The sequence below is a fragment of the Saccharibacillus qingshengii genome (genome assembly GCF_013185195.1).
GTDB classification, from domain to species: Bacteria; Bacillota; Bacilli; order Paenibacillales; family Paenibacillaceae; genus Saccharibacillus; species Saccharibacillus qingshengii.
In genome coordinates, this window is sequence record NZ_JAAZWC010000026.1 from 1 (window position 1) to 55,726 (window position 55,726).

The window sequence follows — 55,726 nt, forward strand, 5'->3', positions numbered from 1 at the left end:
TTATTCTACACGAATCCGGCCATGAGCCCTTTTTGTATTCAGTTCGAGGTGTTGCACTTCATTTTACAATCCGTCAAAAAGCCAAGGCGTTCTCTATGGAGAACGCCTTTTTGAATTCCTTTTTTTAAAATCCAAGCCGGACAATGATCGATATTTGTCGAAAAAAGCAAATTTTTTTACGATTTAATCTTAAATTTTGTCAATTTTGCTCGATATAGAGAATATAGTTTCCTATATTGGCTGCGGAGGTTTACACCCACATGATTAAAATCAGAACATTCCTGGCCCTGATCTTCGCCGCTTTTGTCATTCTGCTGAGCGCAACATTCGGTTTACTGCTAAGCGGACGGTCCACACAGGCGATCGAAAAAGAAATCGGGGTCTCGCTGGCCGGAACGGCCTACCAACTGTCGGACAAACTCGATAACTTCATGTGGTCCCGATCCGGCGAAGTACGGCTGCTGACCGAACTTGACCCGCTTAAACAGCCCGCAGACCCGGAGAAAGCCCAAAGTCTGCTCAATCAGCTGCAGTCGAATTTCCCTTCTTTTTCATGGATCGGCTTCATGGATGCAAAAGGCAAAGTGCTGGCGGGGACAAACGGGATTCTGGTAGGCAAAAACATTGCCGAACGGCCGGTATTCGCGGAAGGGATCAAAGGTTCTTTTATCGGCGATGTGCACGAAGCGGTGCTTCTGGCCAAGCTGCTGCCCAATCCGAGCGGCGAGCCGCTGCAGTTTGTCGATATCAGCTATCTGGTACGCAGCGATGCAGGCAAAACGGTAGGCGTTCTCGCGGCGCACCTCAGTTGGGAATGGGCCAAAGAAGTCGAACGCACTCTGCTGCAGCCTCTCTCCGATTCAGGCAAAGGCTTTGAAGTCTTTATTGTCAGCCAGAAAGACGATACCGTACTGCTCGGACCGGAAGGATGGGCAGGCCGGGAACTCAAACTTGCCAGCGTAACCCGTGCCCGCAGCGGGCAAAACTCCTGGATACAGGAAACGTGGCCGGACGGCAAAAAATATCTGACGGGTTACGCCTATGGAGACGGCTACCTCGACTATCCCGGACTGGGCTGGACCGTGTTGGTCCGGCAGCCCGAATCGGTCGCTTTTGCACCGGTCGACAAAATCAGGCAGGATGTGATCGCGGCCGGTCTTATTGCGGCAGCCTTGTTTGCAGGGATTGGACTGCTGACCGCAGAATTCATCTCCCGGCCGATTCGCAGACTGACTCTGGCCGCCGATCGGGTTCGCCGAGGCGAAGCCGCGGAGATCCCGCAGACCAAAAGCTTCAAAGATATCGACAGTCTCTCGTACTCGCTGCACAGTCTGCTGGGCTCGCTGCTGCGTACGGAACATGCTCTGGGACATATGGAGAATGCTGCGCTGCGCGACCAGCTGACCGAGATGCCGAATCGGCTGGCGTTGGAACGGTATCTGGAAGACACTATTGAAGGACTGGACCGTACTTCGGAGACTTTGGCGTTTATGTATCTGGATCTGGACGGGTTCAAAAAAGTCAACGATACGTTCGGCCATCAAGTCGGCGATATGCTGCTGAAAAAAGTCGCCAAACGTCTGCAAACGACAACGCAGCCCGGTGATATCGCGATTCGGCTCGGCGGAGACGAGTTTCTGCTGATTGCGTGTAGGCCGATCGAAAGCGTCCAGGCGGAAGCCGAGAAGCTGGCCGGCGAAGTGCTGAAACTGATCAACAATCCGTTTATCGTCGGCATGCATCAGCTGTCGATCGGCTGCAGTATCGGTGCGGCCTTCTATACTCCGGATATCGAAAGTGTAACGGAAGTTATCCAGACCGCCGACGACTGCCTGTACCAATCCAAGAAATCGGGCAAAAACCAGGTCACTTTCCACAGAGCCGATCCGGCTGCAGATTAAACGTTCTTCTGACGCTTCATCCGTACACTTCAAATGTACATTTCAAAAACCGCACGGCCCCGACAAGAAGTCGGCTGCCGTGCGGTTTTTTTGGACATGGCGGCTTCGAATGCCGGGCAGCTTATGCCGGGCAACCGATTTCTTTTTACCGATTCCCGGCTTAGTGGCGATTCTGCGCGGCATCCGACTTACGTTCTGCTCCGCCGCGGAAATGTTCTCTCACCGTATCGTAGGCGAGCTTCGGACGGCGGTAGCCGTCGACCAACCCTTTGCTGTTGCGGGTACAGCCGCGGCTGAGCAGCCAACCGGTCGCTTCCGTTACGCGGCAGTCGCCGAACTGCCAGATGAAGACGCCCGCAAGCGGCGAGTCTTCATCCAGATAGGCGCGCAGATTGTCGTCCAGAATATCGCACTGCCGTTCCTCCGAGCCTTTGACACGCTCCCGGCTGCGAAATCCGTAGTAGCCGTCGGCGCCGAATTCGCTCAGAATCAGCGCTTTCCCTTCCCCGCCGAGCCGGCCCGCCCACGCCGCGGTCTGCTGCATCAATTGGCCGGGATCTTCGTCCGTGTACCAACCGGGATACAGATTAACCGAGACGATATCCGCCAGGTCCAGACAAATATCCCGCTCCCCGTGATGCGAAGCGAATGTACGGGGACGGGAAGGATCAAGCTCGCGGATCAGCGCAAGTTCGCTCTCGTAGATGCTTCTTCCGTAGAGCGTATCGCTTGCGCACTCGTTCAAGATGGCCCAGATCACGATCGAAGGATGGTTTCCGTGCTGCTCCACCATCTCCCGCGTAACCGCCTCGCTCTGTCTCCGGAAATTCGGTTGGCGCATCTGCTGTTCCGACAAACCGCGGGCATGGTTCTCTTCCCAGACAAGCAGACCGAATTCGTCGCACAAGTCGAGAAAGCGCTCGTCGTTCGGATAATGGCTGGTCCGCACCGCATTGCAGCCCAGATCGCGGATCAGTTCAAGATCATGCAGCATATCGGCAAAAGACAGCGCGGCGCCCGAACGGGCATGGTCTTCGTGCCGATTGACGCCCTGGAGCCTTACCTCCAGTCCGTTCACCCGCAGCTGTCCCCCTTCCGTATCGATACGCCGAAAGCCGATCCGGTCGATCCAATCGTCGACGGGGATTTCGGCTTCGCCTTCCGCTCCTGGTTCGATCCACAGCGCCCGCAGCGTATAGAGCACCGGAGAATCCGGATTCCAGGCTTGAGCCGACGGATACGACGCCGTCCGCTCCACCGTCACGCTTTGGCCGGCTTCGATGCGAAGCGTTTCGCGCAGCGGTCCGCCGCCTGCCGTCTGCGCCTCGTCCAGTCCCAGCAGCAGCTCTCCCGTCCGCACCGTATCGCCGATATTGCGAACCGTCGCCTGCCAGCGTCCGTGCCAGGTTCCTTCCGCCCACTCCGGCCAGAAAGCCGCGCGTTCGATATACACCTCTCCGATCTCCTCCAGCACGACCGGCCGGATCGGTCCTCCATACGTGTAATAGTCGTTCGGGATATGCAGGGCGGAATGTTCGCCGAACGAATTGTCCGCGTACAGTCGGATTTCATGTTCGCCCGGTTCAACCTGCTTCACGACCGTCTCGAACGCCGTGTACGCATTGTAATGATGCGCGATCCGCTCTTCGTCCAGATAGACATCCGCCGTATGGCTGACCCCTTTGAACTCCAGGCGCAGATTCGTTCGGCGGTCGACCCGGATCTTCCTCCGGTACAAGCCGACTCCTTGATAAGTCCCGAATTCGGGGTGGGTCTCCCAGCAGCCGGGTACGGGCAGACGGTATTCCATCCGCTCGGGCACTTCCCCCTGACGGCTCACCGGCTGAAAATCCCATAGGCCTTCCAGTTCTTTGACCGGACGCACCTGATGCGTGTCGAACAAGCGAATCATATGTTTCATCCTCTCGGTTTCGGTTTGGTCTGGTCTCGGTTTGATTTCCGCTTCCTGCCCGGTTCCATGTCGATTTGGATTCGGCTGTCTGAATAGACCCGGTAGGAATCCTATCTCCACATCCTTGATTATTCACGCTTTCCAAGCCAGAATACGCCTTTTGGAGTGCGATCTCCATGTTTGTTCCGTTCTTTTTCATGTCAAAAATGATTCGATCACAAGCTTGGCGAACCCTGCGATTTGCTCTATACTGACCGAAAAAGAATCCGAGAGGACGGAGGTGACGTTATGATGAATGCCCTGCACGATCCGGCTGTCAAAATCCGCTGGGCCGCTTATAAGAATACGTCCGGCACGTGGAGCGATATTCGCCGAAATACATCCGTGCACAGCCTGTATTGGATTCGCGCGGGCAGGGGCCTGTTCGAATCGGAGCAGGGGCGTTACGAAGCGCAGAGCGGGGAACTGTTCTATCTGGAGCCCGGTTTGGGCATGAAAATGGCCGCTCTCGGCGGCCGCGAACTGCAGATGACGATGATCCTGTTCGATGCCGTGGAACTGTCGGACAGCGGCGGCCATTGGCCGTCTCCGTCGCCAATTGCCCGCTTCGATCTGCCGCACCGGTCAGTGTGGGAAGGCGACCGGGCGGTCGAACTCGATACCCGACTTGGCCGGATCACCGAGGAATGGACGCCGGGAACACCGATGCGGGAAAGAGAAGCGGGCGCCATGCTGCTGGACCTGCTCGCCCGGCTGTATACGGAAGGGGCACCGGAACAGAGCAAAGCCCGCGCTCTGTTCGAGCAGGGGCTGCAGGTGATCGGCCGGCGCTTTGCCGAACCGCTGACGATGCAGCAGGTGGCAGACGAGCTGCAGGTCTCGGTCTCGCATCTGCGCACATTATTTTTGCGCTACGCCGGCGAGACGCCCAAGCAGATACTCTCGCAGCTTCGGCTGCGGCAGGCGGAACGTTATCTGCTCTATACCGACCTGACGCTGCACGCCATCGCCGGATCGTGCGGATATGGCGACGAATTTCATTTCAGCCGGACGTTCAAAAAGCATAAAGGCTTCTCGCCTTCGACATTTCGCCGAAACGCGAAAGAAGCGGACGATTGAGGCCGGAAGATCAGGGTTAATGCGAATTGCGTGCGACCGTAACCGATTCGGGATTCCGCTTGGCCGTCTTGTCGGGAATCGGGAACCCGAATTGTTCTTCCTCAGCGTGCGAAGAATCTCCGGTTCCGGTGCAGCCGCCCAACCGATACAGCGTTCCCGGGCCGCCTCTTTTAATCGCGAGCGGTTGGGCAGTGATCTTCTGGCAGGTGTAGGACGCTTTGTCCGAAAGACCAAACTTCTCATAGCTGTTGTCGTAGACGTAATGAATAGACCTGCCGTCATAACTCAAATTGTCGAAGATCGGATCGCCTTCGATCGTGTAGCTTGTGAACTGAACGGAGTCGGGACGTTTGTGTTCCACGTTTTCCACAAAAGCTTTCCAGGTGCTCATATGGGCGACTTTTCCAAACATTGGAACGATGTCCCCGTTCTTCTCGGCCCGCTCCGAATCGTAGCGGACGTTATGGATTCGATCATACAGATCTTTGCGGGGCTTGGCGCCCAGAATAAAACGGGAACCGCGGTCGTTCAGATCTTCGATCAGCCCTTCTCCCTGCCCCGCGTTTTCCAGCCAAAGCAAGTAGGTTTTCTCTATTCCATCCATTTCAAGGCGCACGCCGAAATCGGCCTTCGCCTGATTGCGATCGCCTTTGAATGGATCGGGCTTGGCGGTTTTGACCGCGTGCCGAAACGCTTCCACCTCTTCCGGCTGCGTAAACGTAACGAATTCACGAAGTTCTCCGAAAGGAATATACCGGTAGGTGATCACCTGCTCTCCCGCCGGTTCAAGACTTTTGACCGGTTGGATCGGGATCGTATCCGGCATTCGGTCAAACGGCGACGACACCGGTTCAGGCGGCTTCGCTTCTTCCGGCGAGCATGCGCCAAGCGTAAGAAGCAGCAGACCGGCAAAAACACACTTGATCCAAATCGACATCTTACCTCCTCCTCTTTTCCTCTAAACGTTTATATAAGGAAAAAAGTTACAGGTCTCAGGAATCGTCTTCCACCCTGAACCCGAATCGTCCTCCGCCGTTTTCTCCGTGATCGGAACAGCCGGCCAGTCTGTATACCGCTCCTGTCCAACCCGATTTTTCGACTCTGCGGGGCTCGGACAGGATACGCTCGCAGGTATCGAATACCTTATCCGGCGACCCATAGCCATCTTCCGAATTGTCGAACAGATAATGGATAGACCGGCCGTCATATTCCAAATTATGAAAAATGGGATCGCCTTCCGCCGTGTACAGAGCAAGCTGTACGGACGCCGGATGGGCCTGTTCGACCTGCTCCATAAACCTGTGCCAAACTTGGATATTGATCGTGCCGCCCGGTCCCTGAATCACATCGCCGTTCTTCTCCGCCCGATCCGTTCGATAGCGAATAGAAGCGATACGCCCCCGCAGATCTTCGGATACCCCGGAGTCGATCTCATACGCCGTATTCGTATCCGACTTCTCCATCAGCATACCGGGATTCCCGGACGCACCGAGCCACAGCTGAAACTGTTTCGGTTCCCCGCCCGCTTCGTATCGAATCTCGTAGTCGGCCGGCCCCACGTCCGGTATCCCTCTGAGCCGATCGGCCTGCCGGAAGGCTTTGCCAAAAGCTTCTGCGTCTTCGGCCTTGTCCAGCCTGCCGAGCGGCCGGGGTTCGTCAAGCGGGATGACGCGGTTGACGATGACCGGTCCCTGAACCGTTTGGGCGGAGTCTCCTGTGGAACAGCCGGTAAATACCGCGGCAAGTGTCAACAAACCGAGTATTCCCTTTTTTGTTTTCCGTCTCTTTGTGGATGGCATCGAATCTCCCCCTTCATCCCATAAACGCCGCGGCAGCGAAAAGAGTTGCAAAAAACCCGCTGCGAGCCGAAGCTCCAGCGGGTGATCTATAGAAAATCGATTATCTGAAAAACTTGCCGGCTTTCCAGTACAACAGCTCCTGCCAGCGCGGACTGGTCTGGATCATTTCGTGCATTTGCTCCAGATCGACGCTGCGGCCCGCCGCATTGCTGACAATCAACGAACGGTCACGATATTCGGTCCGATAGCCGAACCAGGCCGCGATCAGGGGCACAATCTCGTCGCGATAAGGGCGTACCGTCAGCAGCTGCAGAAAAGTATGATAACTGAGGGAGTATCCGGCATCAGGCGCTCTGCGCACGTATTTCGGTTTGATCGCCGCTTCGCATTCGGGACATCTCTGCTGCATCCCCAGCCGGTAATTCGGGGTTTCGAACCGGCATGCGCAATCGGGACAGCCTACCAGCGCCAGATCGCGCCGGGCATTATCGGGAACATGAACATTCATGGGAATCTCTTCTCTCCTTTTCTCTGGGGCTTCTTCTGGGTGTTCACCTGCGACGTTTCTTGGTTCCCTATTGTACTCTTTTTGATCCAACAAAAAAAGGCCCGGTTCAAGACCGGGACTTCGATTGTCGGGAAAGCCATTCTACTTCGGATCAGCCCCAGACTTCGTCCGCCACTTCCTTGACGAAGCGGAGCTTGGCCCACTGCTGCTCTTCGGTCAGGACATTGCCTTCTTCCGTCGAAGCGAAGCCGCACTGCGGGCTGACGCACAGCTGATTGATATCGACGTACTGCGCCGCTTCTTCGATCCGTTTGAGGATCTGCGCTTTGTCTTCCAGCTCGCCGAACTTGGAGCTGAACAGACCCAGCACCACCTGTTGGTCTTTCACGTATTGAAGCGGCTCGAAGCCGCCGGCGCGTTCGCTGTCGTATTCCAGATAGAAGGCCGACACGTTGGAACCGCCGAACAGAATCTCCGCGATCGGGTCGTAGCCGCCGCCTTCGCCGGCATAGGTCGACTTGAAATTGCCGCGGCAGACATGCGTGGTGACGACCAGATCGGCCGGGAGATTCTCGATCGCCAAGTTGTTGACGAACAAGAAGCCTTTGGCCATTTCGTTGATATCCACGCCCACTTCTTCCTGCATTGCGCGGAACTGACGGTCGCTCAGTGCGCCCCAGGTGCAGTCGTCCAGTTGGATATTGCGGCAGCCCGCTTCGTAGAAAGCGAGGATCGCATCGCGGTAAGCCGTGCCTACATCCGTGTACAGATCCTGACGGTTCGGATAGAATTCGTCCACCGTCTTGATGTTGTCGCCGCGGAAGAGTTCGAACAACAGCTGTGCAGGTGCCGGAATCGTCTGACGGGCCACGACGTCGTCGCCGGCCGCGCTTTTCAGGAATTTGAAATCTTCGACCATCGGATGCTTCGCGCCTTCGCCGACTTTGCCGGTCAGGAGAGCCGTTTCCGCGCGGGATTCCACGCCGTGGAACAGGTAGCCCGTATCGGACGCTTTTTTGTCGACGCCACCCAGCCCCCAGAAGAAGTCCAGATGCCACCACGAACGGCGGAATTCGCCGTCGGTTACGCCTTTGAGGCCCACTTCTTTTTGCTTGGCGACGAGCTTCACGATCTCTTCGTCTTCGACTCTGCGCAGGTCTGCCGCATCGATCTCGCCCGCCGCAAACCGGGCGCGCGCTTCTTTGATCGCCTGCGGACGCAGGAAACTGCCTACGATATCGTGACGGAAAGGAACCGTGTTTCTTTGGGTAGCCTGCTCGAAAATGGTGCTCATGGATAACATCCTCCTCGGGAATATCGAATACGATTTTAATGTTCAGGCAAGTATCTGCTTGTTTGAACCGTTAATCGTCGAGCGGAAGGCGGCCTGCCGACTTCGACGAGAGATTAGGAAATACTATATCATCTCCCGCTTGGAGCGGCGTAACGCCTAAAAACTATACCCCGCTATATCAAAATCTTATAGCGGGGTATATTGGTCGGAATTAGAAGCGCGATGCGTCAGCTTGCTGGCGGTTCACAGCGGGGCGTTCAATCCGCCCAGACTTCGGCAGCCGTATCGGCCACGAGTCGAATCTTGTCCCACTGCTCGTCTTCGGTCAGCAGATTGCCTTCTTCCGTCGAAGCGAAGCCGCACTGCGTACTCAGACACAGTTGGTCGATCGGGACAAAAGCGGAAGCTTCCGCGATTCGGGATTGGAGCACTTCCTGGCTCTCCAATCCGCCGTGCTTGGTCGTCACGAGGCCGAGGACCACGAACTGTTCCTTGATAAAACGCAGCGGTTCAAAGCCTCCGGCGCGTTCGTTATCGTACTCGAGGAAGAAAGCATCGACGCGGCAGCCGCCAAACAACTCTTCCGCGACCGGCTCGTACCCGCCCGAAGCGAACCAGGTCGAATGGAAGTTTCCGCGGCAGACATGCAGGGCGATCGTCATATCGGAAGGACGCTCCGCAATCGATTCGTTGATAAGCCGAACGTAATCCGCGGCCAGCTTATCCGGATCGTTGCCCTGGCTGCGCAGCTGCGTCCGGTGCAGCAAGCTGCAGAGTGTTCCCCAGGTCGTATCGTCGAACTGCAGATACCGGCAGCCCGCCGCATAGAAAGCGCGGATCGCGTCCCGGTAGACCGTCACGATATCCGCGAACAGCTCTTCGTCGCTGTCGTAAGCCGCTCCGCCGTGATAACGCTGCACGAAATGGAACAGCGCCGGAGAAGGAAGGGTCATTTTGGCGACTGCGTCTCCCGCCAGCGCCTGCAGCGACTCGAAATGCCGCAGCATGGGATGGCTCCCGAAAGCGATCTTGCCCGAAATACGGAACGATTCCGCCCGCTGTTTGGCATCCGTACGGCCGGCGGCTGCGTTCAGGTCGATTTTCTCCGTGCCTTCGATTCCGAAAAAGAAATCGAGGTGCCACCACGAGCGGCGGAACTCGCCGTCGGTGACAACGGCAAGGCCGAGCTCTTTTTGCCGCTCGACAAGCTTGGCGATTTCCGCCGTTTCAAGCTCATACAGCTGTTCGTCCGTCAGCTTGCGTTCCCGATGCAGACGCCGGGCTTCGAGAAGCTCCGGCGGCCGCAAAAAACTGCCTACGAGATCGCAGCGAAAAGGCGGCGAAGTTCTGATTGTGCCGATCACTGGACTTTGCATACGTTCCTCCCGATTCAAAAATGGACATGTAAAACGCTTCTCCGTCAAAACAGAAACTGGTTCGCCGCGAAATACCGCCGGGCCACCAGATCGTTCAGCAGATCGATATAGGCGGCCGCGATCGCGCTTGGCCTGCGGTCTTTGTGCGCAATCCAGCCGATCGTGAACAATTCGCCCGTTTCTACTGGTACCGACTTCAATACCGATCCGTCGAGCTCTGCGGCCAGAATCCCCGTGCCCACCGTATAACTGTCGGTTCCCGCCAACAAACTGGACAGCGTGGCCCGGTCGTTGACCTTGACGCTTCGCCCCGCCTCCGGCAGATGCAGCAGTTCCTCCGAGAAGTGCAGCGAACTGCTCTCTCCCTGATCGAACGTAATATACGGGTAGGGCGGCAGATCGTCGATCTTGACGATTTCCCGATGGGCAAGCGGATGGGACAGCCCGACAAAGATATGCGGCTGCGTATTAAACAGCGGCGTAAATTTGAGGCTTCCGTCGCTGAACATCTTGTTCATGACCCGCGCATTGCGGTCGCACAGATACAAGATGCCCAGATCGCTGCGCAGTGTGCGCACGTCTTCGATGATGTCGGACGTCTGCGTTTCACGCAGCGAGAAGGTATATTCGGCTTCTTCGCGCCCTTCCATCAGAGCGGAGAACGCTTCGGAAGCAAAAGCGTAATGCTGCGTCGAGACGGAGAAATGAACCGTGCTGCGCCGCTTGTTCTTGTAACGCCCTTCCAGCAGTTCCGCCTGTTCGACGATCTGCCGGGCATGGGCCATAAATTCCACGCCGTCCGCGGACAAGGTGATCCCCCGGTTGGTTCGATCAAAAATGGTCACGCCGAGTTCCTGCTCCAGATCCTTGATCGCGTTGGACAGACTCGGCTGCGAAATAAACAGGCGTTTGGCCGCCTCGTTGATCGAGCCGCATCCGGCTACCTCAATCGCATACCTGAGCTGCTGCAAAGTCAATTCCGTTCCCCCGCTTTCAACTTACGCCGTACTTTTTGTCCCAAGATCCCTGCTGCTTGCGAATAAACACGATTTGCCCGATATGGTAGGCGTTATGGATGGTAAGATGGGTAAAATCTCCCGTCCATTTCTCGACTGCGGCATCGTCGGCTTGTTCGATCGCTTCAATCCAGCCGGCCATCACCGAATCGTAAGCGTCCAGCGTCTGCTGCCAGGTTCCTTCGCCGCGCTCCCGCGGATCGAAAGTATCGTCGTTGCTGCCTTCAAAAGTTTCGATCGTTTCGCCGAGGAACCGCTTGAGATACCGTTCGTTATAGAAGTTCAAATGCTGCACGATCTCATGTACGCTGTTCATTTCTTCGTTGCTTTTCCAGTCGGCCTGCTTTTGGGTCAGTCCTTTGACGGCAGAGGCCATCGAAGTAAACCAACCATTTTCGCTGCGGCAGGCCCGAAGCTGATCCAACAAAATCTCCCGATTCTTCATGTGTTCCCTCCCGATCTTCGAATGGAATGACGGCGGATCACGTACATTTAACGGCGTTCGGCCAGCTCCAGATGATAATCGCCGACCGCTCCTTCTTCATACAAATTGTCCAGCGATGTCGAATAATTATGAATATCCGCGGCCTGTTCGAATCCGATCTGCGGAATAAGCACGCGAAACGTTCCCCGGTAGAGCAGCGTCGCCACGTCGTGATACTCGTCATGGGTGACTTTGAAATCGAAGGCGACCGCTCGGCGTTCTTGTCCGGGGTCTCCGACCGTAAACTCACGCAGATTCGTCACTTCAAATCGTCGATCATCGATCCATACGGGATTCGTATTCATGGCATCGCCTCCTGTATGCTTGATATAGATAAGGATCGAAAGCAGTTTTACTATAATGGATTTGCAGGCGGGATTCCAGCCCTTTGGAAAGCCAACGCTTTGAAATGAAAAATTTGCGCCAAAAAGGAGACCCCCATGAGCCTGAACAGCCAACCGATTACGAGAAATTCGCCTTCCGCCGCCCGGATTCAAACCCTGTACGAAGAAGCTTTTCCCGCAAACGAAAGAGCCCCGCTGTCTATCCTGTACAGGAGAGCGCGCAGGCCCTTCGTCGATTTTACCGCTTATTACGAACAAGATACCTTTATCGGCTTCACCTATCTCGCCCGCCGCGAGAATCTGGTCTTTCTGATGTATCTGGCTATCGATCCTACGCAGCGTTCCCGCGGATACGGCAGCCGGGTACTGGAACAGATTCGCGCCGCCTACCCGGGCAGCCGAATCGTCCTGAATATCGAAGCGCCCGATCCGGCCGCGGCAAATGCCGAGGAGCGCCTCCGCCGGCGCGAATTCTATCTGCGCAGCGGATATGAAGCTTCCGGGTATCTGATCAAGGAGTTCGGCGTCCAATATGAAGCACTCGTTCAGGGAGGCGCTTTTGGCCGGGAAGAATATCTGCGCCTCTATAAGCGCTTTATGGGATTTCCGCTGTCCGTGCTGGCCCGTCCGAAGATTGTTCAAGCGCCGGACGCGCCGCCGCCGATTGGCGGATCAAGAACATGAACATACCGACCAGCACCAGTACGCCGCCGCCGATCTGAATCCAGGTCATATGCTCGCCGAGCAGCCAGACCGCAAGCAGCGACGCGCCGACGGGCTCGCCCAGAATACTCATGGAAATCGTCGTGGCGTTGACATAGTTCAGCAGCCAGTTATTGATAACATGGGCAAGCGTCGGCACGATCGCGAGCAGCACGAACACCCCCCATTCCCGAGCCGGATAATCGAAAAATTCCTGCACCGTCGCCAAATTGTAAAGGGTCAGAAAAACGGCGGCGGCCAGGAAAACGCAGAAGCTGTAGATCCAGTGCGAGACTTTTTTGACCGCGTTCTGCCCGATAAACAAATAGCCAACCACCGCGATCACGCATAGAAACGACAGCAGGTCTCCCCGGATCGCCTGGGCGCTCAGTCCGAAATCGCCCCAACCGATAATCATGACGCCGACCGTGGCGACAATCAGCGCGAAGATCGACGCCCGCGTCGTCCGCTCCCGGAACAAGATAAATCCGGCGGCCAGCGAAACCAGCGGCTGCAGCGCGAGGATGATCGTCGAACTGGCTACCGTGGTCAACTTCAGCGATTCGAACCACAGCGCAAAATGCATGGCCAGAAACAATCCGGAAAAGATCAGCAGACGGGCTTCTTTGCCGCCGATCCATTTGAATTCGCTGCGCTTGATCCAGACGATCGGCAGCATTAGGAAGCAGGCAAACCACATCCGGTACATACTCAGAATTGAAGAAGGCGCGTCCGACCATTTGACGAAAATCGCCGAGAACGAAACGGCAATGATCGAAATGGTCAGCGGAATAGCAATTGATTTTTTCATGGTTCTCTCTGTCTCTCCAGTCTGTCGGATCTGTGGGATGTGTGGGATGTGTCTCGACATCAACGGATACCATGATATCAATATTCTCTCCAAAAAGGTACTCCTTGCGCTTCGATTCTCCCGAAATGCCCGATCGCCTGCCATTTGAGTCAAGTTTCCAAGCATCGGTTAAAATTTTTTAAGCGGGAAGGGCGCGGAGGCGCGAAGGGTACTTACCTGATGAGGAGTGAGTTTATGCTTGAAAATCATAAAGAAGTCCCCGATATCGAAAAACTCGTTCAAGAAATGTGCACCTTCAGTTTTAATCATGCCCCCGGCAAAATCGGCATTTATCCGGACGAGCATAGTTTGATTATTCATCTGGAAGACTTTATGGGCGATGAGATTCTTAACCTAATCAAGCTGCAGGATCAGGATGCCCTGCGATCCGTCCAGGAATTGATGGTCGAACATCTGCTTCCCAATCTGGCAAGCAAAATCAAAGAAACGAACGGATTGGATATCGCCCATTTTTATTACGATTGGTTCGATAAGGACCTGTCCGGCATGCTGATCGGTATGGGCAACGAACCGGCACAATCCGCGCAGCCCCAGCTGTATCCCGGCCAAGACGCCGTTCACGAGAAGATTGGCCAAGTCACCTACGAAATCGAGAAAATGCCCGACGAGACGTATTCCTATTGGGCAGCCGACCATATTCTCGTGATTGTCCGTGAAGGAATTCTAATTAAGCTCGAGAAGGCTTTCCTAGATCAGGGAGCCGACGAAATTCTGAGAAAAGTTAAACGCAATCTCGAAAAAACCGCCATTCAAAAAGAAGCCAATACGCCTATCGAGAAACACCTGAACCGAAAAATCAAAAGTTATTATCTCGATTGGGCTTTCGATCAAAACAAAAGCTTTTTGATTTATGTATTCGAAAAATAGCCGCAAACCCAAACAAAATCCGGTCCCGCTGTCGAAAGACAAGTCGGTCCCGGATTTTGTGCGTTTTTGTGAGTTATAGAGGCGACTCCCCGTCCATTTACTTGGAAGCGTTCCGCTTCTCCTGTTCGCGCAGCTCGATCCGGCGGATCTTGCCCGATGCCGTCTTGGGCAGATCCGTCACGAATTCGATTTTGCGCGGATATTTGTAGGGGGCGGTCCATTCCTTAACGCTTGCCTGCAGTTCCTTGACCAGCTCCGGCGTTCCTTCCGCGCCGTCGCGCAGCACGATAAACGCTTTGACGATACTGCCGCGGATCTCGTCCGGACTTGCAACAGCCGCACATTCCTTGACGGACGGATGTCTCATCAGTGCTTCTTCGACTTCGAACGGCCCGATCGTATAGCCCGAACTGATGATAATATCGTCGCCGCGGCCTTCGAACCAGAAGTAACCTTCTTCGTCGAGACTGGCCCGGTCGCCGGTAATAAAGTATTCCCCGCGCATGGATTGTCCTTTGCGTTCGGGATCTTTGAAGTATTCGCGGAAAAGTGCCGGCAGTTCGCCGTGTACGGCAATATTGCCGACTTCGCCCGGAGCAACCGGTACCCCTTCGTCGTCGACGACAAGCGCAAGGCCGTCCGCCATCGATTTGCCCATCGCACCCAGACGAACCGGCGAACCGACCAGATTGCCGATCAGCAGCGTACTCTCGGTCTGGCCGTATCCGTCCCGGATCGTCAGACGATGATGCTTCCGGAATTCGTCGATGACCCCCTGGTTCAGCGGTTCTCCCGCCGAGACGGCGCTGCGCAGATTCGTCAGGTCGTATTCGTCCAGCCCGTGGGACTTGACCATGAGCCGGTATTCGGTTGGCGTGCAGCACAGAACACCGATCTTGTAATCCTGAAGCAGATGCAGATAGCGCTTCGGATCGAAGGCGCCGCTGTAGACGAAGCCGGTCGCCCCGCTGCCCAGTACGGACAGGAACGGACTCCAGATCCATTTTTGCCAGCCGGGAGCCGCCGTTGCCCAGACCGTGTCTTCTGCGCGGATATCCAGCCAGGAAGAAGTGATCCGCAGATGCGCGTAGGCCCATCCGTGCGTATGCACCACGCCTTTGGGATGACCGGTCGTTCCCGACGTATAGGCGAGAATTGCCATATCGTCCCAGGAAGTTTCCGCCGTTTCGAACGTATCGGGCTGCCCCTGCATCAGCTCGTTCAGATCGACCCAACCTTCGGCCGCCGCAACATCTGCCGTCTCGGTCACCCGAATCCGGTGGTTCAGCGCCGGAAGCTCTTCTTCGATCCGGTCCACTTCGCCCGTAACCGACGGCCAGGAGATGACCGCGCGCGCTTCGGAATGGATCAGGCGGTAAGACAGGTCTTTGGCCCGCAGCATTTCCGAGGACGGAATGATGACCAGTCCAAGCTTCAGGCACGCCATATAAATGACATAAGCCACGATGCGCCGGGGAACGGTTACGAGTACTTTGTCTCCTTTTTGCAGACCCAGTCCCGCTAAGCCTCCCGCAAGTTGATTGGCGCGCTTCAGCAGTTCGCCGTATGTGATCTCCGCCCGCTCGCCGGCTTCGCCGAGCCATTTGAGCGCGATTTTCTCGGGAGCGTAATGCTCCATTTCGGAGGTCAGGTTATATCTTTCCGGTGCAATCCATTCCCTATACTTCATCCGACATGTCTCCTTTTTCCTACCCAGTATTAAGATCAGATGGCTATTAGTATAGCACGTATTAGGACCAGGTGTTAAGCGAGGAGCTTCTTTATGTGTCCGTGACATGAAATCCCGTTCGAATAAAACGTTTGCAAGTTCTTTAGTTATTTGTGATATGTTTCACAACATTATATTTCAAATCTGTTTTAATAAAAGGGTAATCTATTCTATGGAGGCGAACAACATGAGTTTTGACGGTGCAGTAATCGAACGGCAGGGCAAAAAGTTTGCGGCGGTGACAGTCAAGCTGCATGTACTGGGTTATTCCGGTACCTGCGAAGAAATGGCGGCGAAATACGCTCCTTATTTCCCGGATATGCCGATCGTTCTGGTCTCGCAGGACGCGGACGGCACTCCGAAATACTGCGGCGATTCCGATTGCGTCGCTTGTCTCTCCGAACTTGGCGCCGCTTCGATCCCTTGGCAGACCTACACTTCCGTTCCGAAACAGGAACTTGCACTCCGGTGATTGCCGGAGTGTTTTTTTGTTCCCTACCGACTCGGAGCTTTTCTGTTGCCTCCCTTAATCCTGTTTTTATTCTTGTTCTTGTTTTTGTTTGATAGTTTTTTCTATTGTGAATTTTTCATGTAATGTTTTTTATTAATATTATTTTAAAAAATTCGCACTCCGCCCCCAATTAAAAAGCGGCCCCAAAACCGCGCCTTTAATTCCTCTTTCCCGCCCTTATCCCTTAATCCCTTAATCCCTTAATCCCTTAATCCCTTAATCCCTTAATCCCTTAATCCCTTAATCCCTTAATCTTCACCTATTATAAAAAGGAAAGGCGCAGCCGGCAGAGGAGAAGTCCGTGAAGGAGCGTAAGCGTTCGCCTTTGAAATCGGATTTCTACGCTTCACGTACAATCCAGGAAATCCGATTTCAACAAGCGACCGTAACGGAACTTCCCCGTCAGCCGGCCCCAACGCCTTTCCCCCCTTCTCACATCTCCAACAAATACTGCACATCGCTGCCGTCCGTCGGATAAGCGAACAGCGTGTCGCTCAGCTGCGGTGCCGTCAGCCCGTGCCGCATCGCAATCGTGAAATAGTTGATCAGATGCTCCGCTTCGCCGTTCAGGATGTGGGCGCCCAGGATCCTGCCGTCCGCTTTGTCGAGAATGACCTTCGCCCTACTCGGTTGTTCGCCCATCCGTTTGTACGTATACCAGGTCGACATATCCACGTGGTTGACCTTGATGTCTCTGCCGCTATCTTTGGCCTGCGCTTCGCTCATGCCGACGGACGCGAGCATCGGGTAAGTGAACGCAATCGACGGGATCGCCGTGTAATTGGGCTTCGAGCTGTCGGCTTGAAGCAGATTGGCCGCTACGGAGCGGGCTTCGAGTCCGGCGACCGGAGTCAGCGAAGGGCCGGGCGATCCGGATACGTCTCCTGCCGCATATACGTCCGGATTGCTGGTGCTGCGCAGATATTCATTGACGGTTACGCCTTTTTTATCGAAGTCGATTTCGCCCCGTTCCAGATTAAGTTCGTCGATATTCGGAGTCCGGCCGGCGCCGTGCACGACCGCTCCGCATTCGAGTCGCAGCGGCGTAGCGTTTTGTGTGCCTTCGAGCAGGAAGCCTCCGCCGGAGCGTGACAGCTTGGTCGTCTTCGCGTTCAGATGGAACGTGATTCCGATCTTTTTCATCCTGTCGACCAGCGCCTCTACCAGATCGGGATCGAAATTCTTGAGCGGCTTGTCGTCGTTATGAATCACGTGTACCTTCGCTCCGGCTTCGGCCGCGATATGCGCGAATTCAAACGAAATATACCCGCCGCCGATAAATGCGATCGTGTCAGGAAGACTCTCCAGGTCGAGAAAATCGTCGCTGTGAAGCAGCAGCTCTTCGCCGTCGATACCGAGCGTCGCCGGGCGGGCGCCGGTCGCAATCAGGATCTTGCCGCCGATCAGCGTATGCTCGCCGACCGTAATCGTACGTTTATCCGCAAAAGAAGCGGTACCGTGGAAATAACGGATTCCCGCCTGCTCGAACTTTTCTTCGGTCGATTTCGGAATGCCTTCGGTAAATGTATTTTTGAACGCCATCAGTTCGGACCAATCGATCGCGTTCTCGCTTTGGATGCCTTTGCCGGTCAGATTGCGGCTGCGCGCGATCAGCTCGGCGGCTCCGGCCAGCACCCGCTTGGGATCGCAGCCTCGCTGGGAGCAGGTACCTCCGAATGGACGCGGATCGATGATCGCTACGCTCCAACCCTTCTCCCGGCAGGAAGTGGCGACATTCTGTCCGGCACTGCCGGTGCCGAGTACGATCAGATCAAAATTAAAATCGGATAAGGGCTTCATAGAAAATTCCTCGCTCTCTGGGTATGGGCTGCATTTATCTTTCGCTTACCATTACCCGAATTGCCCGCTTGCGCCTTGTTTCGTCCGACGCGCAAACAAGCCCGGACAAGCGGCGATCTTCTCGCCGCCCATCCGGGCCTGTTTGCTGAACTGCGTTCTTATTTGGCTTTTTCGGCGATAATCGTCGAAACGGCATGTTTGTAAATGAGACTCTGCTTGCCGGCAGACGTTCGCACGACGATCACGAAACGGTCGAACGCTTCGATCTTCCCTTGAATACGGGCACCATTGACCGTAATGACCGTGCAGTCGCGTCCGCTCTCGCTAAGCTGCCGCAGCTGATCGTCCTGCTGAAAGCCTGTTCGTTGTTCTCCGGATGGTTCATTGGACATTGTGATCCCTCTCTCTATGTTAATGGGATAAGATTCGTCTCGACGGTGTTCCGTGTCAATCCGATTCCTGGTCATTATACCATCCCGAACCGCCCGAGTCTCAAAAAACCCTGGAGCAAATTTGCGCGGCGGCCGCCTTTTGAAATCGGTCTGCGTTCTCGGGGTGCACGAAAATCAAGAAATCTCCTGCTCGGGACTGTTCGGCCCGTTCTTCTGATACTGCTTCGGCGTTACTCCGTACTTTTCCTTGAAAATACGGATAAAATGATTCGTCGACTGGTAGCCGAGTTTCTCGGCGATCGCACTGACGGTCATCTGACCGCCCTGCAGCAGCCCCGCCGCCGCTTCCATTCGGCGAGCCGTGACGTACTCGATAAAGGTGCTGCCGGTGTTCAATTTGAACTGGCGGCTGACATAGTTCGGAGTCACTCCCAGATGTTCGGCCGCCCGGTCCAGACTGATCTCGTTGTACAGATGGTCGGCGACAAACTGCCGCACGCCTTCGACCAGATCCCGGTTGGTCCGCTGTTTGCGTTCTTCCAGATGTCCGAATGCGGTATCGAGACGTTCACTCATCCATGCGAGAAACAGCTCCGCATCGGAAATCCCGCCCGCTTCCGCGCGAATATCCGTATCGAACAGCCGCTGCGGATCCACGCCCATTCCTTTTAGCGTCTTGTGGAACGTATAGACCAATTCGCCCAACTGCTGCCGCCCGTAATCCGCCGTGAAACCGCCGCTTCGCATCTCTTCGACCGCGCCTTCGACCGCCTGGCGTGCACGGTTTCGTTCGCCGGCTTTCAGTCCATTCTCCAGATCCGCGAAGAAGCGCACCGATCCTCCCGTCGATCTTCGCTCTTCCTCGTTCAGCTCCCCGTAATCCAGGCGAAGCCGATCGGGATAGAAGAATCCGTAGCGGCCGGCTTCTATCGCTTCCCGGTGCGAACAAGCGGCGGCATCGCTTCCCTGCTGCCGGGTGGAACCGATGCAGAGGGTATACGCTTCTCCCGCCGCCGGAACGATCCGCTCCGCCATCAAGCTGCCTGCTTCCGCGGAAGACAGCCGCAGATCGACGATGCCGTACAACCTGCGGTCCGGCGCTACAATCACCCAAATCCGCGCGTCTTCGGCGGACTGCGCTTCCAGGCGCTCTGCCAATTGGTAGGCTTCCGCCAGCTGCGGAGCACCCGGTCCGACGCTTCTTGGCTGCAGGATAAAGCAGCAGAGACGGTCTCCAAGCCGTTCAAGCCCCAGAAAACGGCGCATCTCCTGCGCATTTCCGATATCGGATACGCCGGCGGCTTCTTCGCCGGGCTCCGGCGGTATCCGGTGCCCGCCGCTCAGCAGTTCCATGATGTAATGGTACTTGATGACCGGCTTGTTGACGGCCAACTGCTCGTTCAGATCGTGCAGCTGCAGCGAATAGCGCTGCAGGGTCGACCCGATCGGTCCGTATTGTTTTTTGGTCAATACATACAGCAGGGCAAGCCCTACGAGCAGAAGTCCCGCCCAGAGCGCATACATAAGATTTTTGAGATCGGCCGCTTTTTTGTAAAAAAGGCTCTTGTCCACAAGCGTGACGTAATCCCAGTTATTGACCCGCGAATGCGCATAAGCGACTACGGCTTCCCGGCCGTCCAGCTCCGCTTCGAAACTTCCCTGCTGCGGGTCTTCTCCGCCGGTCCGCTGCGCCCAGAGCGCAGCCGCCTGCGTATAAGCCGCTCCGCTGTCGGGATCCGCGTTTCCGGTCACAAGCTCTCCCTGCTCGTCCACGATAAAAGCCAGTCCGCTGGCCGGATCAAAAGAATCGGCCAGCGCCTGACGGACCGCGCTTTCTTTCAGATGGATAGCGAAGACCGCTTTCCGGCGGTCGAGAGGCGCAAAATACGGATAGCTGCGCACATAGCTGATCAAGCGCTCTTCGCCTCCGCTGGCGTCGGGCGCGGAAGCGGCATACCAGCCGACCTGGGCATCCGTTGTCAGGAATCTGTCCAGCCAGGCTGTCCGGAAGCCGGGATCGCGCCCCGATTCCTGCGGAAAATAGAAGAACCGCGTGCCGTAGAAGAAGACCGGATCCCGAAAATAATACATATCGACATAACGGATAAACGGCTGCTCCGACTGAAGGGCCGATAACGCTTCCTGTACATTCACGATTGCGGAATAGTCATGCCGGATAGGATGGGTCATCGGGTAAAACAAAGCGGTATTGTCGTCTGACAGTTCGGTCAGATTCCGCTTGGCGATCTGCACCGTCGGCATCAGCAGCTGCTCGTCGACCGTATTGCGGATCTGCTTGACGGACTGCACGTTGAACCGGTACAGCTCGGTATTGTAAGCCTGGATCATATATTGAAAAATGCCGACCTGCGGCAGGACGCCAAGAAGCAGAATCAACGCCAGATTAAAAAGAAGCAGCCGCGAGAAAAAGGCGGACTCGTTCAGCTTCCGTTGGGTCACGCGCTTTTCCTCCCTTTTTATTAGTGAATTGCCCTGCAGACAAACGTCAATTCGCTTTCGAAGCGCTGCGGAAGTCCCCGGGCGGTCAGAACCGTGCGGTAAACAATGCGCGCTTCGCCCAGGTGGGCACTCGTTTCAATCGCCTCGGTCGCTTCGGCAAAAACGGCGGGATCGTAGCGAAGTTCCACCTGCCCGTGTTCGCTTGGCCAAAGCAGCTTCCCCGTCTGCGCAATCGGACGATGCAGACTGATCAGCTGTTCCGCCACCTCATTGACGGCGGTATGGGTCTTGAATTCGAATACGTCGCGCAGCACAAGTTCCGCGAACGATTCGTTCTGCTCGCATGTCCAGGCAAACGAACGTCCGAAGAAATCCAAGCCCGCCGATTCGCCGTAAGCGCGGGTCAGATCCAGATCGAAATGCAGTACTTCCCCTTCGTATTCGCTGCGAAGACGCACTGCGCGGTATTCGCCGCCGCCTTCTTGAGCGCCGCCGTTAATGACCGGGACCGAATGGCCAAGCGAAGAGGTGTGCAGATGGGTATAGCGGGCGGGTCCGAAATAATCCTGCGTATAGACGCCCGGACCCAGGTCGGTCAAGATCGTCTCGCCTCCTGCATGAATAAGGAAATGTCCCAGATCGTTGTGGTTGTGCGGCTCGTCGTTATGTCCGCCTTTGGCCGAGAAAGCCAGCAGGCCCGAAGGAGTAAGCCTCTTGTCAATCACCCAGTCGGCATCCTGGAACAAGAAGGTGCCGGTCTTCTCTTCGCCCTGCGCCGAAGCTTCGTCGCTCCAGAGCAGATTGCGTACCTGATGCGGCCATCGGTAGCAGTGATCGTCGTGGAACGATGGCGGCAGCGGAACGGGCGGCGCGGACGCTCCGATTCGGCTGCGGAGTCGGCTGAGCAGACCCGGATGCAGCCGGATCTCAGGCGAACAGTCCGAATAATTGACACACGTGGGCACGGTCAAAGCCACGATGCCTGCGTAATCCGCGATCCGCCTAATCTTGTCCGCCTGCAGCAGATCGATCGCACCGCCGGTATAGGCATGCAGCATTTCCGCCCAATAGACATAATAACCGAACCCGTAGGTCCAGTATCCCGCTCCTTCCATGCAGCAGCCGTCGTCGCCGTAACCCGACAGGAAACTCTCCATCGCATCGCACACTCTGGCCTGCATCCAGGCCAGACGTTCGCGGTCTTCAACCAGCAGCAGCGCGGCCATCCCTACCGCACCGGCGCAGACCGCAGACCAGTTGTGCTCCGCCGAGAACCAGAAGAACGGACGCTCGCTGCGGAAGACCGGTTCGAAGATCCGGCGTTCGACTTCGCTTCTTACGCGCTGCACGATCCACGGATGCAGCCGGTCGCCGACCAGCAGCAGAGTCTCGGCCAGCGCGTGGGCCGTTTCCGCCGCGAACAAGTCGACGATGTCCGAAGGCGGCAGCCGTTCCGGTTCTCCGGCATCCGCATAAGGCAGATGCGAAGGCACGGCCCAACTGTATTCGCCGCAAATCTCCCAGATTGTCTGCTGCAGCGGCGCCAGATATCCGTTATCTTCGTCGATCAGCAGCCCAAGCGTCAAGGCCAGCAGCCGAGCGCGGCGGCGAAAGTAAGGACGCTCGGCCTCCAGCCTTGTCCCGCGCTCGCGAAAAGTCTGAATATCCGCGAAATCCAATACGGGTACCGGTTCGCAAGCAGCCTGCTGCGCTTCGGCGCGAATCTCGCCCAGCAGTCCTTCAAAACGTTTCGACACACGGATTTCCGCCCATTTCTCCGCGGTAATGACCGCTCCGGCCAAACCGGATGGATGGTCTTCCGCCTGCAGGATCGCTTCCCTTAATCGATAATACGGAATCATGGTTCTCCTCCTTTGCCGGGCGGCGCCTGCCGGCTTACTGCCCGGTCATCTGCTGATATGCTTCGTTGACGTCTTTTTCCACTTCGGAACCGCCGTTGTCCATAAACGTCTTCACGAACGTATCGAACGCGTCGACCGGCTGTTCGCCGATGATGATCTTGGTGTACGTCTCCTGCTGCAGTTTAGTCAGATTGCCGGAATACTGCGACAGGCTGTCCACAGCCGGAACGATAACGGGCGGGTAACCTTTCGTTTTGACGGAATCGCCAAATTTGTACAGTCTTTCGGAAGCCTTCTTGCCGAATTCCGGATTCTCCATCATGTTGAACACCTGGGCGCCGCGTTTGAAGCTGGCGTTGTTGTCGTTCGGATCTTCGATAGCCACAATCGATCCGTCTTCAAGCTTCTTCCAGTCCACGCCTTCTTTGCCGCGGTACACATTGATGTAATAATCATAGTCCGTAAAGCTCGTTTCGAGCATGGCCAGAATGGTCTGTACTTTGCGCGGGTCTTTCGCCGCTTTGGGGGTGATGCCGAGCGGTACACTGTTGACGCCCCACTGAGGTCCGCCCGATTGGCCTTTTGGACCGACCGGCGGCACACCAAAAGCGATTTCTCCGTCCGGCTGGGCTTTTTTGAAATTCTGGTATTGTCCGCCGCCCAGATCGCTGTCGCCAAACTTCTCGTTGCGCCAATGGTAGAACATGCCGTTGCCGGTCAGACCGATCCGATTGTTGTAGAACGCCTGGGAATCCGCCCAATAACCGCCCGTATTTTCGCCTGTAATAAACTCGGGATCGATCAAGCCTTTGTTGTACCAGTCGTTCAGCAGCGCGAGCGCTTCCTTCATTTCGGGCTGTACGGCCGCGAACTGAATCTTCCCGTCTTTGAGGACATAGTTCGCTCCGTCGGCCGGCATTCCGTAAGCGCCCATGATATACCGCAGCGCGTAATCCGACATGCCGTACGTGTCCTTTTTGCCGTTTTCGTCGGGATCGTCGCTGCGGAATTTGGTTAAAGCGTTTTCAAATTCGTCCAGCGTCTCGGGAATTTTGTTGATACCGACTTTGTCCAGCCAGTCTTGACGCCAGATCAGCGACTGCGGATAAGCGCCGCTCAGGTTGATCGCAGGCAGTCCGTAGATTTTGCCTTCGTACTTGACGGTATTCCACAGCGCAGGGCCGTAATCGTCGATCACGGACGCATACGTCGGCGCATACTTGCGGATATCTTCTTCGGAAATCTCCGCCAGAATGCCGTTCGCCACGTACTTGGGAATCTGTTCGTGCACCTGGAGCACATCCGGCATCTCGCCGGCGGCGAATTTGACATTCAGCTGATCGTTGCGCTGCTGCGCATCGACATACCAGATATTGAATTTGGCATTGAACTTCTTCTCGACCATCTTGACGATCTCCGAATCGGGGTCGGGCTGCGCATACGAGTTATAAGCGAGCCAATCCAAGGTTACCGGCTGCGAAGGATCCGAAGTTTGGCCGGATTTGGCCGAGTCTTCCCCTCCGCATGCCGACAATGTTCCTGCAAGAAGCGCCAACACGGCCAACCCTGTCCACTTTTTACCGAAAGTTACTTTTCCCATCTTATTCCCTCCAGCTTGCGGTATGTATGCGGCTTCCGGCGGCTCGTTCCGGACGATCTCCCGCATGCATATCCGAATAAATTATATCGGACATTGTCCGACCTGTGAACCCGTACTAAGCGGCAGTTACCCTTTTACCGAGCCCAACATGGTGCCTTTGACGAAGTATTTTTGCAGAAACGGATAGACGCACACGATCGGCAGAATCGATACGACCAGCGTCGCCATCTTCATCGATTCCCCGTTAACCGGGCGGTCGATCAGATCCGTACTGCCTCCCGCCGAAGGGTCCAGCGTGCCGTCGATGACGATGCGCCGAAGGATCAGCTGCAGCACCTGTTTGTGTTCGTCCTGGATGTACAGCATGGAGTCGAACCAGGCGTTCCAGTGGCCGACGGCGCTGTAGAGCGAGACGGTGGCGAGTATGGGCATCGACAGCGGCATGATGATCTTCCAGAGGATATACAGTTCGCCGGCTCCGTCAATCTTGGCGGATTCCTCCAGGCTTTCCGGCAGCGCGGCGATGAAGTTGCGGACGATCAGGAGCAGGAACACACTGACCACTCCCGGCAGGACGAGCGCCCAGACCGAATTCATCAGCCCCAGGTTCTTGATCAGCATGTAGCTTGGAATCAGTCCGCCGGAGAAAAACATGGTGAATACGATCAGCGCGGTCCAAAACGGACGGTGCGGCAGGCTTTTTTTGGACAGGGGATACGCGCCCATAAAGGTCAAAATGACGGTCAGCGCCGTGCCGAGCACGGTCCGAATAATCGTATTGCCGTAAGCGGTCCAGATGATCGACTTGCGGAATACTTCCTGGTAACCGCTGAAGTCGAATTTCGTCGGGAACAGGTGGAATCCGTAGCTGTTGATGACCTCCACGGGGCTGACCGAGACGGTCAGCACCTGCATCATGGGCACAATAATCGAGACGCACAGCAGAATCAGGACCGTATAGGCAAAAGTGACATAAATACGGTCGGACCAGCTTCGATGCTTGATTTTCATAAGATTCATGTTCCTTTCTCAGAAGATGGCCTGGTCGCTAAAACGGCGCGCAATCGTGTTGGCGGTCAGCACCATAATCAGCGCGATCACGTTCTTGAATAATCCGACGGCGGCGGCGTAGCTGTAGTTCATCTTGGCGATCCCCTCGGTGTAGGTATAGGTCGAGATCACGTCGCCGACGCTGAACACATTCGTATTGAGCAGATTGAAAATTTGATCAAAATCGTCGTTGATGATACTGCCCGAATTCAGAATAACCATGATTACAATCACAGGAGCGATCGACGGCAGCGTGATATACCAGACCTTCTTGAGCCGGCTGATCCCGTCCACCTCCGCCGCTTCGTATAGTTCGGGACTGATCCCCGCGATCGCGGCCAGGTAGATAATCGCCGAGAAGCCGACCCCTTTCCAGATATCCGTACTGACGAGAATCGTGCGGAACCAATCCGTGCTGGCGAGAAAATACACCGGCTGGAATCCCAGCTCCATCAGCAGTACGTTCAGCGCGCCGCGGCTAGGAGACAAAATCTCGATCACGATGCCCGACAGAACGATCCACGAGAGAAAATGCGGTAGGTAGCTGATCGTCTGCACAAACTTCTTGAATCTCGGCCGCATGACTTCATTGATCAGCAGAGCCAGAAGGATCGGAGCCGGGAAGCCGAACAGAATCTTGTAGGCGTTGATAATCAGCGTATTCTTCAGCACCTGCATGAAATAGATCCCGTCGAACAATTCGCGAAAATGCTTCAACCCCACGAACTCGCTGCCCGAGATGCCTTTGAAGATCCGGAAATCCTGAAACGCCATCAGCACTCCGTAAATAGGCACGTAATGGAAGATCACGAAGTACGCCAGGACCGGCAGCAGCATGAAAAAATAATACCGGTGCTTGATGTAGCTTCGGAGCGTCCTGGAGCTTCTGCGCTCCAGGGTGCCGGGTAACGCGATTGATTTGCGCTGCATGGTTCACCTCCAGATTCGAATAAAATACGCAGCCGACTCGGTCCGTGTTCGGGTCGAACACCGATTTGGAAGCGTATTCAATTTCTGAGGCCAACTCTACCGTTCCGGTCGCGGCAGGGCAATGACTCATATTCGCCTTTATGGCGATTTTTTGACGAAAACGGTGCCCGGAAAAAATGGCGATTTTTGCGGAAACGGCGGTTTTTTAAGCTGAATATCCTCGTAAAAAGGCGCAGCGGCGCGGTTTATCCTACAATAGCTCCTTGAGACCCTCGACAAAAGAACACCAAAAAAAGACCGGTCTCCAAAGTGCGGAAACCGGTCTTTCGAAGCGGTAGAGCTGCCGAATATCAACTTCTGCGGCGCCCGATATACAGGATATGCGGCGACAAGCCCAGAATATGACGGTCGTCCGAGACCCCGATCAGATGCGAAACGACCGCCGCCAACTCATCGTCGCCGCGTTCGTGCCAGTATGCCCACTGTTCGGGAGTCATCGTGCCGGCCACGCTGCTCGAAGCGACCATCTTGAGACTCTCGAAACCGCGGGCTTCCATAAACGGCTCGATCGTATCGACGTCAAAATAATAGGCGCCGGTGAATCGGCCTTCGTCGGCGTGATCGAATGCTCCCGACGCCATAAACCGGTTCAGTCCTTCCGCCGTATGATTCGGTTTCCAGGCATCGGGTTGGGCCAGCGACTTGCGCAGAAACGAGGTACGCGGCATAAAAGCGACGAAGACCAGGCCGCCGAGGCGCGTAACGCGGTGCAGCTCCCGCACGGCAAGGTCACGGTCTTCTTCCTGCTGCAGATGATACAGCGGTCCGAGCATCAGCGAAGCGTCGAAACTTCCTTCTTCGAGTCCGTTCAGATCCCGGGCATCCCGTGCATGGAACCCGTCGAACCGATCGCTCACGCCTTCCTCGCGCGCTTTGAGTTCGGCCGTCTCCACCAATCTCGGCGTAAGATCGGTGAGCGTTAAGCGGAACCCTTTCTTCGCGAGCGCCACGGCGTATTTCCCCGGCCCCGCCCCATTGTCCAGCACGCGGGCCTGCTGCGGCAGATGCGCCAGAATATGATGCATATTCACTATGAATTCGATCGGTTCCCGGTCCAAGCGGCCCCATTCGTCAAAAGCGCTATAATAGTCGATTAAATTTTTCATGGAATCTCTCCGTTCAAAGTCATTGAGTTGATTGGGATTGATGCTGTGCTGTGCCTATTTACCTCCTAGACATTGTCCACTCGCGATCTCTTTTTGATCTTCCCCCATAGAAACCCGATCGCGAATACCAGAAGCATGATGCCATAAGCATAAATCGCGACAGGAGTCTTCGGATGACGCCTTCCTCGAAGGCTAGGTACACCCAAGCGCCGGACATCACGAACGATACCGCATAATATTGGCTCCATGCGGCGAGCGCCATATTCCGGTTCGCATCATCGAGCAGTACGAACTGCCACAGGTAGAGCAGGAACGAGATCAGCCACAGGCTGTTCCCCCATACGAAATTCTTCACCGAACTGCCTTCCAAACGAGCGAAGCGCATGCCGACCCACAGCCAGAAAGCTCCGAAAACGATCTGTCCGATACGCAGCGGGAAGATCCATAACAGAACGAACGACAACGCTCCGTAGAGCAGCGGGATCAATATCCATATCCATGCTTTCTTTTTCTCGCTCACCCTTACCGCCCTCCGATCTTGGTCTGATTGCACAACTTCTCTCTTTATAGACGCGCCAGCGGACAAATCGTTGGCTCCGGCAGCCAAAACACGCAAAAAACTCCTCCGGTTTCCAACCGAAGGACAACGTGTCGAGAAAGTCGTATTCCAAACAAAGTGAGGAGGCGGAGGGAGAAATTCAGTGAAGGAACGATAGTGTTCGCCTTTGAAATCGGGAAAATTCCGCTAAAATCCAATCCTTTTTCCCGATTTCAACACGCGACCGGAACGAATTTCTCCCGCAGCCGACGAGCTTACTAAACGAATAGGACTTTCTCGACATTCTGTCCTCCGGTTTCCAACCGAAGGAGTTTCTTTTTCACCTGTATTCAATACACAAACCGCCGCTGCGCCCAGAAGCTGAAGACGAAGATCGATACCTCGGTCAGAATCTTCGCGGCCAGAAGCGGGAGAATCAGCTGTTCCTTATAGAAATACAGCAGTCCGTAATTGAGCAGCAGCACAAGCGCCACAAGCGAGAAATATTTGGGCATCGACCTGCCGATCTTCGCCGCGTGGGGGCCGCCGAAAACGTATCTGCGGTTCATCGTATAGTTGAAGACCGAGCTGCACAGCCGGGCGGCGACGACCGAGAAGAACAGGTTATGCGTCAGATACTGGAAGACGAACAGCAGCAGGAAGTCGATCAGCGCCGAAGCCGCCGACGAAGCGCCAAACGCCAGAATCGGCAGATAGATGCGCAGGGAGTCAATCAGCGGACGAAAATGGGACGATTTGTTTGCTTCCAGATAGACCGTCTCGATAAAGACTTCCCGGATCGTGCGGCCTTCCCGGCGTGCCGCCAGCAGCATATTCATCTCGTATTCGAATCGGTCGCCGGGAATCTCGCACAGCCAGTCCAGCAGCTCGTACGAAAAAGCGCGCAGCCCCGTCTGGGTGTCCTGGACTTTGCCGCCGGCTGCAATCGCAAACACGCTGCGGGTGACGCTGTTGCCGAAACGGCTGCGCAGCGGCACTTTTCCCGTAAATCTGCGGCTGCCGAGCACCAGACATGCCGACGACTCGCGCTTGATCGCTTCGGCGACTCGCTTGATATCTTGGGGCAGATGCTGCCCGTCGCTATCGGCGCAGATTACGGCTTCCTGCAGACCCCATGCGCGGATATGCCGGAATCCCGTCTTGAGCGCGCAGCCTTTGCCCAGATTGTGCGTATGCGTGAGCACCGTGCAGCCGTAGGCTTGAGCACTCTCGAAAATGCCCCGGTAAGCCGGGCCGCTTCCGTCGTCGACGATCACGATCGGACCGAGGCCGTATTCCTGCAGCTTGACGACCAGGTTCAGCAGACGGACATCGGGTTCATAGGAAGGAATCAGGATCGTCATGATCTATTCCCCCTCGCCCACGTACAGAATGTCGCTGACGCCGCGTTCTTTGTTCTCGCCCTGCGGATTGTTGACGACCCGTCCCTTAAAATACATCGTCGAAGAACCGCCGCCATCGAGATTGTACGCTTCGGTTGCGCCGAGATTCTGCATCACGGCCGCAAGTTCGTCAAGCGTCATGCCCCGGCTCTCGTCTGAACGCCCGTCGACCACCACGAATACATAATGATTGGCCGAGATCATCCCGATCGCCGTACGCGGATTGGCATCCTGGATCGAGCGGTTGCCGAAGTTCTTGTCGATACTGACGCTGCTGAAGTCCCCGACGATTTCGCCGTTTTGTATCAGAATCGGACCAAATGACAGTGTATTCAGCACGCCGGATTCCAGCAGCTCGGATGACGAGACCGCGGTCTCGTCGTAAGTCTGCATGGTGCCGTCGCTCATCAGGGCTGCCGCATCGCGTATCGGCTCGTCGCGGTACAGCGTCCCGTTCCGGATAATGACGCCGTCATCCCGGAATCCGTAGTAGTCGCCGTTGATCGCCAGAATCGCGCCAGCCTCCGAAGCGATATTCGAGGTCTTGTCGGTGATATTGGTTCCGAAGCTGTTGTTGGCCAATGCCGACTTGAGGTCGGCGGCATCCTGAAGCACCACGTCCGCCACATAATACGTGATCTGATCCGAGCCGGAGCCGGTGATGACCTGCTCGATCTGAATATCGATATCCTCGCTGCTGTAGCTCCAGTCGTCGGACACCGCGTTCACTTCGACAGCCGGCTGGGCTGTATCTTCGCTGCTTGAACTTGCGGCAGCCGTACTCAAGGAACGGTCGACAACGGCTACTTCGACGTGCGGAATCAGGTATCGGTTGGCCAGGCTGTATAAGACGGTTCCGAGCACAAGTACGATCACCATTACAATAATCGGCCATCTGCGCTTCTTGCGGGTGGATGGGGAAACGGGTTCTTCTGCTCTCATCATGGGAAGCTCACCTCTTCGTATTCTGTGATGAGTTCAGAATAAGAGAGCCGGCTTAAATGAATCTGAAATAGAAAAAAGGGAGTTCGTCTGCGATCGGATTACCCTTCGACCAATTGGTACAAACGAAGATCGCCGTCCGGCGTTTCCGCGATCAGAATGTCTCCCCGATCCTTCACCCGATATATAGGAGTTCCCGCTTTCAGGTGGTTGGCATCTCCGTTTTGGAACGAATCGCCGTCCTTGTTTTGTCGAAGCACCTCCGTAAGACGTTCGCCTCGCTTCAGCTCCAATTCGTCTACCCAAGACACGCCGGCTGTATAAATGACATCTTCGTATTGGAACACGCTGGCCTGCGCTTCAAGCTTCAGCCATTCGGCCGCGGTAGGATTTTGGGTGACGGAGATCTGCTCGGTGCGTGACTGAGGCTCCGAAGTGCAGGCGACCAGCAGGAACAAGGCAAGCGAAGCAGCGGCCGCCAGCGTGATCTGTCCAAATCCAAGTTTTCGGGTCATCTTCGTATCCACTCCTTTTGGCTTGCCTTTTCATTTATTGAACAAGGATCGATCGAAAAGCTTCGGTATAGGACGACTTCTCGGTTTCTACGCGTGCAAGATGATCGTAAAAACTATGCGAAAACTTGAAAACATGACCGAAATCCCAATCGCTTGCGCGGTAATCCTTGTTCCAAAATTCGCTCTCGGTCGGCAGTCGTTCGCTGCGTTTCGCTTGCTCCAGCGGCAGACGGTCGACAGGAGATACCAGCTTGATCGTGTCCATGGAAGACATACAGCGGCTGGCGCGCAGCGCTTTGGCCAACTTGAACAGCGGAACCGTTCCCCGATCGAAAAATTCCGGATGCCCGAGATCGTACAGAATATTCAACGCATGCGAAAAAGTCAGTAGATGGCCAATCAGGTCATGATGGGCTTCCGCACGATAAATGACAGGAAAAGACGCCAATTCTTCCAGAACAAACTCCGATAAATCTTCGGGAGTACGAATGATCGGAAAGTGGTCCTGCGGATCGATCGTCAAACGTTTCACCTCGGACGCGGTACAGCCGATCCATGAACGTCCGGGGATCGTCTTTTCGAACGAAGCGATCAGGTCGGCGATGCCCGCCATCTGCTCCCTGTTTCCCCAACCGCCCAGTTCGCGGATTGCCGACAGGCTCGCCGCGCTGTAGATCACATTGTGACCAACCCAGTGCAGACCGTCGATCGTCCGCTCCAATGCCGTTAACAGGATCGATTCGGCTTCGAGCGGATTCAGGGTCGGTCCGGCTGGATCCCGATCAGATCCTCGATCTTTTTTCGATACGGAATAAGCCATTGCTTGCGCTTGAACCAAAATGCGCTGCCGTACATCCGAATCCAACCGATTATTTTTGACGAAAAAATAGCTGCCGATCGCCGCCGCTCCGAAATGAGCCTGCCAGATATCCCCCGTTTCTTTTTTGCAGGTTGAAAGGATGGACAGACCGTCGCTTAACAAAAACAATTCAGGTTTGATCTTCTCCGCCATGATCGGCCTCCTTAGCTCGTTTGGACGATATGCACTTTCGGGCGTGGCTTTCTCCCAGGCGGCATAAATTCGGGCAGCTTCTACCAGCAGCAGTCAGACGCATAAGACGAACGAGATCCTAAGCTTCATAAGCGCCTCCGACTTCCGAGCAGGCGGTTCAGGCTTGACCTTCTCAGTCCCTGCCGCCGCAGCTCAAACACATTGAATCCCGATACGCCGTAGCTCAGCCTGAATTCGTAATAGTTGACGTATTCGAGCAGAGCGAACAGGTACAGCAGCGCTGCAAATGTCAGATCGGCCGAATTTTCAAAAAAACCGGCGATCGCGATCAATATTACAACGCCAAGCAGCCGATTGAGTTTCCGAAGCCCTCCAAACAGCATGATAAGGCTTGGATCGATTGCTGCATGATTTTTCAAACTGCGATAACGAATCAACCAGTAGGTACCGCCCTGCATCAGCAAAAAAACCAGGAAGGATAAAGCGGAAACTCCGGCAGTACCCAAGTCCCAATATGTACCCAGCATTAAAAAGACCCAGACCAAAATCATACCGGCCGCTATTTCTCCCATCCCCAAACTCAACAAACGCTTTGCCTGATTCCTCATTGATTTCCACTCTTTTCTTTATCGCCTTATCCCCCCCATTATATCTGCTCTTCTGTGGACGCACAAAAAACCGGCGTGAATGTTCGACTGAACATTCACACCGGAAAGAGTCGGGTCGTGTTACTCTTCGACGTACATACTCTGGTCCTGCAGCCGGATCAGCACTTTGCCGAATCGGCCTCCTTCATAAATTTGTACGCTGTCCGGCGGATAATTCGCCTGGATATGCGCTTCGACGAGGCTTCGGCTTCGCTCATCCGCAGGCAGATTGTGATGGCGCAGCCAAGTGAGGGTATGTTTGAGCGCTTCCTCCGGCGTATGCTGCGTTGTCTTGAGTTCGCGGGTCAGCAACGTCTCATACGCATATCCGTTCAGACCGAGCAGATGCAGCAGATAACTCATCTCCGTTATTTTCGGCTGAAAGGGTTCGCCGGTGATCAGCGGCACGACTTCGCTGACCAGGCTGCTCTCCGACGAGCTGTACGGCATGCTGATATAAGCGAACTTGCGGGCGCAGCTCAAGATCCGCTTCACGCTGTCCCAATCGTGTACGACCGGACACATGGAGACGAAGACCAGATCGAACGCTTCGTTCCACCCTTTTTCCCCGATATCGATCTGTTCGAATTCCCCCGAGACGATCTGCACCGGACGTTCCGTAAAACGGGCCGTATTCCGCTTCAGCAGTTCGACCTGCGGCGGCGACGATTCGAATGCGGTCACGTGGGCACCGCGTTCGGCAAAAGGTACCGTGAATACTCCTGACGCCGCGCCGATATCCAGTACCGATGCGCCTTCGAACGCTATGCCGCGGCTTGCCAGCCAGTTCACGATTCGTGCGCTGCGTCTGCGGCCTTCTTCGTTGAACGACTGCTCGTTGAACGTTTGCGCTTTACTGTTGAATGCCGTAGCCGGATCGACTCCCGAACGTTTCATCCGGGCCGCCGCGCCGTCTCCGTATTCTTTCCATTCCTGTTCCCAGACTGCCGGATTAAAAAAAGGCTTCATTGTCGCTTCACCCTGACCTTTCGGATATCGGATAATGTCTATTAAAGATATAATATGTCTATGATAGCTGATTAAGAAGGTTCTGGCAAGCCCGTATACAGCTGGATAGGCAAAAAAACGAAGGCCAAACCGCCGTATGACGATCTCGCCTTCGCGTTCGTGATTCAACCCAGCAGATTTCGGGCCTGTTCGGCTGTTAGACGCACGATCTCCGCCGCGGAATCTCCATCTGTCAGCAGCCGTGTCCCTTGACCTGCCCACAAAGCCATATGCTCGGCATCGCCTCGCCGTGCGGCAGCATTGCGAATTTCCCGGGTCAGCGTATTTTGGGACGGAAAAGGCAGAGGATCCGTGCCGCCTTCGTTCCATTCGCGGATAAACGTATTCTCGATGCCTCTGGCCGGTCTTCCGGAAAAAGCGTCGGTCAGTATCGTGCTTTCTTCCGTGCTGGCAAGCAGTGCCCGCTTGTATGCCGGATGCGCACCCGACTCGCGGGAGGTCAGGAAACGTGTACCCATCTGCACGCCGGACGCTCCCAGGATCAGCGCGGCCGCAAGCCCCCGACCGTCCATGATGCCGCCCGCCGCGATCACCGGAATGCGCACACGGTCGACGATCTGCGGAACGAGCGCCATCGTACCGATGTTTGCGCCCATGCGCCGGGAAGACGTATCGAACGTGCCGCGGTGTCCGCCCGCTTCGCTTCCCTGCGCCGTAACGGCGTGGCAGCCCGCTTTTTCCGCACGGATCGCTTCTTCCACGGTCGTGGCGGTCGCGATGACTTTCATTCCCGCCTGCTCCGCCCGGTTCATATCAATTTCCGACAGCAGCCCGAACGTGATACTGACAATCGGCACTTCTTCTTCCACCAATACGGCGAACTGCTCTTCGAAATGGTCGGGCGTGCGCACCTCGCTCCGAACGGGATGCGGCAGATCCAGCGAATCGCGCAGCGGATTCAGCTTCCCGTTCACTTCGTCAAAGCGGCCGAGATCATCCGGACCGACATGGGCGAACAGGTTAACGGCAAAAGGCGCATCGGTCATTTCCCGGATAGCACGGATAGAGCTTCGGATCTCTTCCGGTTTCAGATAAGCGGCTCCAAGCGTGCCCAGTCCGCCTGCTGCGGAGACGGCGGATACGAGCGGAGCCATATTGGCGAGGCCTGCCATACCCGCCAGCACGATCGGATGACGGATGCCGAGCAGCTCGCAAAGCGGGTTAGAATGGGAGAGACTCATCGGAATATCCTCCTTGATGTTATTGATTATTTTCAGCCGGGTACAGTCGGCAGATTCGATATCTCCTTTTCAAGACAGAATCAGCAGCACAACGGAAGTCTCGTCCGCTTCGCGCAGATTGAACTGCAGCACCCGGATTGCTTCCAGCATTTCCGAACCCACTTCGGCCTCCTGCGTATCGTTAAACTCGTTATAATAGGCGCTCAGTTCGTTCTCGTCGTAATTCGCAAGGTTCAGCTTGTCGAGATAGGCTTGTTTATGCTCCTTCGTCAGCACCGTGCAGAGCGCGTAATGCTCCTCGGTCCGTTCCGCAGCCAATGCCGCATACTCGGACTCTTCCAGATCGATTCCTCTTTCGGCCAAATACTCCAGCAAAGTGGAATAAACGTAACCGGACCCGTCGTATTCGGTCAGCGGCTTGGCGTGCGTTTGCAGAAAATCGTTCGTATCTCCGGCCATGCCTTCGATCGCAGCGGCAAGGCACCATTCTTCAAACTTGATCATCGGCATTTTTTTAAACTCTGCGGTTAAAGACATTCGGTTCACTTCTTCCTGATGTTGGATTTGGGGGGGATCATGGCTTCCTATCGGCTGCAGGGTATGTATTCGATCCAGAAATTCGGCAGCTTCTTTTCGTGACCGAAGAATAATGACTTCTTTTGTGTCCGTATATGGCTTAAGCGCATCCAGGACTTTTGGGCGGGTATTTTTCTTGTAATTCCATACCCAGACGGCAAATCCGGCATCCAGCTTTTCTTCGCAGCCTTCATTGAGGTCCGGGCGTGTTTTGCCATGGTACTGAATTCGTCTTTTGAACACCCGGTACAAACAGAGCATTCTCGGCATATCCAGAAAAACGATCGTATCCGCCGCCCGCAGCCGAATATCCAGCGTTCTCGTATAGTTGCCGTCGATAATCCATTTCTCCCGCTCCGACGTTTCCTTGAGAAATTCATCCCACTCCCTGCTGGGAGTCGGCGTCCAGCCGGCCTGCCAGTAGTGACTATCCAGATGGATGACCGGTAGTCCCAGACATTCGCCGATCCTTCTCGATAGCACCGATTTTCCAGAACCAGGCGAGCCGATCACCGTCACTTTTTGCATCTGGCCTCCTCCGTCTCGGTTCAAAAGTCTTCTGGATCATCTGCTGGTCTCTTCCCCCATTATCCACGTAATCAGCCCGTAGACAATTCCGAATTCAACAGCGACGACCGCCAGACACACGAAAATATAAAAAGACAATTTGGCCGACGCGATCCGGTCTTCGATATATTTCCCTTTGAACAAAGAAAAAAGGATCACCCAAGCTATTTTCGAAGTCATTCCGCCTCCCGCCCGTCTCCGCTTCCCGGGAACTCCTAGTCTTCCTATACGGGTGCGTTGACTGATTCTGCCCGATTGCTCCCGGTATATGCAAGATTGTTCCTACGATCTAAACGTTTCTTCCTAAGTCTTAGAGGTAGGAGGTAGTGGTTTCTGTCTTCTACGTCCCGCTTTCTCCCAGCCATTTTTCCATATGTTCCAGCAGCCGCCGCTCCGCTTCTGCGTCGCCGTTCTCCCGGCATGTATCCAGGAACGATCCGGCAAACAGGGCGGCGTACACGTTGGCGGCCCGCTGCTGCTCCTCGTCCAGCCCCATACACCGGCACAGTTCATCCGCATAAAAAAGCGCCTGCTCCCCGATATCGCATACGATCGCGGTCCGGGTCAGTGCGATAAAATAGAGCGGATCGCCGTAGCAGACCGTGTCGAAATCGACGATCCCCCGCAGCTCGCCTCTCTCCATGATGACGTTCTTGATCGTCAGATCGTCGAGAAAACAGACCGGTTCGATCGCCGCCAAATACGGATTCAGCCGCTGCAGCCGATCGTCGAGCAGCGCCAGCAGCTTCTCGCCGACAATCGTGCCGCTGCGTGCAAAATGATCCTGCCGATCGCGGGCAATCAGTTCGTTCCACGAGCGGAACGGACCGGGTTCGCCGATCGGCACCCAGCCGAACCCTTCACCGCGCGGGATCCGGCCGGCCATGCGTTGAAACGCAACGACCTGCTCCGCTGCTGCCGTCATCTGCGCTTCGGTCATATCCGGCAGCTCGTCGCGCAGATCGCGGCCGGGAATCTCTTCCAGAATCATATAGGCAAACGGATAGCGACCGCTGTGCAAATCGGAAGCCAGAATGCGCGGAACCGGAATCCCCAGCTCGCGCAGATCGGCCATATTGTCCGCGGTCCCGCGCATGACGGCCGGATCCGTATTGGTGCGCACGATGATCGAACGTTCGGCGGATTGGGCACGGTAGACCTCATTGCGATGTCCGAATGTCATTCGTTCAACAGACTCCGGTTCGCTGCCCAGCGTCTCGGCCGCAAGCCGGCGAATCAGGGATTCCGGGTTGGAATTAGTCATTGGTTTTCCTCTTTTCCGTTTGGCTTGAACCGCCAACTCGTCTGCTATTGAAGACTGCGCTTCTTCATCACGGCCACATACAACTGCGCCTGCTCGCCCGGAATCCGGTACATACCGATCGCGTTCAGATGCCGCACCGACATTGCCGTCAACTCGATCGCCTGCGCTTCTTCGCACTCGAATGTTTCCGTGCGGAAAACCGGACTGTTCGTCCGGACATACAGCTCCTGCAGGGCGGCCGACTGCCGCCGAATCTCTGCCGGGAAGCTTTCGTGCGCCCAGGCCCACATCCAGCTGCGCTGGGTCTCCGACCACGTTCCGATACAGATAACCTCGTACGAGATTCTTCCGGCCTCTCCTTCGATAAAATCCAGCGTGCCGTTTGCTATATCGATCCAATATTCCTCATAGCCGCTTACATTCGATTCCGTTACGAATTTCTCCTGCTTGTCGGCCAGCTCCTGCCGGGCCGCAAGCAGAAATTCCCCAAATTCTTCGCGTGTCATAGAAGCTCCTTTGTGCTTTTTTATAGAAAAACCGTCTTATTCCTTCGTTTATTGGCTCTTATCTTCCTCTGTATCGGCAAATTTCGCAAACTTGACGCCCGTCAAGTTATCGCCTGACGGATCGGCTTAGAATGAGGGCATAACTGACAAGGAGGAATTCATGATGACCCAAGCCATTTTTCAACTGGAGCCGCTCGGCTGCCCATCCTGCATTCAAAAGATTGAAACGATGTTGAAGCGGACTGCAGGCGTGGAATCCGCAACCGTGTTATTCCACGCCAGCAAAGTTAAAACCGTCTTCGATCCAAAGCGGATTGCCGCCGACGAAATCCGCACCCGGATCGAACGCCTTGGCTACCCGGTCCTTGCCGTTCGTACCGCATAACCCTGGAAGGAAAGGAGACCGATTCGAATGACAAGAAAAATCCATGCACATAAAAAAGTCTTCTTGTTCTTATCCGCCGCGCTGCTGCTGACGGCCTGGCTGCTTCATCTTGCAGACCTGGATGTGATCCGACAAGGGGCGCTGTTGACGTCAACCGCCGCCGCTTCGATCCCGATCGTCTCCCGCGCTTTGCAGGCGGCACGAATGAAACTGCCGAGCATCGAGCTTCTGGTGACGATTGCCGTGATCGGCGCTCTTGCGATCGGCGAATACCTGGAATCGGCCGTCGTGACCTTCCTGTTCTTGTTGGGCGAGTATCTGGAATTCCGCAGTCTAGCCAAGACGCGTTCCGCCTTGCAAGAATTGACCGACCTCACCCCTCTCGAAGCGCGAGTGATACGCAGCGGCGATATCCTAACGGTTCCGGCAGAGGACATCCGCCTGGGCGAGCATGTGATCGTACGCAGTGGCGAAGCGGTACCGGCGGACGGGAAGATTGTATCCGGTCAGGCTGAACTGATCGAAGCGGCGCTGACCGGAGAATCGATTCCTGCTTTCAAAAAGATCGGCGACCTTGTATACAGCGGAACTCTGGTAGACCACGGATATTTGGAAGTCACCGCACAGCAGGTAGGCGCCGACACCCGATTCGCCAGAATGATCGAACTTGTCGAAGAAGCCCAGGAGTCCAAATCCAGAGCGGCCAAATTGTTGGACCGTTTCGCCAAGGTATATACGCCGGCAGCCGTCGGCCTGTCGATTCTAGTCTATGCCTGGACACATGATCCGCATATGGCCGTCACGTTTCTCGTCGTGGCCTGTCCCGGAGCGCTTGTGATCGGAGCACCGGCTTCGGGTGTGGCGGGGATCGGCAGCGGAGCGCGCAGAGGCGTGCTTATCAAGGGCGGCGACGCGATGGACCGTCTGGCCCGTACCGACACGTTCGTATTCGACAAGACCGGAACGCTGACCGAAGGAAATCCCAAAGTGACCGATATCAAAACCTTCGATTTCCTGAATATCCGCGAGCTGCTGCGTCTTGCCGCCTGCGCCGAAACGGCATCCGAGCATCATCTGGGACGTGCGATCGTCCGGGAAGCACTGTCGCAGGGGATAACGGATCTTACGATTCCCGCAGACGTCCGAATCTTCAAAGGCAGTGGACTTCGCGCCGTTGTCGATGGACGCAGTCTCACGGTCGGCAGCCGGGAACGGATGCGTGCCGATCGAATCGTACTGTCCGAGTCCGTTCTGCGCCATGCCGACATGCGGGAACGGGAAGGACACACCATCGCTTTTGCAGCGGTCGACGGCAGACTTGCCGGTTTATTTGCCATCGCCGATCCGATTCGTGCAGATGCACCCGAAGCACTGGAGCGGCTGCGCCGTTCCGGGATCAAGACGCTCATCATGCTGACCGGCGACAATCGCCATACAGCCAAACGGGTTGCCGACCAGTTGGGTCTCGACGAATACCACGCGGAGTTGATGCCCGAAGACAAAGCCGCTTTTATCGAAAATCTCAAAGCCCGGGGACGGTCGGTCGCCATGGCGGGAGACGGGATTAATGATGCGCCCTCCATCGCCGCCGCCAATATCGGCGTGGCAATGGGAGGCGGGACCGGAACGGCGCTGGAAACGGCAGAAATCGTGCTGCTGGCGGATCGGCTGGCCTCTCTTCCGTTCGCCTACTCGCTTGCCCGGGCCACTGTTCGCAATATTCGCCAAAATCTATGGATAGCGGTCGGCACCGTGCTGCTGCTGCTGATCGGTATTCTTGCGGGTTCCGTCCATCTCGCATCCGGCATGCTGATCCATGAAGCCAGCGTGCTGCTGGTTATCCTTAACGCCGCTCGCCTTGCCCGGTACGGACACCGGGACAACCGGGCCGCGCAAGGTGTACAATAGAAACCGACCGAAATTGCAAAGGAAGTGTAATCGTGCCATCCGATCATTTCTGTGCTTCGGCTTCAGGCGACACACTGCAGGAACACGCAGGCTGCGTCGCCCGTGTGCCGATCTTCAATCATCTGAAGCCCGAAGAAATGCGGGAAGTGTCTGCCTCAATCCGCCCCATGAAACTGAAAAAAGGAGAGCTGCTCTACCGCGCCGGCGATATTTCGGATTCTCTGTTTATGGTACACCGCGGAAAGCTTCATCTTTATCGTTTGTTCGAAAATGGCAAACAACAGCTGGTTCGTGTTCTGTGTGCGGGCAGCTTCACCGGGGAGTTCGCTTTGTTCAACCGGTCCGTACACGATGGTTACGCGGAAGCGGTGGAATCTTCCGAGATCTGCCGCATCGACCGGAGCGACCTGCAGCAGCTGATGCTGCGCTACCCGGACATACCATTCAAAATTTTGCAGGAACTGTCCAGCCGGCTGGAGCAAGCCGAAAGCCGATCCGCCCGCTTCACCGCAGAAGATGCAGAGACGAGAATTGCCGTATATTTGTCCCGGCTGGCGGACGAACAATCGACTCTGGACATCGAACTGCCAATGCCACGTCGGGATCTGGCTTCGCTGCTCGGAACCACCCCCGAGACGGTCAGTCGCAAACTTGCTTCGTTCGAAGCCCGAGGTTGGATCAAGCAGAACGGCCGCCGCCGAATCCGGATTCTTGACCCGGCCTCCCTGCCTCCTGTCCCTTATTCTTACTGAACGTTCGTTCGCCGAAAAAGCCCGGGAATCTTCTCCCGGGCTTTTCGTTGTCCGATTTCCGCTGCTACAGGAGGCTCAACCGAAGAACAAATCCAGCAGATTGGATCCGGTGGAAGACTGGTTGTTGTAGAATTCCGAATATCCGCAGTTCGTGCAGCTGACAACCGTAAAATGATTATGTTCGATATCGAACATTTTGGACAAACCGGTTCCCGCCATCGATACTTCTTTGGTTTCCGCATTTGGACTTCCGCATTTGACGCAGCCTTTTTCAGCCATATCCGATTCCTCCCCGATCCTTTTTATCGTCCTCTCCTTCTTTACCCGCTGGAGGGAAAAATATGCAGAAGAATCAGCGCAGCCGCTTCGTCAAGTACAAAACCAGATCGTCGTCGATCACTTCCGTGTCACCGTACCGGGAATATTTTCCCTCTTTGTATAGGCCGCGCCCATCCGGAATATAGCCGCGCCGGGCGTAGAGAACCTGGGCCGGACCATAGTCCGAGAAAAGACCTACACCGATCCCCGCTTCCGTTGAACGTTCCGCGATTGCCTGCTCCGCATGGTCCATCAGCTTGGACGCCATTCCTAGTCTTTGGAACTTGACAAGTACGTTCAAATCGCTGATCTCGGGAATTCCCGCTGCACGAAAAGCCGGATAGTCCGATTCCCAGAGCACGTTGATATACCCGGCGAACGCTCCATCCGCTTCGGCGATAAGCGTGACGCGAGCCCCTTCCCGCTGCTCTGCCGCATAACGCTCGTACAATTCGCTTGTCTTATTCCATCCCTGCTCGAGAAAAGCCCGGGAGATCCGCGCCGCATCGGCTTCCTCCAGAGACCGGATATGGATGTTCATCCCTGATCGCTCCTTTGTGATCCGGTTTGTTTGGCCGCCCACCGCGCAATGTCTATCAAGTCCTCTATCGGCACATGACGGCAGGCAGGAGGTTCATAGACGTCGTTCTTTTTCCATAATCCGACCATTCCTATTTCGACGGCCGCTCCGATATCGTTCACCGGATGATCGCCGACAAACGCGGTCTCGCCGGGATCCAGTCCCAGACGTTCCAGAGCGCGGCGGAACAAAGCGGGATCGGGCTTGCGCAGGCCTTCCGCTTCGGAGATCAGAATCGTGTCCACCTTATCCGCGATACCCAAGCCTTCGATATTGCTCTGCTGAAAAGCGGTAAATCCGTTCGAGACGATACCCAGCTTGAGATTCAGGCTCTTTGCCTTGCCCAGCATGTCCATCAGATTCGCAAACCCGATACAGTGCGCGCCGAAACCGCTCACGTAGCCTTCCAGCAGCTCCTCCGTATGCAGCGGCCAGCCCGTTTCTTCGATCAACTGCCGGTAGACGGCATCTTTCCAGACATATCCGTTCCGGTCCAGCTCGATGAACCGCTCCATAAAGCGCTGCCGCGGCAGCGTATGCATGGCCGGAATCCGTGTATATTGATCGTCCAGAAAAGCGCGAAGCGACTTCTCCCGATCCAGCAGCGTCCCGTCCAGATCGAACAGGATCCCGCGGATCACGACGGTGTGCTTTCTTTTGCCGGATGAGTGTTCGCTTCGGTCCACGCCGTACGCACATAGCCAAGTCTCATGCCCGCGTGTTCCATATTGCGGTGGCTTTGCGACAGGAAAGCGCATTGGCCAACGACAAGTTCATTGTTTCTTGAAAAAGCTTCGCCGATCCGCCGCTCGATCAATCTGCGATGCAGTCCGCGGCCGCGGAATTCCGGCAGCGTGGCGGCAAACGTCAGCGAAGCACGGCGATCGCGCTCGAACAAGACCGCGGTCGCGGCAGGCGTTCCGTCCGACTCCGCGATCAGAAACGTCCAGCCTTCGCGGCCGTGCAGCACTTCGTTATTTTGTTGAACAGGCAGAATGCCGTGATCCGGCAGACCCGTTCCCCGGCAGTGCAGCATGGCGTAGGTCTCCATTTCGCCCGCGTGAAGCTCGCGAATGACGATCCTATCGGGATTGGCCTCGGAACCGGACCGTCGATCCGGGATTTCGCGCGGCTGTGCAATCAAGGAAGCGTGGACACCAGAAGCGTACAGTCCCAGTTCCGCCATACGGCCCAGAAAGTCCGGTCCTACCCGGGAAGGCACGATTTCCAGCTGAACTTTCCGCCCTCTCGCGCGAAAAAACTCCAGAATCGGCTCCAACTGCCCGATATCCGTATCCGCAAGTCCTTTGACGGTATTGAACGCGGGCCAAGGCATCGTTTCACTGGTAAAAGCTGTCGCGCGGCCGAAAGTTTGAATTTCAATCTTTTCCGGATTGCCCGGCCGGGACTGAATTGCCCGCATTCGATCGGTCATATAATCAATCTCCGATTGTTCGACGGATTCGATCAGGGCAGGAGACGGCAGCAGCGATCGGGAAGTTGACATAAGTTACCCCTTTTCTTTTTCAAGTTGAATGATGCGATTTGCCGCTCAATTCCGCTCTCTTCCCAGCACGTTCTCGATAAACCCGCTTTTCGCCCGCGTGTAGGCTTCCCGGTCGGCCGTGTAGCGCTCGGCCAGATCCCGCTTCAGCTCGGCATACTGCCGCACCGATTCGGGCTGCTGCCGCATAAGGTCCCGGAAGCGAAGCTGAATATCCCAGCGCTGCTCATGTTCTTGCATCAGATGCAGATGGCATTTGCGCCGATCGTTCTCCACTTTGACAAAAAAACGCCGCCATTCGTGTCCGTCCAGCTCCAAAGGCACGTAATGCCAGTCTTCTTGTTGTAAACGTGCGATCACGGCTTCCAGTTGGTCATAAGAAGGAATCTTCGCCATCAAATCCAGAATCGGCTTGGCCGGCAGGCCGGGGATCGAGGTACTTCCGATATGTTCGACCTCGCGCACGCCGTGCCAGGACAGCAGCTTGTGCAGATGCTCCGCCTCCAACTTTCCTGCGGCTGCCCACGCGGGATTACTCGGCTTGATCTCCACCGCTTCTGTCGCCCAGATCGGCCAATCGTTTGACTGTTCGGTCATGGTATCGCTCCTTTTGACCTTTCTATTTTTTAAAAAACAAAACTTTATTCGCTTCGGATCTGTCCATTCTAAGCAAGACCAAAACGGCAAGCAAAGGAGCCATATCCATGATTACTCTCCGCAAAATCACGCTGGAAAACCGGCGCGCCATTTTTAATCTGGAAGTCGAAGACACTCAAAAAGGCTACGTGGCTTCGAATCTGTCCAGCGTCGCTTCCTGCTACGTGCTGCTCACCAATGGAAGCCGCCCGTTTCCGTTTGCGATCTACGCGGACGAAGAACCGGTCGGATTCGTTATGATCATTCACGGCGACACCGGCTACGAGCTTCCGTCCATTGTGGACGACAGCTACTGCATCATGCGTCTGATGATCGACAAACGGTTCCAAAACCGCGGCTATGGCCGGGAAGCGATGGCGAAAATCCTGGAGTTCGTCCGTACGTTTCCCGCCGGACCGGCTTCCTACTGCTGGATTCCGTACGAAGCCGATAATGTGAACGCCAAGCGTCTGTACGAAAGTTTCGGATTCCGAGACAACGGCGAGTTTACCGACGGAGAGCCGATTACGGTGCTGAAGCTGTAAACGGGCGGAGCGGCTGTGCAGGTTAGGCAATCGCTTTCAATACGGCGCAGGAAAATTCCAGCGGCTTCAAAGCCAAACGTTCCGCGATGTCGGCTGCTTTTTCCCGGAAAATCACAATTCTTCCCCGCCCGTCACCGCTTCGCTGCACGATTTGGCCAAGATCCAGCCGCTTAGTCCGTAAGAGGCAGAGATGACGTACACGTTATACCCTTCCGCCTTCAGCTGGTTCTGCAGATTCTCCAAGGTGTCATAATTCATCGGCCAACCGTAATTTTTCCTTTTATGCAACAGCTCTATCGTATCCGGCCAGGAAAATAGGTCTTCCACTTCGAGGATCGAGATGTCCAGAATCAGGCTGCCCGGCAGCTCGTCTTCGAAATAATGGGCCTGTACGCCCGAGAATACGAGTTCATTCCAGAAACGCATAACTCCGTTATCGTATTCCGTATTCATCCGGATTTCGCTTTCCTTAAGGTTGATCTGATAAGAAATGATTTCGTTGTCGTGTACCCGCATTCTTCCGCACTCTCCTGTACGCCTATTTTTGCCGTTCTACGCTGTCCCCCGTGGATTCCGCCTTGTCCAGCAGCCGCCGGACCGCTTTTTGATCCGTAATTCGCAGCACTTTATCGCCATACCGAGCCAACTTTTGTTCAAAATCCGGACGTGTGCGTTCAAACTCGTTTGTCCAGCAAAACATCATCTTCAGCATGGCCAGATCGGGTTTGTAATCCGCTGTCTCCTGCCCGGTCTTCTGCTTGATCCAACGCGTGACGATCCGTATTCTTCTTTTCCACAGAGGAGGGTCGAAAAATAGGACCGTATCCGCCATGTCGTACAGATAGGAATAGGAAGACCGGTCGGTCCCTTCCAGAATCCAGGATCCGTTCCGGTCGATACTCCGTATGATTTCCAGCTGCTGCTCCGGCGTTCTTTTGTGCCCTTTTTCGCTGCGTTGATGCACCACATCGTCCAGCTCATACCAGTCGATTCCCGTTCGAGCCGACAACTGCCGGGCCAGAGTCGTTTTGCCGCTGGCCACAATACCGACGATCCATATTTTTTGCATATCAGCTCGTCAGATCCTTCCAGAACGTAATAGATTTGATCTGTTCGCTATTCATCTCCGCATACTCTTTTTCCCTGAATTCGATACCGAAGTATTCGTCCAGATTCGCTCCGTAATAAATGATGTCGGTCTGATAGACCGAAAAAACCGGATTTCCCGCTTCATGCGGCGACTCGGGCATATAGCGGTGGGAATACACGGGAATCAGCCGGGGAACGCAGGCATATTCGCGAACCGCTTTAGCCGTGGCCGCTTCCGTTTCACGGGGACGCTCTCCCCAGCCTTCGTACCAGAATGCGTTCTGCCGGATATCGAACAGTATGCCTTCCAGCGGAGCGCGCAGACGCGAGTGAATCCGAACCTGATTATTCACGGAAAAATTGCGCCACTCCGGAAATCCTTGGCCTGCCGGAAGGGCCAACGTCAGCAGCTCGCGCAGATCCGGCGGAAAACGCAGTCCGTAAAGCGTTTCGATCTGCTGGAACTCTTCTGTCGTCAGTCCCCGGTCGCAGCGAACGCCGTGACGACGAAACCGTTCAACGATAGCCGCCGCGTTCATCCGCCGCACCTCCCTTTGTCGATGGTCGAAGTTTCATGAAGACTTTTTCTCCGCCGGGCCGTTCGGCAGATCGTCGCCGGGATACTGTTCCAGATAGCCGTCGCTGAGCGCATACCGGGTGAAGAAAGAAAGATCTTCGTCGATGATTGTCAGATCGAAGATTTTCTGCCCCGTACTTTCCAGGCGCAGGTCGTAAGTGCGGATTTCTTCCTCCACATCGTCAAGCAGAGTCAAGACAACCTGTCTGACCAATTCCCCATGCTCATGCAGCAGCCATTCCAGGCGCGCCGGCATCCGATTCTCGATCATTCTGCCGTAGCAGTAATATTCAATCTCATGAGAGGGCGTGTACTCGATACAGGCGTAACGCTCTGCGCGGCTGCCCGATATGATATAGTCTTTTTGTGCGTGGTCCATATGTCATTCCCCTTTTGTATGTAAACACTCGGATACGCACAGCGCCTGCACAGGCGAGGCATTTCCTTGCCGTTCTTCGTCGGTTGGGCTACAATAATGGGTGCGCCCGGACGGGCCGAACGACCCAATCCAAGAATTGCGAAGGTGAATCCATGATCGAAATCAAACATTCCAAACTCAGCGGCGGCGAATTTACCCGCGGCGTATTCGCTACCCGGGATATCGCCAAAGGCGAACTGATCCATGAGGCGCCTGTTGTCGCTTACGACAATGACGACCATGAACATATCGAGAAAACGATACTGGCCGATTATGTATTTGAGTACGGAGCCAACCATACCGCAATTCTGCTCGGTTACGGCAGCCTGCTCAACCATTCCTATACGCCCAATGCGACGTACGAGATCAGCTTTGAGAAGCATACCTTCGATTTTTATGCCTATACCGATATCAAAGCAGGCGACGAAATTCTGATCAATTACAACGGCGAAGAAGATTGCGACGATCCGCTGTGGTTTATGGAAGAAAAGAAGCAGTAAGGCCGCCTGCTTTGGCACTTTGGCTGCTGCTCCTCTCATTTGGTTCAAAGGCCGCCCTTCGGGCGGCCTTTTTCCTGTTCTTTCCTCCATCGTAACAAAAGCCCTTGCCCGAAGGCAAGGACCGAAAACAAACGATTCCGCAGGCGGAAGACACGGACACGGCAGAAAACGAATCACGCCGGTTTACGAATCCGTACGTTTCGCTTCCACGGCAAAACGCAGTACCGTTTTGCGTTTCTCGGGCACGGTTTTTCTCGGATCCGACAAATAAATCTCCCGGTGCAGCTTGCTTTTGCGTGTCCATCCGTTTTCTTCGCAGAACGCTTCCATCCGGGCAAAGCTGGCGGGCTCGTCTTCGAATCTGCCGAGATGCATCATCTGGCAGCTAGGACCGTCTTCCAAGGTTTCAAAACGCAGGTCGTCCAGTCTCGGGTTGGGCTTTTTTTTCTTCGTTTGTTCGAAGAAACGTGCGTATTGTTCCGGGGTCAGAAAATCCGGCTGACGGATCATGATCTTGAACTTCAGATTGCTTTTGTCCGTCGAAGGTTTCGTATGGTCGACCAGATCCCAGATTCCTTCCAGCGGGAATACGGTGTACTCGTAGTAACCGGCCGGTACGTTATCGCTTTTGTAGGACATTTTTACCGCATAGGTCAAACTGTACAGCGCTCCGGTCGATTCGGCGAAAGGGGCTGCGTTCGGGTCGCCGGTTCCTTCGATCGAGATAAACGGCATAGAGGGCACATCAATGATTTCGGGCACGGTTTTGGGTACATAGAAAGCCTTGTAGTCTTTTTTGTAATCGATTTTCCCGCTCATTCCTATTCCGCTCCTCTGTCAATCCGAATGTGATAAAAAAGGATTTGGCCTGCCGCCCGGATGCGCCGGATTCGCGGCCAGCCAGTTCACCATAAAATCGAACAGCTCCAGCGAATATCGATGATCGTTCCGGCTCCCCGGCAGACTTGGTTCAATCTGCGCGACGCTGCTCTGGATATCGACCGATTCGATAAACTGCACAAGTCCCGGACAGAACTCGTTCAACGCGCGGAAATACCGCTGCTGCGGTTCGATAAAGGTGAGGTTCAGTTCGAATCCTCTTCGCTGGCGGGCTGTGAAAGCTGCCGAAGTCGTCGTCTTGCCGGCTGCGCTCGCTCCTTCCATACTGATTATCGTCATCTTGATTCTCCTTGCCGTTCCTGATTCACACGCCAAACTGCTTCAGGTGATGGTCCAGATGTTTGTACAAGCCTTTGCCCCATTCCTCGGCGGACAGCCGGCCGAAGAACGGATGCATCTGCTTTTCGCAGGACTGCGGTCCTTTTTCTCCGAGGCGCTCGATCTGCCGCAGCAGCCGTTCTTTCTCGGGATTGAACTTCCGCTCCCCGTCCATCAGAATCGCCGGAATAGTGGACATATTCAGAGGAAGCGGCTTGTCGTTGTAGAACACCGGTTTGGCAAATCTACCGATCACCCGCCCCAGCCCGCTTCGAGGAACCGTCGATTCCCCGGTCGCAATGTCCTGAAAAGCGGAGCAGTGCGCCAGCATCTGTGCCGGATTCATCTTTCCCCAGAGCGGCCGAGCATCCGGGCTCAGCCGCTCGATCCGCAGCCGGATTTCCTGCATGGCCGAAGATTCGAATAGATTGTTCATCCCACAGCTCCTTTCTAAAAACACCCAACAAGTGTTCCCATTATCATAATTCGCCGGATTCCAGAAATATCCTTCCGGCTCAGAGCCAAATTAAAAAAAATGACCTGCAGCTTTGCACAGGTCATTCGCTCTGCCTTTGGCAGCTTTTAGTCCCACCGATAACCGACCGCTTGCAGCCATTCCCGGGCGATAATCATATGTCCGGTCTGCGAAGGGTGAACCCGGTCCGCGGCCAGTTCCAGGGAATAGTGATGCTCCAGGTAACGGTCGAACGCGGATTGAATATTGACGAACCTGGTGCCCTGCCGCTCGCCGATCCGCTTCACGGCGGCCCCATACGTTAGACTCATCTGCCGAAGAACATCATCCGGGCTGCTCTCGATAAAGAAAGGGGTCATAAGCAGAATCTCACGCACGCCCGAAACTTTGGCTTCCTCAACCAGCTTCTCAAGCGTCTCTTCGTACTCGCCCAGCGAAACATGGCTTTCCGTCAGCATACGGCGGTTATAGTGCCTCAATATATCGTTGATGCCGATCATGACCGATATCCAGTCCGGCCGCAGATCGATCACATCGGACTGCCAGCGTTCCCGAAGTTCGCGTACGGTATTGGCGCTGACGCCCATATTGACCATACGCAGGTTCAGCTTGGGATAGGTCGAATCAAGGAGAGCCTGGATCTGGGAGACGTAACCGCTGCCCAGCGACTCTCCTTTGCCTTCCCCTACCGGACGCATGCGCCCGCAGTCGGTAATCGAATCGCCGATCATCACCAGCTTGGTTCCCGAAGGGATCATGGATGATGGGTCGGTTCGGCAACCGGCACCCAGGCTCCTTCCTGCGAAGCGGAAGCCGCTTCCGCCCGGATCACCGCCAATGTGGCGGCTGTACTCTCGGGCGTGCAGACCGCAATCGGCCGATCGCTCAGCACGGCGTTCAGGAAATAGACCAGTTCGCCGTAGTATCCGCTGTCCGCCGAAAGCTCGGGGACGAAGCTCGGTCCGTCATTGGGATTCACGGTCACCTCCGCACCGTCGAACTGAATGTTGGCACGCTCAAAGTTCACCCGATATCCCATATAGAAGCCGAAATCCCCTTCAAAACCGCCCATACTCAGCAGCCCGGCCTCATACCCGAGCGCGGCGGCCGTCTGCGCTTCGCCCAGAGCCTGCTCGGTCGGCCCGCATATCCCGGCTGCTTTGAGAAACGGCCGGCTCAGTTCCGCACGTTCCACTTCTTCCGCTGCCAAGCGCAGGACCGGTTCGTACAAACCGATAGACGGGTCGCGGATTTCGAACTGCGTGGAGTGTACGCCTACCGCAATGCCGCCCGCACCGGAAGCGATATAATAGCGCGTCAGCGCGCGCTGATGGCGTTCATCCAGCCTGCGCCGTTCGTCCAGAGCCAGCGGATGCGCCGGAATGACAAGACCGTCATGCAGCGCTCTGCCCATTTCGGGCGACAGGGGCTTGTAACCCATCTAAAAGTTCCCCTTTCTCTCCTGAAAATGCGTCGGTTTATTCCAGGTTTCTCCCCCGTTCAGTACCCAGTCGGTGGTCCAATCGATCATCTGCAGGAGAGACACCTGCGGGTAGCCGAACAGCTGATGCGACTTGGACGCGTTGCTGAGCAGCGCCGTATCCGACTCCGCGCCTTCGAAGACCGGTCGTCGATCCAGGCGCCTGCCGATCTCTTCGGCGGCCCAGCGGATCGACATCGTCTCCGGACCGGTAATATTAACGATATTCGGCGGGCAGCTGCAGACACTCAAACATCTCAAAGCCATCTCATTGGCGTCTCCCTGCCAGATCACATTCGCATGTCCGGTCGTGAGGGAAATAGGCTGTCCGTTTTGTACGGATCGGGCCAACTCCAGCAGCACCCCATAGCGCATATCGATCGCATAATTCAGCCGGTAGATCACCATCGGAATCCCGTATTCATGCGAAAAATGTTCAAAAATGCGTTCTCGTCCCAGACAGGACTGGGCATATTCCCCTGTCGGCGCGGGAACGATCGATTCCGTCACGCCGCCGAGGCCTACCGAAGTAAACGGATACACGTTGCCGGACGAGAATACGACGATCCGCGAATTTTTGAACTTCTCCGCGACTCTGCCGGGCAGATACGCGTTCATGGCCCAGGTAAAATGTTCGTTGCCGGTCGTTCCGAATTTGTTTCCGGCCATATAAAGAACATTTCTCACTTCGGGCAGACTTTGCAGCTCTTCGTCGTTCAGCAGATCGCAGACCAGAGTCTCGACTCCGGCTTCTTCCAGTTCGCGCCTTGCGGCTTCGTTGGAGAAGCGAGAGACGCCGATGACCCGTTTGCGGGTGCCGCCCGCACGGATCGCCTGAACGGCCAGCCGGGCCAGACTCGGCCCCATCTTGCCGCCCACGCCCAGCAGCATGAGATCGCTATCCAGTGCCGCCAGCTCGGCAATCAACTTATCCGAAGGCTGCGCCAATTTCATTTCCAATTCCGCAATCGTATCTATATCTGTCTCTCCTTTGCCGGGCCGAATGCCGGATGATTAGATCCAGTATAGCCGCTGCTTTTCATTAAAGACAGGACTTTAAATAGTCTTTAAATTACAGCAAAACAGGGAGGTTCCCCTCTTAACGGGGCCTCCCTGTATCGAATGAATTGACCGATCTTCCCGCCAACAGAACCAGCCGATAAATCTGCCGGGGTCTTCCTTTGGGTACTTTCTCCATGCCGGAAATTTCCACCAAGCCGCTCTCCATCCACTGCAGCAGCAGCCTATGCATACTCCGGACGGTGATATCGAGGATATCCGCCAATTCATGCACGGTATAGTCGGTAACGCCGGTTCGGGCGAAACGGTTCATCAGTCGACTCAAATACGCGGATGTCATGCCGGCTTCTTCGGCTGTCCGGATCAGTTCCGGGTCGGTCAGCGCCGCAGCCTGCTCCACAGGAGCCGCCATTTCGAGCGGTCCGATAATGGAGTGGTCTTCCCGCAGAATAAAGCAGGCATTGCCTCCGGCTTCTTTGGATCTGCGCAGAGCGCTTCGGGCCAGCGTACCTGCTTCGTTGGCCGAACGTCCGAAGCCCACCCCCATACTCAAAGTCAGACCCAGACGTTTATTGGCGCTGCGGGCCAGCGGAATCGACTTGTAGCCGCCGGTTTCCCGTTCGAAGATCCCCCGTGTCGTAAAAAACAAATATTCGTCGCTGCCTATAGGCGTCAGGCAGCCGTCCAGCGATTCCACGTAATCGAGCAGGGTGCGGTGGATCTCCAGCTTCAACTTCTGGATTTCGTGTTCGGATGAATGCTGCTGGACGGATTTGCCGAAATTATCGACATTCACCATGCCCACCACGATCTGCGCTTCTTTGCTTTTTCTCGTCTCGGTCGACAGCAGCGCCCGTTCCAGCGCTACCGTAATATTGGAATCGGTCGGAACCACCCATTCGTTGGGAATTCCGAGTTCCGTCAAGGCCCGCGAGACAGATTCTTCCGCCGTCAGCGCCGCCTGGCTGCCGCCTTCTTCATACTGCTGCCGATGAAACCGGATCAGCTCTTCGCTTGGCGTATAAGAAGGTCCGTCGAAATACACGGCCGTTACCAGAGTCTCTTCGATTTCTTTGAACGCGTTCTCGACCATGGGCCTGCTCAGCGTATCGATCGTCAATCGAAAAGAAGACTCCAGTCCCTGTTTGTTTTTCAACCGGTACAACGCCCGAAACAGCCCGGTATCCGTAAGCGGCACGTAATGCACAGGGATGCTCAGCCGCGTCTCCTGTCTGACTCTGCCATAAGGCATCGGTCCCGACAGAAGCAGCACTTCCGCTTCGGCTGCCGTCTCTTCCGCCAGACGCGGGACTTCTTCTTCGGTGCAGCCCCGCGCGATCGGGTCGAAAGAAGGGAAGTTGCGAATTACTGTGACCATTTTCTGAACCAGTGCCTCCGGGCCGATCAGTCCGATCGGAATCCCTTTGGCCGGCGTGCTGCTGGAGTTGGGCATCACGAGACTCCTTTCGGGCTGGATAGGTCGCCGGTATGCAGTATGCGGCGGTTCAAGCGACACGGCTGCCGGGAACTTCAGCCTTCGACGATATCCGCGCGCAGGTCGGTGGCAACCGCAATCATCCGGTTAACGACTTCTTCATCCGGCGGTGCCACATACAAATCCCCCGCATACAAGCGAAAAGGAATAAGCTTGTCGCCCTGCTGCCACATAAAAAAGTCGCCTTCGATCGACATGCGGCTCTCGGGTCCGTTCACCGTCAGCGTATCGGAATACGCAAAGCCGGGTTTGGAAGCAAAATAGTCCCGGCACTCTTCGAGAGAAAGTGCAGGATTCGGCTGGTCGGCCTGCATGGATCTGGTGATACGAAAACGCTGATTCATAACGATGATCCTCCGTTGTTTGAAATGGTTATGCTCTGTTCTTTTTGATTCTAGCATACAGCAAACCGCCTATTGCGAGTACCAGAACCGCCGCGGCTGCAGCTTGAAGAAAAAGGACAGGCTTGGGCGAATCCGCAGTCACGGAACTTCCGCCTACTTGAATCTCCTCCTGCTCTGCCGGGTTCCCTGCCTGCCCGATCGGTGAATCCGTATCAAAAGTACGGATCCACTGTTCAAAACTCTCCCGATCAGATACTCGGTTCGTATTCAGGTCCAAGAAAAACTCCTGTTCTTGATCTCGGACATAAAACCCTCTAATGGCATATCTTTGGTCGTGTACGTACTGTACAGTGCCGTTGGATCCGGCCTGCCGCTTCGCTTCTTGAAGATGTTCGACCAGATCGGACTGACTGCTGATATTGAAGATCGTCCACCCTTCCGGCTGTTCTTCCGCCTCAATCGTTCCGACGACTTCCCGATTCAGAATCAACGGAAATTCATATCCTTTTAAGCTCAAAGAAGCGTCTTCCGCCTCCACTTGATACACGGCAGCCCCTTCGCCCAACTCCGCGCGGCTGAAATCTCCATCTGTTTTAAAAGCGGCTTTATCCGTATTTAGCGAATACGCGTACTGGTCTTGAAACTGCTTCGCTATGCTTGTCTTGACCGAGTCCGGCGCGTATTCAATCGGAGAATCTTCCTGTGCCGAGACTTCGAATCCGTTCCCCGGTAGAGAGGCAAGAAGGATCGTCAAATAGATCATAATCCGAATCCGGCGATTCACCTTCCTCTTCACAGCCCAAACCTGTCTTGGATCATCCGTGCGGTCTGCTCGGCGTCCAAATCCATCGTGTTTATCTTCATATAGTTGGGATGGCTGATCTCTCCGGGACGTGAATTCAGCCGATATTTTTCGTGGGTTGCGATCAGCTGGCCTTCCGACCATTCGATATCCCGCTTGCTCGGTTTATGCCTCAATCGATTCTCGGTTGTATTGCGCTGTTTCCGTTCTTCCAGATCCGCTTCCAGCTCGACGAGATATACGGTTCCGCCTCGCGACTCGAACAAGTTCGAGATTTGCCCGATATAGTCCCAGTCACTTTGAAGATCAAATGCCCATACAAAAGTGAAGATAAGTCCTTTCAGATCACTTTGGGACACTTCCTCAAAAATCTCCTGCCTGATCAGACTGACGAGCCGTTTTCCGGCAGGCGTTCCATAATCAAAAAAGGAGGACACCAGATCAATCGACATATGGTTATGAAACAGCTTCAGCCCTGTTTTTTCCGCCAAATGCTGCCCTACGGTCATCTTGCCTACCGCTTGAGGCCCGAAAACAATTACAAAATTCATAAGCACAAGCTCCTTTTCGCACAGAAATTTATTTTGATTTCGCCTTGATAACCGGAGAGTGAGCCGTAGGCCAGAACGTTTTTCAAGACCTGAACTACGGCATCCGTACATAAGTATTTTCAATCCCTATCCTTTCCTTCAAATTTCCTGCACGCGCATAATAATGGGGTTGATCCATTTGGATGACACAGATAATATTGCCCGCTTTGCCTGGCGAAAGGTTCGTTAACTGCAAATATTCGTTGTTGTCATAGATATACGAAACCAGATAGTCATAATAGTCTTCGGATTTATCTGTCACATGGAGACCTACCCCATACAAGCGGACTGTTGTGCCTGCCCAGATCGGATCCATGTCTTGAAGCTTCTCCAGAGGAACCCAAACGTTCGTATTCATCCGTTCATTTCTCCTATCGATTCCGAAGCTGGGAAACCAAGTCATCTAACCGTTCGATCACGAGGCCTATGGCTCCGGAATCAAAAGCCCGATGATCCATCAGTTAAAGATTAATCTTCTCCGTCAGCCCCTGAAATGACGGCAGGCCACTGCCAATCAGAACAGGAGAAATCGTAATTTTGATTTTCGCATGACTACTCCTTTTAAGAAGTAGTCATTTAAAACCTTTCGACCAAAGTTCAACGCTATTTTTTACTTGAATATAAATACTCGACTTTACGATCCAGCAAATATCGATATTCAAACAGCTGCATCGTTCTTTCCCTGATTCTTTCCTTTGTAACCCGGCTTTGGCTCACCACTCCTTGCGATCCCAGATAACCGTTATAAATAAACGTATCCTCTACAAATTTCGTTTCTTTTAAATGATACTGCAGCCATTGCTTCTGCGATTCCATTAGTGCTTTTCTCGATTCGCGATCCAACTTGGCAAGAAGCTTTTTGTAGATCTGGTTCAACTCTTTATCCCAAATCTCTGCATATTTACTTTCCAAAGCTCCCCATTCCAAGGTTGTCATAATCTTGGTGGTGTTTTGAAAAGCATCGAACTCTCGTTCATAATCTTGATCGATAGGATTTCGATGCATTTCCTCATAAAATTCTCCTTTGAGCTCATAATTCCCGACGTTCATGGATAGCCGTTCGTTGTCGGAAGAATCCGCTCCCTCACCGATATTCCCTGGATTAGGAGGCTGTTCAGAAGCCGTTACGGGTTGGGCTGCGCTGTTGGAAGCAGTCGATGGAGGATGACTTTGACAAGCCGAGAGTAGTGCCGATAGGAGAAGCAATAAGAGTCCCT

61 protein-coding genes and 2 pseudogenes (2 of these 63 running past the window's edge) are annotated in these 55,726 nt (G+C 55.1%); 10 read left to right on the forward strand and 53 right to left on the reverse strand.

Annotated features, from left to right (window positions below):
- The first annotated feature begins 260 nt into the window (after nt 1-260).
- Entirely contained in the window at nt 261-1,901 is a 1,641-nt protein-coding gene (locus HRQ60_RS18455; protein ID WP_172198571.1) for a diguanylate cyclase domain-containing protein, read from the forward strand.
- A gap of 160 nt (nt 1,902-2,061) precedes the next feature.
- Here HRQ60_RS18455 and HRQ60_RS18460 read toward each other — a convergent pair whose 3' ends face one another.
- Nucleotides 2,062-3,813, reverse strand: coding sequence for a glycoside hydrolase family 2 protein (locus tag HRQ60_RS18460; protein WP_172198574.1), 1,752 nt, complete (start codon nt 3,811-3,813; stop codon nt 2,062-2,064).
- A gap of 288 nt (nt 3,814-4,101) precedes the next feature.
- Here HRQ60_RS18460 and HRQ60_RS18465 point away from each other — a divergent pair, with 288 nt between their 5' ends.
- On the forward strand, nt 4,102-4,932 hold the full coding sequence (locus tag HRQ60_RS18465) for a helix-turn-helix transcriptional regulator (RefSeq protein WP_172198577.1): 831 nt from the start codon (nt 4,102-4,104) through the stop codon (nt 4,930-4,932).
- 16 nt (nt 4,933-4,948) lie between these two features.
- Here the strand turns inward: HRQ60_RS18465 and HRQ60_RS18470 are convergent, their stop codons facing one another.
- The 8 genes from HRQ60_RS18470 to HRQ60_RS18505 form a co-directional block, all read right to left on the reverse strand.
- The gene (locus HRQ60_RS18470) at nt 4,949-5,869 is read right to left on the reverse strand and encodes a DUF4362 domain-containing protein (RefSeq protein WP_172198580.1); all 921 of its coding nucleotides are present in this window, start codon (nt 5,867-5,869) and stop codon (nt 4,949-4,951) included.
- Nucleotides 5,870-5,924: 55 nt separating this feature from the next.
- Nucleotides 5,925-6,686 (reverse strand): DUF4362 domain-containing protein, encoded by a 762-nt coding sequence (locus HRQ60_RS18475; RefSeq protein WP_172198583.1) that lies wholly within the window; start codon nt 6,684-6,686, stop codon nt 5,925-5,927.
- Nucleotides 6,687-6,831: 145 nt separating this feature from the next.
- Complete coding sequence (locus HRQ60_RS18480) at nt 6,832-7,239, reverse strand: hypothetical protein (protein ID WP_172198586.1); 408 nt, start codon at nt 7,237-7,239, stop codon at nt 6,832-6,834.
- Between the two features lie 151 nt (nt 7,240-7,390).
- On the reverse strand, nt 7,391-8,533 hold the full coding sequence (locus HRQ60_RS18485; RefSeq protein ID WP_172198589.1) for a 5-methyltetrahydropteroyltriglutamate--homocysteine S-methyltransferase: 1,143 nt from the start codon (nt 8,531-8,533) through the stop codon (nt 7,391-7,393).
- 257 nt (nt 8,534-8,790) lie between these two features.
- Nucleotides 8,791-9,909: a 5-methyltetrahydropteroyltriglutamate--homocysteine S-methyltransferase gene (locus tag HRQ60_RS18490; RefSeq protein WP_172198592.1), complete on the reverse strand. Its 1,119-nt coding sequence runs from the start codon at nt 9,907-9,909 to the stop codon at nt 8,791-8,793.
- Nucleotides 9,910-9,953: 44 nt separating this feature from the next.
- Nucleotides 9,954-10,886 carry a LysR family transcriptional regulator gene (locus HRQ60_RS18495; protein ID WP_172198594.1) on the reverse strand — a complete coding sequence of 311 codons (933 nt, stop codon included), beginning with the start codon at nt 10,884-10,886 and terminating at the stop codon, nt 9,954-9,956.
- Nucleotides 10,887-10,902: 16 nt separating this feature from the next.
- Nucleotides 10,903-11,370 carry a DinB family protein gene (locus HRQ60_RS18500; protein ID WP_172198597.1) on the reverse strand — a complete coding sequence of 156 codons (468 nt, stop codon included), beginning with the start codon at nt 11,368-11,370 and terminating at the stop codon, nt 10,903-10,905.
- 47 nt (nt 11,371-11,417) lie between these two features.
- On the reverse strand, nt 11,418-11,714 hold the full coding sequence (locus HRQ60_RS18505; protein ID WP_172198599.1) for a DUF3219 family protein: 297 nt from the start codon (nt 11,712-11,714) through the stop codon (nt 11,418-11,420).
- 135 nt (nt 11,715-11,849) lie between these two features.
- On the opposite strand from HRQ60_RS18505, the gene HRQ60_RS18510 reads away from it, so the two are divergent.
- The gene (locus HRQ60_RS18510; protein WP_172198601.1) at nt 11,850-12,437 is read left to right on the forward strand and encodes a GNAT family N-acetyltransferase; all 588 of its coding nucleotides are present in this window, start codon (nt 11,850-11,852) and stop codon (nt 12,435-12,437) included.
- On the opposite strand, the gene HRQ60_RS18515 is transcribed toward HRQ60_RS18510, so the two are convergent.
- On the reverse strand, nt 12,349-13,266 hold the full coding sequence (locus HRQ60_RS18515) for a DMT family transporter (RefSeq protein WP_172198603.1): 918 nt from the start codon (nt 13,264-13,266) through the stop codon (nt 12,349-12,351). The genes HRQ60_RS18510 and HRQ60_RS18515 overlap by 89 nt on opposite strands.
- A gap of 234 nt (nt 13,267-13,500) precedes the next feature.
- Between HRQ60_RS18515 and HRQ60_RS18520 the strand changes: the two genes are divergently transcribed.
- Complete coding sequence (locus HRQ60_RS18520; RefSeq protein WP_172198604.1) at nt 13,501-14,193, forward strand: Na-translocating system protein MpsC family protein; 693 nt, start codon at nt 13,501-13,503, stop codon at nt 14,191-14,193.
- Between the two features lie 97 nt (nt 14,194-14,290).
- Here the strand turns inward: HRQ60_RS18520 and HRQ60_RS18525 are convergent, their stop codons facing one another.
- A complete protein-coding gene (locus HRQ60_RS18525) occupies nt 14,291-15,883 on the reverse strand; it encodes an acetate--CoA ligase (RefSeq protein ID WP_172198606.1) in 1,593 nt (530 codons plus the stop codon).
- A 226-nt stretch (nt 15,884-16,109) separates the two neighbouring features.
- On the opposite strand from HRQ60_RS18525, the gene HRQ60_RS18530 reads away from it, so the two are divergent.
- Complete coding sequence (locus tag HRQ60_RS18530) at nt 16,110-16,394, forward strand: hypothetical protein (protein WP_172198608.1); 285 nt, start codon at nt 16,110-16,112, stop codon at nt 16,392-16,394.
- 471 nt (nt 16,395-16,865) lie between these two features.
- On the opposite strand, the gene HRQ60_RS18535 is transcribed toward HRQ60_RS18530, so the two are convergent.
- The 20 genes and pseudogenes from HRQ60_RS18535 to HRQ60_RS18630 all read right to left on the reverse strand — a co-directional run bounded on the left by HRQ60_RS18535 (nt 16,866) and on the right by HRQ60_RS18630 (nt 37,873).
- Nucleotides 16,866-18,233 carry a dihydrolipoyl dehydrogenase family protein gene (locus tag HRQ60_RS18535; protein WP_172198610.1) on the reverse strand — a complete coding sequence of 456 codons (1,368 nt, stop codon included), beginning with the start codon at nt 18,231-18,233 and terminating at the stop codon, nt 16,866-16,868.
- A gap of 158 nt (nt 18,234-18,391) precedes the next feature.
- Nucleotides 18,392-18,625, reverse strand: coding sequence for an RNA chaperone Hfq (gene hfq, locus HRQ60_RS18540; protein ID WP_172198613.1), 234 nt, complete (start codon nt 18,623-18,625; stop codon nt 18,392-18,394).
- A 174-nt stretch (nt 18,626-18,799) separates the two neighbouring features.
- Nucleotides 18,800-21,085, reverse strand: a complete 2,286-nt coding sequence (locus HRQ60_RS24040; RefSeq protein WP_172198616.1) for a helix-turn-helix domain-containing protein — start codon at nt 21,083-21,085, stop codon at nt 18,800-18,802.
- 20 nt (nt 21,086-21,105) lie between these two features.
- The gene (locus HRQ60_RS18550) at nt 21,106-22,947 is read right to left on the reverse strand and encodes a heparinase II/III family protein (protein WP_172198620.1); all 1,842 of its coding nucleotides are present in this window, start codon (nt 22,945-22,947) and stop codon (nt 21,106-21,108) included.
- Nucleotides 22,948-22,981: 34 nt separating this feature from the next.
- The gene (locus tag HRQ60_RS18555) at nt 22,982-24,547 is read right to left on the reverse strand and encodes a type 2 periplasmic-binding domain-containing protein (protein WP_172198622.1); all 1,566 of its coding nucleotides are present in this window, start codon (nt 24,545-24,547) and stop codon (nt 22,982-22,984) included.
- Nucleotides 24,548-24,673: 126 nt separating this feature from the next.
- Nucleotides 24,674-25,558 carry a carbohydrate ABC transporter permease gene (locus HRQ60_RS18560; protein WP_172198625.1) on the reverse strand — a complete coding sequence of 295 codons (885 nt, stop codon included), beginning with the start codon at nt 25,556-25,558 and terminating at the stop codon, nt 24,674-24,676.
- An 18-nt stretch (nt 25,559-25,576) separates the two neighbouring features.
- The gene (locus HRQ60_RS18565; protein WP_172198628.1) at nt 25,577-26,527 is read right to left on the reverse strand and encodes an ABC transporter permease; all 951 of its coding nucleotides are present in this window, start codon (nt 26,525-26,527) and stop codon (nt 25,577-25,579) included.
- Between the two features lie 350 nt (nt 26,528-26,877).
- The gene (locus tag HRQ60_RS18570) at nt 26,878-27,693 is read right to left on the reverse strand and encodes a class I SAM-dependent methyltransferase (RefSeq protein WP_172198631.1); all 816 of its coding nucleotides are present in this window, start codon (nt 27,691-27,693) and stop codon (nt 26,878-26,880) included.
- 58 nt (nt 27,694-27,751) lie between these two features.
- Nucleotides 27,752-28,213, reverse strand: coding sequence for a hypothetical protein (locus HRQ60_RS18575; protein ID WP_172198634.1), 462 nt, complete (start codon nt 28,211-28,213; stop codon nt 27,752-27,754).
- A gap of 368 nt (nt 28,214-28,581) precedes the next feature.
- Entirely contained in the window at nt 28,582-29,595 is a 1,014-nt protein-coding gene (locus HRQ60_RS18580) for a bifunctional glycosyltransferase family 2/GtrA family protein (protein WP_172198637.1), read from the reverse strand.
- Nucleotides 29,596-29,598: 3 nt separating this feature from the next.
- Complete coding sequence (locus tag HRQ60_RS18585) at nt 29,599-30,579, reverse strand: phosphodiester glycosidase family protein (protein WP_246281398.1); 981 nt, start codon at nt 30,577-30,579, stop codon at nt 29,599-29,601.
- Nucleotides 30,580-30,677: 98 nt separating this feature from the next.
- Complete coding sequence (locus HRQ60_RS18590; RefSeq protein ID WP_172198640.1) at nt 30,678-31,091, reverse strand: hypothetical protein; 414 nt, start codon at nt 31,089-31,091, stop codon at nt 30,678-30,680.
- Nucleotides 31,092-31,125: 34 nt separating this feature from the next.
- Entirely contained in the window at nt 31,126-32,103 is a 978-nt protein-coding gene (locus HRQ60_RS18595) for a hypothetical protein (RefSeq protein WP_172198643.1), read from the reverse strand.
- 125 nt (nt 32,104-32,228) lie between these two features.
- The gene (locus tag HRQ60_RS18600; protein WP_172198646.1) at nt 32,229-32,711 is read right to left on the reverse strand and encodes a hypothetical protein; all 483 of its coding nucleotides are present in this window, start codon (nt 32,709-32,711) and stop codon (nt 32,229-32,231) included.
- Nucleotides 32,712-32,831: 120 nt separating this feature from the next.
- A complete protein-coding gene (locus HRQ60_RS18605) occupies nt 32,832-33,719 on the reverse strand; it encodes a class I SAM-dependent methyltransferase (RefSeq protein WP_172198648.1) in 888 nt (295 codons plus the stop codon).
- A gap of 164 nt (nt 33,720-33,883) precedes the next feature.
- Nucleotides 33,884-34,960 carry an NAD(P)H-dependent flavin oxidoreductase gene (locus tag HRQ60_RS18610; protein WP_172198650.1) on the reverse strand — a complete coding sequence of 359 codons (1,077 nt, stop codon included), beginning with the start codon at nt 34,958-34,960 and terminating at the stop codon, nt 33,884-33,886.
- A gap of 606 nt (nt 34,961-35,566) precedes the next feature.
- Nucleotides 35,567-36,064 (reverse strand): annotated as a pseudogene (locus HRQ60_RS24140) (DNA topology modulation protein); the annotation flags it as partial.
- A 36-nt stretch (nt 36,065-36,100) separates the two neighbouring features.
- Entirely contained in the window at nt 36,101-36,283 is a 183-nt protein-coding gene (locus HRQ60_RS18620) for a hypothetical protein (RefSeq protein WP_172198654.1), read from the reverse strand.
- Nucleotides 36,284-36,443: 160 nt separating this feature from the next.
- Nucleotides 36,444-37,367 (reverse strand): phosphotransferase family protein, encoded by a 924-nt coding sequence (locus HRQ60_RS18625; protein WP_172198656.1) that lies wholly within the window; start codon nt 37,365-37,367, stop codon nt 36,444-36,446.
- Between the two features lie 44 nt (nt 37,368-37,411).
- Nucleotides 37,412-37,873 carry a DUF6882 domain-containing protein gene (locus HRQ60_RS18630; RefSeq protein WP_172198658.1) on the reverse strand — a complete coding sequence of 154 codons (462 nt, stop codon included), beginning with the start codon at nt 37,871-37,873 and terminating at the stop codon, nt 37,412-37,414.
- 160 nt (nt 37,874-38,033) lie between these two features.
- On the opposite strand from HRQ60_RS18630, the gene HRQ60_RS18635 reads away from it, so the two are divergent.
- The 3 genes from HRQ60_RS18635 to HRQ60_RS18645 are packed head-to-tail and all read left to right on the forward strand — an operon-like array spanning nt 38,034 to nt 40,918.
- Nucleotides 38,034-38,258, forward strand: a complete 225-nt coding sequence (locus tag HRQ60_RS18635) for a heavy-metal-associated domain-containing protein (protein ID WP_425501712.1) — start codon at nt 38,034-38,036, stop codon at nt 38,256-38,258.
- A 27-nt stretch (nt 38,259-38,285) separates the two neighbouring features.
- Nucleotides 38,286-40,166 carry a heavy metal translocating P-type ATPase gene (locus tag HRQ60_RS18640; RefSeq protein WP_172198659.1) on the forward strand — a complete coding sequence of 627 codons (1,881 nt, stop codon included), beginning with the start codon at nt 38,286-38,288 and terminating at the stop codon, nt 40,164-40,166.
- A gap of 32 nt (nt 40,167-40,198) precedes the next feature.
- On the forward strand, nt 40,199-40,918 hold the full coding sequence (locus HRQ60_RS18645; RefSeq protein WP_343044740.1) for a Crp/Fnr family transcriptional regulator: 720 nt from the start codon (nt 40,199-40,201) through the stop codon (nt 40,916-40,918).
- Between the two features lie 75 nt (nt 40,919-40,993).
- Here the strand turns inward: HRQ60_RS18645 and HRQ60_RS18650 are convergent, their stop codons facing one another.
- The 5 genes from HRQ60_RS18650 to HRQ60_RS18670 all read right to left on the reverse strand — a co-directional run bounded on the left by HRQ60_RS18650 (nt 40,994) and on the right by HRQ60_RS18670 (nt 43,917).
- The gene (locus HRQ60_RS18650) at nt 40,994-41,197 is read right to left on the reverse strand and encodes a zinc ribbon domain-containing protein (protein ID WP_172198661.1); all 204 of its coding nucleotides are present in this window, start codon (nt 41,195-41,197) and stop codon (nt 40,994-40,996) included.
- 73 nt (nt 41,198-41,270) lie between these two features.
- Entirely contained in the window at nt 41,271-41,777 is a 507-nt protein-coding gene (locus HRQ60_RS18655; RefSeq protein ID WP_172198664.1) for a GNAT family N-acetyltransferase, read from the reverse strand.
- The gene (locus tag HRQ60_RS18660) at nt 41,774-42,457 is read right to left on the reverse strand and encodes an HAD-IA family hydrolase (RefSeq protein ID WP_172198667.1); all 684 of its coding nucleotides are present in this window, start codon (nt 42,455-42,457) and stop codon (nt 41,774-41,776) included. The genes HRQ60_RS18655 and HRQ60_RS18660 overlap by 4 nt, the downstream gene beginning before the upstream one ends.
- Complete coding sequence (locus HRQ60_RS18665) at nt 42,454-43,323, reverse strand: GNAT family N-acetyltransferase (protein ID WP_172198670.1); 870 nt, start codon at nt 43,321-43,323, stop codon at nt 42,454-42,456. Before HRQ60_RS18665 ends, HRQ60_RS18660 begins: the two co-directional genes overlap by 4 nt.
- 45 nt (nt 43,324-43,368) lie before the next feature.
- Nucleotides 43,369-43,917, reverse strand: coding sequence for a GrpB family protein (locus HRQ60_RS18670; RefSeq protein WP_172198673.1), 549 nt, complete (start codon nt 43,915-43,917; stop codon nt 43,369-43,371).
- Between the two features lie 107 nt (nt 43,918-44,024).
- Here HRQ60_RS18670 and HRQ60_RS18675 point away from each other — a divergent pair, with 107 nt between their 5' ends.
- Entirely contained in the window at nt 44,025-44,501 is a 477-nt protein-coding gene (locus HRQ60_RS18675) for a GNAT family N-acetyltransferase (RefSeq protein WP_172198676.1), read from the forward strand.
- A 111-nt stretch (nt 44,502-44,612) separates the two neighbouring features.
- Here HRQ60_RS18675 and HRQ60_RS18680 read toward each other — a convergent pair whose 3' ends face one another.
- From HRQ60_RS18680 to HRQ60_RS18695, 4 genes are read right to left on the reverse strand one after another with little or no spacing between them, the layout of a single operon-like run.
- Nucleotides 44,613-45,017, reverse strand: coding sequence for a hypothetical protein (locus HRQ60_RS18680; RefSeq protein WP_172198679.1), 405 nt, complete (start codon nt 45,015-45,017; stop codon nt 44,613-44,615).
- A gap of 22 nt (nt 45,018-45,039) precedes the next feature.
- On the reverse strand, nt 45,040-45,570 hold the full coding sequence (locus HRQ60_RS18685) for a P-loop NTPase family protein (RefSeq protein ID WP_172198683.1): 531 nt from the start codon (nt 45,568-45,570) through the stop codon (nt 45,040-45,042).
- A 1-nt stretch (nt 45,571) separates the two neighbouring features.
- A complete protein-coding gene (locus tag HRQ60_RS18690) occupies nt 45,572-46,129 on the reverse strand; it encodes an SMI1/KNR4 family protein (protein WP_172198686.1) in 558 nt (185 codons plus the stop codon).
- A gap of 33 nt (nt 46,130-46,162) precedes the next feature.
- Nucleotides 46,163-46,546, reverse strand: coding sequence for a hypothetical protein (locus HRQ60_RS18695; protein ID WP_172198689.1), 384 nt, complete (start codon nt 46,544-46,546; stop codon nt 46,163-46,165).
- Between the two features lie 152 nt (nt 46,547-46,698).
- Between HRQ60_RS18695 and HRQ60_RS18700 the strand changes: the two genes are divergently transcribed.
- Nucleotides 46,699-47,085, forward strand: a complete 387-nt coding sequence (locus HRQ60_RS18700) for an SET domain-containing protein (RefSeq protein ID WP_172198692.1) — start codon at nt 46,699-46,701, stop codon at nt 47,083-47,085.
- A 183-nt stretch (nt 47,086-47,268) separates the two neighbouring features.
- Here HRQ60_RS18700 and HRQ60_RS18705 read toward each other — a convergent pair whose 3' ends face one another.
- Complete coding sequence (locus HRQ60_RS18705; protein WP_172198695.1) at nt 47,269-47,904, reverse strand: GyrI-like domain-containing protein; 636 nt, start codon at nt 47,902-47,904, stop codon at nt 47,269-47,271.
- Between the two features lie 18 nt (nt 47,905-47,922).
- Nucleotides 47,923-48,264: a hypothetical protein gene (locus tag HRQ60_RS18710; RefSeq protein ID WP_172198698.1), complete on the reverse strand. Its 342-nt coding sequence runs from the start codon at nt 48,262-48,264 to the stop codon at nt 47,923-47,925.
- 25 nt (nt 48,265-48,289) lie between these two features.
- Nucleotides 48,290-48,739, reverse strand: a complete 450-nt coding sequence (locus tag HRQ60_RS18715) for a DUF1569 domain-containing protein (RefSeq protein ID WP_172198700.1) — start codon at nt 48,737-48,739, stop codon at nt 48,290-48,292.
- Between the two features lie 146 nt (nt 48,740-48,885).
- The gene (locus HRQ60_RS18720) at nt 48,886-49,536 is read right to left on the reverse strand and encodes an SGNH/GDSL hydrolase family protein (RefSeq protein WP_172198703.1); all 651 of its coding nucleotides are present in this window, start codon (nt 49,534-49,536) and stop codon (nt 48,886-48,888) included.
- A gap of 296 nt (nt 49,537-49,832) precedes the next feature.
- Nucleotides 49,833-50,219: pseudogene (locus HRQ60_RS18725) on the reverse strand (dihydrodipicolinate synthase family protein); the annotation flags it as partial.
- Nucleotides 50,220-51,236, reverse strand: coding sequence for an NAD-dependent epimerase/dehydratase family protein (locus tag HRQ60_RS18730; protein WP_172198771.1), 1,017 nt, complete (start codon nt 51,234-51,236; stop codon nt 50,220-50,222).
- A gap of 121 nt (nt 51,237-51,357) precedes the next feature.
- On the reverse strand, nt 51,358-52,731 hold the full coding sequence (locus HRQ60_RS18735; RefSeq protein WP_172198706.1) for a GGDEF domain-containing protein: 1,374 nt from the start codon (nt 52,729-52,731) through the stop codon (nt 51,358-51,360).
- Between the two features lie 77 nt (nt 52,732-52,808).
- Nucleotides 52,809-53,117, reverse strand: a complete 309-nt coding sequence (locus tag HRQ60_RS18740; protein ID WP_172198709.1) for a hypothetical protein — start codon at nt 53,115-53,117, stop codon at nt 52,809-52,811.
- 28 nt (nt 53,118-53,145) lie between these two features.
- On the reverse strand, nt 53,146-53,880 hold the full coding sequence (locus tag HRQ60_RS18745; RefSeq protein WP_172198712.1) for a hypothetical protein: 735 nt from the start codon (nt 53,878-53,880) through the stop codon (nt 53,146-53,148).
- Between the two features lie 29 nt (nt 53,881-53,909).
- The gene (locus HRQ60_RS18750; protein WP_172198715.1) at nt 53,910-54,470 is read right to left on the reverse strand and encodes an AAA family ATPase; all 561 of its coding nucleotides are present in this window, start codon (nt 54,468-54,470) and stop codon (nt 53,910-53,912) included.
- Nucleotides 54,471-54,564: 94 nt separating this feature from the next.
- Nucleotides 54,565-54,867, reverse strand: a complete 303-nt coding sequence (locus tag HRQ60_RS18755; RefSeq protein ID WP_172198718.1) for a hypothetical protein — start codon at nt 54,865-54,867, stop codon at nt 54,565-54,567.
- Between the two features lie 245 nt (nt 54,868-55,112).
- On the reverse strand, nt 55,113-55,726 hold the 3' portion of the coding sequence (locus HRQ60_RS18760) for a lysozyme inhibitor LprI family protein (protein WP_172198721.1). The gene runs 10 nt beyond the window's last position; 614 of the gene's 624 nt are visible here — the last part of the coding sequence; its start codon lies beyond the right edge, outside the window; the stop codon is at nt 55,113-55,115.
- On the reverse strand, nt 55,726 holds a 1-nt sliver of the coding sequence (locus tag HRQ60_RS18765; protein WP_172198724.1) for a nucleotidyltransferase family protein. 617 nt of this gene lie beyond the right edge of the window; just 1 of its 618 coding nucleotides falls inside the window; its start codon lies off the right edge, out of view — the gene reads right to left on this strand; only part of the stop codon is in view: it crosses the right edge, with 1 base visible at nt 55,726. Before HRQ60_RS18765 ends, HRQ60_RS18760 begins: the two co-directional genes overlap by 11 nt.

Coding starts and splice junctions, on each gene's coding strand:
- HRQ60_RS18670 (WP_172198673.1), bottom strand. CDS start 43,917: ATGACCGAACAGTCAAACGATTGGCCGATCTGGGCGACAGAAGCGGTG.
- hfq (WP_172198613.1), bottom strand. CDS start 18,625: ATGTCCAATGAACCATCCGGAGAACAACGAACAGGCTTTCAGCAGGAC.
- HRQ60_RS18635 (WP_425501712.1), top strand. CDS start 38,034: ATGATGACCCAAGCCATTTTTCAACTGGAGCCGCTCGGCTGCCCATCC.
- HRQ60_RS18485 (WP_172198589.1), bottom strand. CDS start 8,533: ATGAGCACCATTTTCGAGCAGGCTACCCAAAGAAACACGGTTCCTTTC.
- HRQ60_RS18665 (WP_172198670.1), bottom strand. CDS start 43,323: ATGTCAACTTCCCGATCGCTGCTGCCGTCTCCTGCCCTGATCGAATCC.
- HRQ60_RS18460 (WP_172198574.1), bottom strand. CDS start 3,813: ATGATTCGCTTGTTCGACACGCATCAGGTGCGTCCGGTCAAAGAACTG.
- HRQ60_RS18755 (WP_172198718.1), bottom strand. CDS start 54,867: ATGAATACGAACGTTTGGGTTCCTCTGGAGAAGCTTCAAGACATGGAT.
- HRQ60_RS18715 (WP_172198700.1), bottom strand. CDS start 48,739: ATGAACAATCTATTCGAATCTTCGGCCATGCAGGAAATCCGGCTGCGG.
- HRQ60_RS18625 (WP_172198656.1), bottom strand. CDS start 37,367: ATGACTAATTCCAACCCGGAATCCCTGATTCGCCGGCTTGCGGCCGAG.
- HRQ60_RS18700 (WP_172198692.1), top strand. CDS start 46,699: ATGATCGAAATCAAACATTCCAAACTCAGCGGCGGCGAATTTACCCGC.
- HRQ60_RS18745 (WP_172198712.1), bottom strand. CDS start 53,880: ATGATCTATTTGACGATCCTTCTTGCCTCTCTACCGGGGAACGGATTC.
- HRQ60_RS18685 (WP_172198683.1), bottom strand. CDS start 45,570: ATGCAAAAAATATGGATCGTCGGTATTGTGGCCAGCGGCAAAACGACT.
- HRQ60_RS18510 (WP_172198601.1), top strand. CDS start 11,850: ATGAGCCTGAACAGCCAACCGATTACGAGAAATTCGCCTTCCGCCGCC.
- HRQ60_RS18620 (WP_172198654.1), bottom strand. CDS start 36,283: ATGACTTCGAAAATAGCTTGGGTGATCCTTTTTTCTTTGTTCAAAGGG.
- HRQ60_RS18520 (WP_172198604.1), top strand. CDS start 13,501: ATGCTTGAAAATCATAAAGAAGTCCCCGATATCGAAAAACTCGTTCAA.
- HRQ60_RS18515 (WP_172198603.1), bottom strand. CDS start 13,266: ATGAAAAAATCAATTGCTATTCCGCTGACCATTTCGATCATTGCCGTT.
- HRQ60_RS18690 (WP_172198686.1), bottom strand. CDS start 46,129: ATGAACGCGGCGGCTATCGTTGAACGGTTTCGTCGTCACGGCGTTCGC.
- HRQ60_RS18500 (WP_172198597.1), bottom strand. CDS start 11,370: ATGAAGAATCGGGAGATTTTGTTGGATCAGCTTCGGGCCTGCCGCAGC.
- HRQ60_RS18530 (WP_172198608.1), top strand. CDS start 16,110: ATGAGTTTTGACGGTGCAGTAATCGAACGGCAGGGCAAAAAGTTTGCG.
- HRQ60_RS18570 (WP_172198631.1), bottom strand. CDS start 27,693: ATGAAAAATTTAATCGACTATTATAGCGCTTTTGACGAATGGGGCCGC.
- HRQ60_RS18490 (WP_172198592.1), bottom strand. CDS start 9,909: ATGCAAAGTCCAGTGATCGGCACAATCAGAACTTCGCCGCCTTTTCGC.
- HRQ60_RS18480 (WP_172198586.1), bottom strand. CDS start 7,239: ATGAATGTTCATGTTCCCGATAATGCCCGGCGCGATCTGGCGCTGGTA.
- HRQ60_RS18555 (WP_172198622.1), bottom strand. CDS start 24,547: ATGGGAAAAGTAACTTTCGGTAAAAAGTGGACAGGGTTGGCCGTGTTG.
- HRQ60_RS18560 (WP_172198625.1), bottom strand. CDS start 25,558: ATGAAAATCAAGCATCGAAGCTGGTCCGACCGTATTTATGTCACTTTT.
- HRQ60_RS18695 (WP_172198689.1), bottom strand. CDS start 46,546: ATGGACCACGCACAAAAAGACTATATCATATCGGGCAGCCGCGCAGAG.
- HRQ60_RS18705 (WP_172198695.1), bottom strand. CDS start 47,904: ATGAGCGGGAAAATCGATTACAAAAAAGACTACAAGGCTTTCTATGTA.
- HRQ60_RS18455 (WP_172198571.1), top strand. CDS start 261: ATGATTAAAATCAGAACATTCCTGGCCCTGATCTTCGCCGCTTTTGTC.
- HRQ60_RS18600 (WP_172198646.1), bottom strand. CDS start 32,711: ATGAGGAATCAGGCAAAGCGTTTGTTGAGTTTGGGGATGGGAGAAATA.
- HRQ60_RS18595 (WP_172198643.1), bottom strand. CDS start 32,103: ATGGCGGAGAAGATCAAACCTGAATTGTTTTTGTTAAGCGACGGTCTG.
- HRQ60_RS18680 (WP_172198679.1), bottom strand. CDS start 45,017: ATGCGGGTACACGACAACGAAATCATTTCTTATCAGATCAACCTTAAG.
- HRQ60_RS18640 (WP_172198659.1), top strand. CDS start 38,286: ATGACAAGAAAAATCCATGCACATAAAAAAGTCTTCTTGTTCTTATCC.
- HRQ60_RS18550 (WP_172198620.1), bottom strand. CDS start 22,947: ATGATTCCGTATTATCGATTAAGGGAAGCGATCCTGCAGGCGGAAGAC.
- HRQ60_RS18505 (WP_172198599.1), bottom strand. CDS start 11,714: ATGAATACGAATCCCGTATGGATCGATGATCGACGATTTGAAGTGACG.
- HRQ60_RS18720 (WP_172198703.1), bottom strand. CDS start 49,536: ATGATCCCTTCGGGAACCAAGCTGGTGATGATCGGCGATTCGATTACC.
- HRQ60_RS18650 (WP_172198661.1), bottom strand. CDS start 41,197: ATGGCTGAAAAAGGCTGCGTCAAATGCGGAAGTCCAAATGCGGAAACC.
- HRQ60_RS18630 (WP_172198658.1), bottom strand. CDS start 37,873: ATGACACGCGAAGAATTTGGGGAATTTCTGCTTGCGGCCCGGCAGGAG.
- HRQ60_RS18590 (WP_172198640.1), bottom strand. CDS start 31,091: ATGACCCGAAAACTTGGATTTGGACAGATCACGCTGGCGGCCGCTGCT.
- HRQ60_RS18605 (WP_172198648.1), bottom strand. CDS start 33,719: ATGAAGCCTTTTTTTAATCCGGCAGTCTGGGAACAGGAATGGAAAGAA.
- HRQ60_RS18675 (WP_172198676.1), top strand. CDS start 44,025: ATGATTACTCTCCGCAAAATCACGCTGGAAAACCGGCGCGCCATTTTT.
- HRQ60_RS18525 (WP_172198606.1), bottom strand. CDS start 15,883: ATGAAGTATAGGGAATGGATTGCACCGGAAAGATATAACCTGACCTCC.
- HRQ60_RS18610 (WP_172198650.1), bottom strand. CDS start 34,960: ATGAGTCTCTCCCATTCTAACCCGCTTTGCGAGCTGCTCGGCATCCGT.
- HRQ60_RS18710 (WP_172198698.1), bottom strand. CDS start 48,264: ATGACGATAATCAGTATGGAAGGAGCGAGCGCAGCCGGCAAGACGACG.
- HRQ60_RS18585 (WP_246281398.1), bottom strand. CDS start 30,579: ATGATGAGAGCAGAAGAACCCGTTTCCCCATCCACCCGCAAGAAGCGC.
- HRQ60_RS18750 (WP_172198715.1), bottom strand. CDS start 54,470: ATGAATTTTGTAATTGTTTTCGGGCCTCAAGCGGTAGGCAAGATGACC.
- HRQ60_RS18535 (WP_172198610.1), bottom strand. CDS start 18,233: ATGAAGCCCTTATCCGATTTTAATTTTGATCTGATCGTACTCGGCACC.
- HRQ60_RS18470 (WP_172198580.1), bottom strand. CDS start 5,869: ATGTCGATTTGGATCAAGTGTGTTTTTGCCGGTCTGCTGCTTCTTACG.
- HRQ60_RS18465 (WP_172198577.1), top strand. CDS start 4,102: ATGATGAATGCCCTGCACGATCCGGCTGTCAAAATCCGCTGGGCCGCT.
- HRQ60_RS18565 (WP_172198628.1), bottom strand. CDS start 26,527: ATGCAGCGCAAATCAATCGCGTTACCCGGCACCCTGGAGCGCAGAAGC.
- HRQ60_RS18735 (WP_172198706.1), bottom strand. CDS start 52,731: ATGCCCAACTCCAGCAGCACGCCGGCCAAAGGGATTCCGATCGGACTG.
- HRQ60_RS18580 (WP_172198637.1), bottom strand. CDS start 29,595: ATGACGATCCTGATTCCTTCCTATGAACCCGATGTCCGTCTGCTGAAC.
- HRQ60_RS18655 (WP_172198664.1), bottom strand. CDS start 41,777: ATGAACATCCATATCCGGTCTCTGGAGGAAGCCGATGCGGCGCGGATC.
- HRQ60_RS18740 (WP_172198709.1), bottom strand. CDS start 53,117: ATGAATCAGCGTTTTCGTATCACCAGATCCATGCAGGCCGACCAGCCG.